58 protein-coding genes, 1 tRNA gene and 1 pseudogene (1 of these 60 cut by a window edge) are annotated in these 56,209 nt (G+C 65.0%); 15 read left to right on the top strand and 45 right to left on the bottom strand.

All coding sequences use genetic code 11. The features are described 5' to 3' along the window. From ACSHWJ_RS10240 to purM, 36 genes are all read right to left on the bottom strand, one after another. Positions 1–241: the start of a DUF2092 domain-containing protein gene (locus tag ACSHWJ_RS10240; RefSeq protein ID WP_256996381.1), read on the bottom strand. Its footprint begins 581 nt before the window's first position; 241 of the gene's 822 nt are visible here — the first part of the coding sequence; the start codon lies at positions 239–241; its stop codon lies off the left edge, out of view. A 188-nt stretch (positions 242–429) separates the two neighbouring features. Beyond that, positions 430–834: a DUF3313 domain-containing protein gene (locus tag ACSHWJ_RS10235; protein ID WP_256996380.1), complete on the bottom strand. Its 405-nt coding sequence runs from the start codon at positions 832–834 to the stop codon at positions 430–432. 101 nt (positions 835–935) lie between these two features. Next, positions 936–1,472, bottom strand: a complete 537-nt coding sequence (locus ACSHWJ_RS10230) for a DUF4136 domain-containing protein (RefSeq protein ID WP_050998146.1) — start codon at positions 1,470–1,472, stop codon at positions 936–938. 649 nt (positions 1,473–2,121) lie between these two features. Further along, positions 2,122–2,724 carry a tetratricopeptide repeat protein gene (locus ACSHWJ_RS10225; RefSeq protein ID WP_218798512.1) on the bottom strand — a complete coding sequence of 201 codons (603 nt, stop codon included), beginning with the start codon at positions 2,722–2,724 and terminating at the stop codon, positions 2,122–2,124. A 226-nt stretch (positions 2,725–2,950) separates the two neighbouring features. Continuing rightward, positions 2,951–3,106, bottom strand: coding sequence for a hypothetical protein (locus ACSHWJ_RS10220; protein WP_017364576.1), 156 nt, complete (start codon positions 3,104–3,106; stop codon positions 2,951–2,953). A gap of 415 nt (positions 3,107–3,521) precedes the next feature. Further along, a complete protein-coding gene (locus tag ACSHWJ_RS10215) occupies positions 3,522–4,010 on the bottom strand; it encodes a protein disulfide oxidoreductase (protein WP_432539738.1) in 489 nt (162 codons plus the stop codon). Next, entirely contained in the window at positions 4,010–4,747 is a 738-nt protein-coding gene (locus tag ACSHWJ_RS10210; protein ID WP_432539737.1) for a M48 family metallopeptidase, read from the bottom strand. The genes ACSHWJ_RS10215 and ACSHWJ_RS10210 overlap by 1 nt, the downstream gene beginning before the upstream one ends. A 12-nt stretch (positions 4,748–4,759) precedes the next feature. Beyond that, positions 4,760–5,260 (bottom strand): GreA/GreB family elongation factor, encoded by a 501-nt coding sequence (locus tag ACSHWJ_RS10205; protein WP_017364573.1) that lies wholly within the window; start codon positions 5,258–5,260, stop codon positions 4,760–4,762. Between the two features lie 72 nt (positions 5,261–5,332). Then, a complete protein-coding gene (gene lpxB, locus ACSHWJ_RS10200) occupies positions 5,333–6,487 on the bottom strand; it encodes a lipid-A-disaccharide synthase (RefSeq protein WP_432539736.1) in 1,155 nt (384 codons plus the stop codon). Next, entirely contained in the window at positions 6,480–7,574 is a 1,095-nt protein-coding gene (locus ACSHWJ_RS10195; protein ID WP_010959759.1) for a DegT/DnrJ/EryC1/StrS family aminotransferase, read from the bottom strand. The genes lpxB and ACSHWJ_RS10195 overlap by 8 nt, the downstream gene beginning before the upstream one ends. Next, entirely contained in the window at positions 7,571–8,530 is a 960-nt protein-coding gene (locus tag ACSHWJ_RS10190; protein ID WP_218797214.1) for a Gfo/Idh/MocA family protein, read from the bottom strand. Before ACSHWJ_RS10190 ends, ACSHWJ_RS10195 begins: the two co-directional genes overlap by 4 nt. A gap of 25 nt (positions 8,531–8,555) precedes the next feature. Beyond that, positions 8,556–9,338, bottom strand: a complete 783-nt coding sequence (lpxA, locus tag ACSHWJ_RS10185; protein ID WP_010959757.1) for an acyl-ACP--UDP-N-acetylglucosamine O-acyltransferase — start codon at positions 9,336–9,338, stop codon at positions 8,556–8,558. Between the two features lie 16 nt (positions 9,339–9,354). Beyond that, positions 9,355–10,284: a site-specific tyrosine recombinase XerD gene (gene xerD, locus ACSHWJ_RS10180; RefSeq protein ID WP_218797213.1), complete on the bottom strand. Its 930-nt coding sequence runs from the start codon at positions 10,282–10,284 to the stop codon at positions 9,355–9,357. Between the two features lie 83 nt (positions 10,285–10,367). Then, positions 10,368–10,712, bottom strand: coding sequence for a 50S ribosomal protein L19 (gene rplS / locus ACSHWJ_RS10175; protein ID WP_010959755.1), 345 nt, complete (start codon positions 10,710–10,712; stop codon positions 10,368–10,370). 4 nt (positions 10,713–10,716) lie between these two features. Continuing rightward, positions 10,717–11,472 (bottom strand): tRNA (guanosine(37)-N1)-methyltransferase TrmD, encoded by a 756-nt coding sequence (gene trmD / locus ACSHWJ_RS10170; RefSeq protein WP_218797212.1) that lies wholly within the window; start codon positions 11,470–11,472, stop codon positions 10,717–10,719. Between the two features lie 16 nt (positions 11,473–11,488). Then, positions 11,489–12,007 carry a ribosome maturation factor RimM gene (gene rimM, locus ACSHWJ_RS10165; protein ID WP_218797211.1) on the bottom strand — a complete coding sequence of 173 codons (519 nt, stop codon included), beginning with the start codon at positions 12,005–12,007 and terminating at the stop codon, positions 11,489–11,491. Next, positions 12,007–12,261: a 30S ribosomal protein S16 gene (gene rpsP / locus ACSHWJ_RS10160; RefSeq protein WP_017364569.1), complete on the bottom strand. Its 255-nt coding sequence runs from the start codon at positions 12,259–12,261 to the stop codon at positions 12,007–12,009. Before rpsP ends, rimM begins: the two co-directional genes overlap by 1 nt. Positions 12,262–12,411: 150 nt before the next feature. Then, a tRNA-Ser gene (locus ACSHWJ_RS10155) sits at positions 12,412–12,504 on the bottom strand. 18 nt (positions 12,505–12,522) lie between these two features. Beyond that, positions 12,523–12,717 (bottom strand): carbon storage regulator CsrA, encoded by a 195-nt coding sequence (gene csrA / locus ACSHWJ_RS10150; RefSeq protein WP_010959751.1) that lies wholly within the window; start codon positions 12,715–12,717, stop codon positions 12,523–12,525. Between the two features lie 150 nt (positions 12,718–12,867). Beyond that, complete coding sequence (locus tag ACSHWJ_RS10145) at positions 12,868–14,097, bottom strand: aspartate kinase (protein WP_218797210.1); 1,230 nt, start codon at positions 14,095–14,097, stop codon at positions 12,868–12,870. A 34-nt stretch (positions 14,098–14,131) separates the two neighbouring features. After that, positions 14,132–16,735, bottom strand: coding sequence for an alanine--tRNA ligase (gene alaS / locus ACSHWJ_RS10140; protein WP_218797209.1), 2,604 nt, complete (start codon positions 16,733–16,735; stop codon positions 14,132–14,134). Between the two features lie 19 nt (positions 16,736–16,754). Beyond that, positions 16,755–17,225: a regulatory protein RecX gene (locus ACSHWJ_RS10135; RefSeq protein ID WP_416338588.1), complete on the bottom strand. Its 471-nt coding sequence runs from the start codon at positions 17,223–17,225 to the stop codon at positions 16,755–16,757. Further along, entirely contained in the window at positions 17,222–18,265 is a 1,044-nt protein-coding gene (gene recA, locus ACSHWJ_RS10130; protein WP_218797208.1) for a recombinase RecA, read from the bottom strand. The genes ACSHWJ_RS10135 and recA overlap by 4 nt, the downstream gene beginning before the upstream one ends. 32 nt (positions 18,266–18,297) lie before the next feature. Next, complete coding sequence (gene thpR / locus ACSHWJ_RS10125; RefSeq protein WP_218797207.1) at positions 18,298–18,870, bottom strand: RNA 2',3'-cyclic phosphodiesterase; 573 nt, start codon at positions 18,868–18,870, stop codon at positions 18,298–18,300. Next, a complete protein-coding gene (locus tag ACSHWJ_RS10120) occupies positions 18,851–19,330 on the bottom strand; it encodes a CinA family protein (protein WP_010959745.1) in 480 nt (159 codons plus the stop codon). Before ACSHWJ_RS10120 ends, thpR begins: the two co-directional genes overlap by 20 nt. Before the next feature lie 827 nt (positions 19,331–20,157). Continuing rightward, positions 20,158–21,492 (bottom strand): metalloprotease PmbA, encoded by a 1,335-nt coding sequence (pmbA, locus tag ACSHWJ_RS10115; RefSeq protein WP_282213591.1) that lies wholly within the window; start codon positions 21,490–21,492, stop codon positions 20,158–20,160. Beyond that, the gene (tldD, locus tag ACSHWJ_RS10110) at positions 21,485–22,930 is read right to left on the bottom strand and encodes a metalloprotease TldD (RefSeq protein WP_432539735.1); all 1,446 of its coding nucleotides are present in this window, start codon (positions 22,928–22,930) and stop codon (positions 21,485–21,487) included. The genes pmbA and tldD overlap by 8 nt, the downstream gene beginning before the upstream one ends. Before the next feature lie 29 nt (positions 22,931–22,959). Continuing rightward, positions 22,960–23,781: a carbon-nitrogen hydrolase family protein gene (locus ACSHWJ_RS10105; RefSeq protein ID WP_010959741.1), complete on the bottom strand. Its 822-nt coding sequence runs from the start codon at positions 23,779–23,781 to the stop codon at positions 22,960–22,962. Positions 23,782–23,829: 48 nt separating this feature from the next. Then, positions 23,830–27,627, bottom strand: coding sequence for a YhdP family protein (locus ACSHWJ_RS10100; protein WP_432539734.1), 3,798 nt, complete (start codon positions 27,625–27,627; stop codon positions 23,830–23,832). A gap of 116 nt (positions 27,628–27,743) precedes the next feature. Then, positions 27,744–29,198, bottom strand: coding sequence for a ribonuclease G (gene rng / locus ACSHWJ_RS10095; protein WP_010959739.1), 1,455 nt, complete (start codon positions 29,196–29,198; stop codon positions 27,744–27,746). Then, a complete protein-coding gene (locus ACSHWJ_RS10090; protein WP_010959738.1) occupies positions 29,195–29,803 on the bottom strand; it encodes a Maf family protein in 609 nt (202 codons plus the stop codon). Before ACSHWJ_RS10090 ends, rng begins: the two co-directional genes overlap by 4 nt. A 4-nt stretch (positions 29,804–29,807) precedes the next feature. Then, positions 29,808–30,275: a 23S rRNA (pseudouridine(1915)-N(3))-methyltransferase RlmH gene (rlmH, locus tag ACSHWJ_RS10085; protein WP_010959737.1), complete on the bottom strand. Its 468-nt coding sequence runs from the start codon at positions 30,273–30,275 to the stop codon at positions 29,808–29,810. A gap of 9 nt (positions 30,276–30,284) precedes the next feature. After that, complete coding sequence (gene nadA / locus ACSHWJ_RS10080) at positions 30,285–31,382, bottom strand: quinolinate synthase NadA (RefSeq protein ID WP_041360646.1); 1,098 nt, start codon at positions 31,380–31,382, stop codon at positions 30,285–30,287. A 75-nt stretch (positions 31,383–31,457) separates the two neighbouring features. Further along, a complete protein-coding gene (locus tag ACSHWJ_RS10075) occupies positions 31,458–31,832 on the bottom strand; it encodes a cupin domain-containing protein (protein WP_010959735.1) in 375 nt (124 codons plus the stop codon). A gap of 12 nt (positions 31,833–31,844) precedes the next feature. After that, on the bottom strand, positions 31,845–32,576 hold the full coding sequence (locus ACSHWJ_RS10070; RefSeq protein ID WP_010959734.1) for a glycosyltransferase family 2 protein: 732 nt from the start codon (positions 32,574–32,576) through the stop codon (positions 31,845–31,847). A 29-nt stretch (positions 32,577–32,605) separates the two neighbouring features. Continuing rightward, positions 32,606–33,643, bottom strand: coding sequence for a phosphoribosylformylglycinamidine cyclo-ligase (gene purM, locus ACSHWJ_RS10065; protein WP_432539733.1), 1,038 nt, complete (start codon positions 33,641–33,643; stop codon positions 32,606–32,608). A 183-nt stretch (positions 33,644–33,826) separates the two neighbouring features. Between purM and ACSHWJ_RS10060 the strand changes: the two genes are divergently transcribed. The 4 genes from ACSHWJ_RS10060 (at position 33,827) to ACSHWJ_RS10045 (ending at position 36,215) form a co-directional block, all read left to right on the top strand. After that, on the top strand, positions 33,827–34,387 hold the full coding sequence (locus ACSHWJ_RS10060; protein ID WP_010959732.1) for a CDP-alcohol phosphatidyltransferase family protein: 561 nt from the start codon (positions 33,827–33,829) through the stop codon (positions 34,385–34,387). 164 nt (positions 34,388–34,551) lie between these two features. Next, positions 34,552–34,704 (top strand): hypothetical protein, encoded by a 153-nt coding sequence (locus ACSHWJ_RS10055; protein WP_017365226.1) that lies wholly within the window; start codon positions 34,552–34,554, stop codon positions 34,702–34,704. 216 nt (positions 34,705–34,920) lie between these two features. After that, complete coding sequence (locus ACSHWJ_RS10050; protein ID WP_432539732.1) at positions 34,921–35,766, top strand: helix-turn-helix domain-containing protein; 846 nt, start codon at positions 34,921–34,923, stop codon at positions 35,764–35,766. 80 nt (positions 35,767–35,846) lie between these two features. Then, positions 35,847–36,215, top strand: a complete 369-nt coding sequence (locus ACSHWJ_RS10045; protein ID WP_041360643.1) for a cupin domain-containing protein — start codon at positions 35,847–35,849, stop codon at positions 36,213–36,215. 81 nt (positions 36,216–36,296) lie between these two features. Here ACSHWJ_RS10045 and ACSHWJ_RS10040 read toward each other — a convergent pair whose 3' ends face one another. Both ACSHWJ_RS10040 and ACSHWJ_RS10035 read right to left on the bottom strand, forming a co-directional pair. Continuing rightward, positions 36,297–37,088: an alpha/beta fold hydrolase gene (locus ACSHWJ_RS10040; protein WP_432539731.1), complete on the bottom strand. Its 792-nt coding sequence runs from the start codon at positions 37,086–37,088 to the stop codon at positions 36,297–36,299. Further along, positions 37,081–38,172 (bottom strand): M14 family zinc carboxypeptidase, encoded by a 1,092-nt coding sequence (locus tag ACSHWJ_RS10035; protein WP_432539730.1) that lies wholly within the window; start codon positions 38,170–38,172, stop codon positions 37,081–37,083. The genes ACSHWJ_RS10040 and ACSHWJ_RS10035 overlap by 8 nt, the downstream gene beginning before the upstream one ends. 153 nt (positions 38,173–38,325) lie before the next feature. On the opposite strand from ACSHWJ_RS10035, the gene ACSHWJ_RS10030 reads away from it, so the two are divergent. From ACSHWJ_RS10030 to ACSHWJ_RS10020, 3 genes are all read left to right on the top strand, one after another. Next, positions 38,326–40,791, top strand: coding sequence for a WD40/YVTN/BNR-like repeat-containing protein (locus tag ACSHWJ_RS10030; protein WP_432539729.1), 2,466 nt, complete (start codon positions 38,326–38,328; stop codon positions 40,789–40,791). A gap of 116 nt (positions 40,792–40,907) precedes the next feature. After that, a complete protein-coding gene (locus ACSHWJ_RS10025; protein ID WP_432539728.1) occupies positions 40,908–42,119 on the top strand; it encodes a hypothetical protein in 1,212 nt (403 codons plus the stop codon). A gap of 111 nt (positions 42,120–42,230) precedes the next feature. Beyond that, positions 42,231–43,640, top strand: a complete 1,410-nt coding sequence (locus ACSHWJ_RS10020) for an esterase-like activity of phytase family protein (RefSeq protein ID WP_432539727.1) — start codon at positions 42,231–42,233, stop codon at positions 43,638–43,640. 48 nt (positions 43,641–43,688) lie between these two features. On the opposite strand, the gene ACSHWJ_RS10015 is transcribed toward ACSHWJ_RS10020, so the two are convergent. Genes ACSHWJ_RS10015 through purD form a run of 5 tightly spaced genes read right to left on the bottom strand, consistent with a single transcriptional unit; the run spans position 43,689 to position 48,625 of the window. Next, entirely contained in the window at positions 43,689–44,279 is a 591-nt protein-coding gene (locus ACSHWJ_RS10015) for a PqiC family protein (protein WP_228370249.1), read from the bottom strand. Between the two features lie 11 nt (positions 44,280–44,290). Beyond that, entirely contained in the window at positions 44,291–46,009 is a 1,719-nt protein-coding gene (locus tag ACSHWJ_RS10010) for an intermembrane transport protein PqiB (protein ID WP_432539726.1), read from the bottom strand. Further along, complete coding sequence (locus ACSHWJ_RS10005; protein ID WP_041360640.1) at positions 46,006–46,686, bottom strand: paraquat-inducible protein A; 681 nt, start codon at positions 46,684–46,686, stop codon at positions 46,006–46,008. The genes ACSHWJ_RS10010 and ACSHWJ_RS10005 overlap by 4 nt, the downstream gene beginning before the upstream one ends. Then, positions 46,679–47,323, bottom strand: a complete 645-nt coding sequence (locus tag ACSHWJ_RS10000) for a paraquat-inducible protein A (protein WP_026045939.1) — start codon at positions 47,321–47,323, stop codon at positions 46,679–46,681. Before ACSHWJ_RS10000 ends, ACSHWJ_RS10005 begins: the two co-directional genes overlap by 8 nt. A gap of 18 nt (positions 47,324–47,341) precedes the next feature. Next, on the bottom strand, positions 47,342–48,625 hold the full coding sequence (purD, locus tag ACSHWJ_RS09995; RefSeq protein WP_432539725.1) for a phosphoribosylamine--glycine ligase: 1,284 nt from the start codon (positions 48,623–48,625) through the stop codon (positions 47,342–47,344). A 233-nt stretch (positions 48,626–48,858) separates the two neighbouring features. Here purD and ACSHWJ_RS09990 point away from each other — a divergent pair, with 233 nt between their 5' ends. The 5 genes from ACSHWJ_RS09990 to ACSHWJ_RS09970 all read left to right on the top strand — a co-directional run bounded on the left by ACSHWJ_RS09990 (position 48,859) and on the right by ACSHWJ_RS09970 (position 51,972). Next, positions 48,859–49,410, top strand: coding sequence for an NUDIX hydrolase (locus ACSHWJ_RS09990; RefSeq protein WP_010959721.1), 552 nt, complete (start codon positions 48,859–48,861; stop codon positions 49,408–49,410). 5 nt (positions 49,411–49,415) lie between these two features. After that, on the top strand, positions 49,416–50,249 hold the full coding sequence (locus ACSHWJ_RS09985; RefSeq protein WP_218797187.1) for a PHP domain-containing protein: 834 nt from the start codon (positions 49,416–49,418) through the stop codon (positions 50,247–50,249). After that, positions 50,246–50,821, top strand: a complete 576-nt coding sequence (locus tag ACSHWJ_RS09980) for a DNA-3-methyladenine glycosylase I (protein ID WP_371131239.1) — start codon at positions 50,246–50,248, stop codon at positions 50,819–50,821. Before ACSHWJ_RS09985 ends, ACSHWJ_RS09980 begins: the two co-directional genes overlap by 4 nt. A 46-nt stretch (positions 50,822–50,867) precedes the next feature. Continuing rightward, entirely contained in the window at positions 50,868–51,251 is a 384-nt protein-coding gene (locus ACSHWJ_RS09975) for a sulfite exporter TauE/SafE family protein (protein ID WP_010959718.1), read from the top strand. Between the two features lie 163 nt (positions 51,252–51,414). Continuing rightward, on the top strand, positions 51,415–51,972 hold the full coding sequence (locus tag ACSHWJ_RS09970; protein WP_010959717.1) for a hypothetical protein: 558 nt from the start codon (positions 51,415–51,417) through the stop codon (positions 51,970–51,972). A 129-nt stretch (positions 51,973–52,101) separates the two neighbouring features. On the opposite strand, the gene rpiA is transcribed toward ACSHWJ_RS09970, so the two are convergent. Beyond that, positions 52,102–52,758, bottom strand: a complete 657-nt coding sequence (rpiA, locus tag ACSHWJ_RS09965; RefSeq protein ID WP_010959716.1) for a ribose-5-phosphate isomerase RpiA — start codon at positions 52,756–52,758, stop codon at positions 52,102–52,104. Positions 52,759–52,848: 90 nt separating this feature from the next. Here rpiA and ilvA point away from each other — a divergent pair, with 90 nt between their 5' ends. Beyond that, positions 52,849–54,378, top strand: coding sequence for a threonine ammonia-lyase, biosynthetic (gene ilvA, locus ACSHWJ_RS09960; protein ID WP_432539724.1), 1,530 nt, complete (start codon positions 52,849–52,851; stop codon positions 54,376–54,378). Between the two features lie 85 nt (positions 54,379–54,463). On the opposite strand, the gene ACSHWJ_RS09955 is transcribed toward ilvA, so the two are convergent. Further along, a complete protein-coding gene (locus ACSHWJ_RS09955; RefSeq protein WP_010959714.1) occupies positions 54,464–54,922 on the bottom strand; it encodes an EVE domain-containing protein in 459 nt (152 codons plus the stop codon). Positions 54,923–54,934: 12 nt separating this feature from the next. On the opposite strand from ACSHWJ_RS09955, the gene ACSHWJ_RS09950 reads away from it, so the two are divergent. Both ACSHWJ_RS09950 and ACSHWJ_RS09945 read left to right on the top strand, forming a co-directional pair. Beyond that, a complete protein-coding gene (locus ACSHWJ_RS09950) occupies positions 54,935–55,498 on the top strand; it encodes an Arm DNA-binding domain-containing protein (protein ID WP_371131238.1) in 564 nt (187 codons plus the stop codon). 284 nt (positions 55,499–55,782) lie between these two features. Beyond that, positions 55,783–56,209 (top strand): annotated as a pseudogene (locus ACSHWJ_RS09945) (transposase); the annotation flags it as partial.

Raw genomic sequence — 56,209 nt, 5'->3', positions numbered from 1 at the left:
TCTGGCCGGAAGCGAGAAGGTCGTCGTACAGCGCATCCACGTGCACCGAAAATTCCTTGGCGGACTTCAAGTAGTCCCCCATCTGCCGCAGTAACAGGTCGACCTGCGGGCCGATCACCTGCTCCTGCGGGTGCGCCGTGCCAGTGGCGGGTTTGTCGGCCGCCTCCGCAGCACCGAGGCAAATCATCAGGCCGGCGAGCACCAGGACGGCGGAACAGCGTTGGCATCGATTCGGTTTCACCACGTACTCCTCGAGGTCAGGACGGGAAAAAGCGCGGCGGCCAGCCCGTTTGTCGCCCGTTCACACCGGGCGCCGATTGCGTTCTGGGCGTCGCTCCATGCCCACTGGAAGACATCGGACACCTGCAGCCGCCGGTTCGGCGATCCACCGCCAGCGTCCGGCCGGTCACGGAATCGGTGACCTCGGCTTCAGCGTGAGCGCCGACGACGAAGGGGAAGGTGTCCGTCGCCAGATATCTGAAGATTGAACAGCGTCTGCGGAACGATCATTGACACCGACCGCAGCACGGGCGTCGCGTTTTCCGCGTCCGTCATGGCCACCCCCAATTTCAGGACAGCGGAACCGGGACGGTCGGCGAGCCGCATCTTCTCGCCGATTTTTTCCCTGCGTTTCAAGTCGGGCCAGTCGACCAGATCCTGCCGACCGGAAGCGGAGACCCGGGCGACGGCGTTGGAACAAACGCTGCCCAGGAGAGCACATTTCAGGCCTATGCCTGCGATGACGGACGACGTCCCCTCGAGGCCGCTCGCCGCGGAAGGTGCAGACTTTGCCTCCACTTTCGTCCCCTTCGAGTAGAGCGGCCGAAAACGCAACGAAACCCGTACCGCCGTTAGGCGGCCCGCTCGGACAAGCCTACAGCATCGGGCCAGGGCCGGAAACCCACCAAAGGCGATGGCACGGCCGGCCGGCTGGTCTAACGGGGCGCCGGCCCCGGCGGAAAAGCCGCGAACATCCGGGCGATCGCCTCCTCGGCCAGTTTTTCATTCTCGGCCGGATTCCCGGAAAGCATTTCATGAGCCACGCCCCGCCAGACCGGACGCATGGAACGGCCATCGAGGACATTCACGATCAGGGTTCCTTCCCGGAAGGTGGTGACCACCGTTTGCGCGGGACCGAGGTTCTGATTGAGTACCCAGCCGTCGTAGTAGGTGTCGTTGCGCTCCTCCTCTTCGGTCAGGACCTCGACGTCCACAGCGGCATCCCCCCTGCCTTCGGCGGCCCTGCGCCAACCCTTGGAGCGCAGCGCGGCATCGACCAGCTCGACGATGCGCCGGTCCACCGACGCATCCCCGGACGCCGGCCCGTTGAGCCAAGAGTAGGTTCGGTACCGCGAAAAATCGGCATTCTTGTCGAAGCCGGTATCCACCCGGATCGTGGCACATGCGGCAAGAAGCGCCGCGACGAGCAATCCGGCCGCCGATGGCCGTCTCCACGAGGTATTCCGATCCACGGTCTCTCCTCTTTAATATCGCGTTTATATCGCGCCTGATCCCCGGATCGGGCGAATTGCATACCGACGCGTCGGGCCACCAGTATCGCCACGCACATCCGACCGGCGAGCGTCACGAACCTGAAATACACGCAAGCGGGCGCCAATGGCTCGACCGCGCCATACGGGAGGTTGGCGGATACCTGCGTCCGTCTGGCAAAAATAACCCGGCCCAGAGCAAAGGTAACACGGGAAAAGAAGAGGCAGGCAGATACCAGCCAGACGACCATGAGCCAGTACGTCTCCGGCATGAACAGCCGGGCCCGCCCGCCTGCGAACATGGTGAGGACAGCACTCGGCGTCGGCGCAATCTGCACCGGCGTTCGGCCTGTGGCCGGCATACCGGGAACGAGCACGCTGACATGACTGGCCGCTCGACGATGCGGACCGCGAGCCTCTCGGTGACGGCGCTGACGACGCCGAGAACGAATGGCGTCACCGGGAGATGGACGTGATGGTGCGGCCTACGGTCGAAGCCGAGTGATTGGCCCGGCGGGACGCGCCGCGGAGGAGATTTGCCGCCTAGTGATTCCTTCATTGGAGAAGACTGAGCCTGGTCGATGCCGGATGGCGCTCCTTACGCGGCACCATTTCTCCAAAAGTTTATCCCCTATTTCGAGATTTTTTTTCGAGCACCGCCACTTCCGTTGCGCTTTTTTCCCTTCACGCCGGAAGGCTTGTCCGCTATATCCTGTGCCGAGGACTTGGCCGCCTCGAGCTGCGCCTCCCGCCATTCGCCGACCCGCTGCAAGGCTTCGGCGATCTCGCCCGGCGTCATTTCGTCCACGAGGGTGGCACGCGCTTGCAGCGCATCGGTCTGTCCCCCGTCCGCAGCCAGCGTGTACCAGTAATAGGCCTTCACGTTGTCGCGGATCACGCCCTCGCCTTCGGCATACATGGAACCCAGCACCGCCGCCGCGCCGGGCTCACCCTGTTCCGCAGCCTTGGCAAACCAGCGGGCGGCTTCGTCGGTGTTCTTGTCCACGCCGAGACCGTAATAGTAAAGGATGCCCAGCTTGCTCTGCCCCATGGGATCGCCGTGCTCGGCGGCCTGGCGATACCAACGCTCGGCGGCCGCATAGTCCTGCTCGACGCCCAGCCCCTTCATGTAGAGATTGCCGAGATTCACCTGGGCCGCGGACTCACCCCGCTCGGCCGCCTGCTTGAACTCCCGCAATGCGGCAGGGTAATCGCCGCGCTCGACGGCCTTCACTCCGGCGTCCTCCTCGGCATACGCCCCGCCGCAAAGACAAGCCGTGAGAAGCCACGCCACGAGATGTCTCATGGGCGCGTGGAGACAGGGAATTTGGCATTGGAGCCTGCGCGGGGAAAACATCTTTGGATTCGGATTCCATCGAGTCAGATCGAACACGCACAGCATACCGTACGTCATTCGCAAGGTTCACACTCGTCCGAACGCCGATTCCAGCCGATCGTCTTTACTCCCCGAGATCCGCGCCGATCGGCCGGCACCGGTCCAATGCCGCCTCGAGGTCCGCCACGATTTCCCGAGCGATCACCGCCGGCGCGGGAAGGCCGTCGGAATCCGACGGCGACTCGTCCTTCAGCCAGAACATGTCCAGGAAGCCCGTCATGGCCAGGCGCCCGGTACGGACCGCGCCAACCTGGTTTTTTCAAGGCCCGCTCCGGCACGCTGATGCCGGCCGGACCGGGTTCGCTCCACTCGGCGACGTATGAATACATGGAAGATCGTGAACAGGCTCTGAGGAAAGCAGGGATAGGGAAAACATTGCCATCGGTTGATTCATGCACCAACGCCGGTAATCGGCAAAACCATGGCCTGATGGGAGGGGAAATTCGCGTATGGCGACGCCGCGGCGGGCGAGGATGTTGGTCCGGTCGGCATCGGCGACATGCCGGCCAGCCGCGGTCAGCAACTCGTCGATGGTTTTTCGGGCTTGGCCTTCGGGTGTTCGATGGTCCTCATCATCCATCCGGTTCGAAGCCCGCTGCGCCGACTGAAAGTGCGATTTCGCCGAACCGTGGCGCTCAACCCGCCGCGAGCCAGAGCCGCAGACGCAGCAGCCATTCCGGCGTGAAACCCACGTTGCGGGAATGGATCGTGCCGTCCGGTCCGAGGACGAAAAACGCCGGGACGCCGCGGATGCCGTAAGCCGCACCGATGGTGCCGTCCGGATCGGGTACGACCCGCCAGTCCAGGCGCCGCTCCGCGACATGACGCGCCACCTCCCCCGCATCCCCGGACTGGTACGCAACCGTGATGACCGCATGGTCGCGGGCGAGGACTCCGATCTCGTCCTCCATGGTCCCGCAGATCGGGCACCAGCTCGCCCAGAAGTAGACCAGCGCAGGCCGGCCGCGCAAGCCGTCCAGCGATGCCGGGGAGCCATCGAGAAAACTGCCCTCGATGGCGGGAGCGGGCCCCGAAGCCATGTCGCGGTTGAGGAACCCCTGAACGGCAAAGAACAGTGCGACGACCGCACCCCACCGCAGCGCCCTACGCCACCGGTGAGCCATCACCGGAACGCCGGATCGAAGCGTTGGATCAGGCCGCCGCCGTGGGCCTCGAGCCACTGGCGCTCCTGCCGCCAGTCCGGCAGATGGGCCGCCACCAGTTCCCAGAAATCCCTGGAGTGGTTGCGGTGGCGGATGTGGCAGAGTTCATGCACCACCACGTACTCCAGGACCGAAAGCGGCGCCAGCCCCAGCAGCCAATTGAGATTGATGTCGTTTGCCGGGCCGCAGCTCCCCCAGCGGGTGCGCATGCTCTTGATGCGCAACTGGCGGGGATAAAGCCCGTGCAGCGGGGCATGCCGCTCGATCAGTTCGGTCACGCGGCCAGGCAGCCTCCGCTTCATCCAGCCGAACAGGGCATCGCGCACGTAACGGTCCCGATCGGCGCCGCAGGTCCGGGGAAGGATGAGGCGCAGGCCTTGATCTTCCAGCGAGACCCGGATCCGGCCGCCGCCGGTTTCCTCGATGAACAGCGGTGTCTCCCGCCCCTCCAGAGGCACGCTGCCGCCTTCGGCCGGAAACCGCTCGGCTTGGCCCTGCCGCAACTTCGCCAGCCGCGCCAGCAGTTCTTCCAGCCTCGCCTGGGCCCAGCCGCCGTGTTGACGGACGAAAGCCAGTACCGTCGCGTCGGACAGCCCCGTGGGCACCACCACTTCGATGCCGTCGGGACGTATCAGCAGCCGCAGATACTTGGCACGCGGGCTACGGCGAAGGCGGTAGGGCGGCAGGGAATGCTCCATGACAAAAGAGAGCTAGCGGTAAGGATGGATGGCAAGGATATGGAGTTCCTTGTCGCCGGCCGGCCTCTTCCACGTGACCGTATCGCCCGCCTCTGCATTCAGCAGCGCCCTGGCCAAGGGTGACACCCAGCTGATCTTACCGTGGGCCGCGTCCGCCTCATCTTCACCGACGATGGAATAGCGCTGCACATTGCCGGCCTCGTCCTCCACCTCGACCGTCGCCCCGAAATGGACCCGGTCTCCGGACCGAGCCGCGGGATCGACCGGGATGGCGCTGACGACCCGCTCGTCGTAATAGCGCAGTTCGCGCTCGACACGGCGGAGCTGCTGTTTCGCACCGACCGATTCGTCGCCCAGCAGACGCTGCCGTTCGGCCGTGAGCTCCGCGACCCTGGCCTGGAGCTGGGCCAGCCCCGCCGGTGTCACGTAGTTCGGATGCGGGCTGACGGGGCGCTCCGGCGCACCATCGTCCAGCTCTTCACCGTCGGTTTCCTTGACGAATGCACGGCTCATGGGTTCATTTCGGGGTGAGTGAAAAACGGCTTGCGAGAATACTCCTGCAGGCAGCGGGAAACAAATGCGCCGCTACCGGGCCGGCCGTTCAAGCAATTCCGCGGCCAGTTCGGCCAGACGCCGGGAACCGCCGCCTTCGCCCAGCAGGGTCCTCACCTCCACCAGATCGTCCCGGATCCGCAGTGCGTAGGCCGGATCATTCAGGATCCGCAGGATCTCGCCGCCGACCATCTCCGCATTGGCTGCGTGCTGGATGAACTCCTCAACGATCCTGCGCCCCGCCAGGATGTTGGGCAGGCCGATGAAAGGGATGGTTACCAGCAGCCTTCCGAGCCAATAGCTCAGCGGTGCCAGCTTGTAGACGATGGCCATGGGCACGCCGAGGAGAGCGACTTCCAGGGTCGCCGTGCCCGAGGTGGTGATCACCGCATCGCAACTGCCCAAGACCTCATGACGCCGTTCCTTGACGACCCGAACCGGCACCGGCGCCGTCTCCAGTTCGGCGGCCAACAGCTCGTCGGCGACCGATGGCGCCTGGATCAGCACGAACCGGGCATCCGGTCGTTCCCCGGCGATTCGCGCCGCGGTCTGCAGCAGCATCGGCAGCAGCCGGCGGATTTCATTGCCCCGGCTGCCCGGCAGCAGGCCGACCAGGGGACCGGGTCCGTCCATCCCCTGCTCCCGCCGTACCTTCCCTTTGTCAGCCACCGGCGCAATCTTACCGGCAAGAGGATGACCGACATAGGTCACCGGAATGCCATGCCTTTCGTAGAAGGGCACTTCGAACGGAAAGATCACGGCCATGTGGTCGATCGCCTTGCCATAGCTCTTGACCCGTCCCGGCCGCCACGCCCACACCTGCGGGCTGACGTAGAACAGCACCTTGATGCCGGCGGCCTTGGCGGCCCGGGCCAGGCGGAAATTGAATTCCTTGTAGTCGACGCAGATCAGCAGATCGGGCCGCTCGGTGCGGGCCAATGCCTTCATGGCCTCGAGCGCTCGGCGGATCTCACCGTAATGGCGGGCGATCTCGGCCAGACCGATGACGCCCAGCCCGGTGGAATCGACCCGGATGTCGATGCCGGCCTCGCGCATGGCGGAGCCGCCCATACCGATGCCGCGGACTTGCGGAATCAGGGTCCGGAGTTCGCGGAACATGGCAGCGGCATGCTGATCGCCGGAGACTTCCCCGGCAACCAGCATGACCAGCGGAGCACGCTCAGCCATTCACCGCCTGGCGCACCACGTCCGCGATCCTGCGGATGTCCGCTTCCGCCAGCTCGGGGAAGATCGGCAGGGAGATGCAACGCGCCGCCACCGCCTCGCAGACCGGCAGGCTGAGATCGGCGTAATCCCGCGCAAACACATTCTGCCGGTGCAGCGGCACGGGGTAGTAGATCGCGCAGCCGATTCCGGCTTTCTGCAGCGCCTCCAGGATGGCATCACGGCGGTCGCTCAGCAGAGTGTACTGGTGGTAGACGTGCTGGCCGATGCCATCCTCGTAAGGCACCTCGGCGATCCCGCCCAGAAGTTCCGAATACAGATGGGCGACGCGGCGTCGGTTGGCGTTGAATTCGTCGATGTATTTGAGCTTGACCCGCAGTACCACTGCCTGCAGCTCATCCAGCCGGCTGTTGTAGCCGATCACGTCGTGATAGTAACGCACCTTCGAGCCGTGGTTACGCAGCATCCTGACCTGCTCCGCCACCTCGTCCGAATCGGTCGTCACCAGGCCGCCGTCGCCGTAGCAGCCCAGGTTCTTGCTGGGGAAGAAGCTGAAACCGGAACTCACCCCGAAACTGCCGGTCTGGCGGCCGCCGATGGTGGCGCCGAACGACTGCGCGCAGTCTTCGACGATCTTCAACCCATGGCGCTCGGCGATGGACTGCAGCCGCGGCATGTCGGCCGGCTGGCCGAACAGATGCACCGGCATGATGGCACGGGTCCTGGCCGTCACCGCGGCTTCGACCGCTGCCGGGCAGAGATTGAAGGTCTTGGCGTCGATGTCGACGAACACCGGCTTGGCGCCGACGTAGCGGATCGCCTCCGCCGTCGCGATGAAGGTGAAGGGCGACGTGATGACCTCGTCGCCCTCGCCGATGCCGGCAGCGAGCAGGGCCAGATGCAAGGCGTCGGTACCCGATGCCACCCCGATGGCATGCTTCACGCCCAGATAGCCGGCGGCCTCCTTCTCGAAGGCCTGCACGTTCGGGCCGAGCACGAAGGCACAGGATTCCAGCGCATCCGCCAGCCCCTTGTCGATTTCCGGTTTCAGCCGGGCATACTGGGTCTTGAGATCAACCATGGGGATCATGCGGTACAACTCCTCGATTCTTGAACTTTCAGCAAATTCGTGATTTCGATGGCCGTCGCCAGCGCCCGGCGCCCGGCCGCTCCGGACACCAGCGGCTCCCGGTGCTCGCGGATGCAATTGAGGAAATGGCGGATTTCCTCCATCAGGGCGTCGCCGTTCTCGAACACCGATTCTTCGCTGAGGATTTCCGGCACGCCGGGGAACATCTCGCCCTCGCCCTTGCGATGGCGGGCCAGCACGCGGTTCTGGAAATCGACCGAAACATAGGCGTTGGGCATGAACATGCGCATCTTGCGTTCGACCTTCAGGCTCACCCGGCTGGCGGTGACATTGGCGACACAGCCGCTCTTGAACTGGAGGCGGGCGTTGGCGATGTCGATGTCGCCGGTGAGCACGGCCACACCCTTGGCATCGATACGCTCCACCTCGGAATCGACCATGTCGAGGATGATGTCGATGTCGTGGATCATCAGGTCCAGCACGACGCTGACATCGTTGGCGCGGGGCTTGAACGGCGCCAGCCGGTGCGATTCGATGAACAGCGGCTTGTGGTGATCCAGGTCCAGCCCCAGCACGGCGGCATTGAAGCGCTCCAGGTGGCCGACCATCAGCACGCGCTGTTTTTCCTTGGCGATCCGGATCAGCTCGTCGGCCTCCTCCACCGTCACGGTGATGGGCTTCTCCACCAGCACGTGCGCGCCGGCCTCGAGAAAATCCCGGGCGACGCGGTGGTGCAGACTGGTCGGCACCACGACGCTCACCGCATCCACCTTGCCCAGCAGGGCACGATGATCAGTCAGGCCGCGGACACCCAGGCGATCGCCGATCTCCGCCGCGGTGACCGGATCGGCGTCGACCACGGCGACCAGTTCGCAGCCCGGCAGGGCAGCATATTTTTCCGCGTGGAACTTACCGAGATAACCAACGCCGATCACGGCACATTTCAAAGGATTCATGGAAGCAACCTTGGGGGTTTCTGAATCAGTCCGGCTCGCGCGATTCCGGCTCGAAGAAGGCGAGGGTGCCGCGCTTGGAACCCGCGCCACACCAGGCGCGTAGATAGGCCAGCTCCGGCGTGTCGGGCAGACCGTCGAGCCCCGCCCGGGCGCGCAGGCGGCGGAAGGCGGCCGAAACGGTCTTGAGCCGATCGCCGTCGATGCCGGCCCGGCGCATGCCGATCAGATTGAGGCGATAGTGCTTGCCGGGACGGCCGCCGACCAGGGTGAAAGGGATCACGTCCTTGTTGATGCCGGCCAGTCCCTGCAGCATCGCGAGACTGCCGATCCTGCAGAACTGGTGCACCATCACCCCGCCGCCGAAAAATACCCGGTCGTCCACCCGGCAGTGACCGCCCAGCGTGGCGCCGCTGGCCAGAATGTTGTGGTCACCCAGCACGCAATCGTGACCGACGTGGGTATTGTTCATGAGGTAGTTGTTCGATCCCAGCCGGGTCGAGCCGCCCGCCCGGGTGGCCCGGCTGATGGTCACGCCTTCGCGCAACACGTTGCCGTCGCCGAGTTCGACATAGGTTTCCGTGGCCGGATCGAACCCCAGATCCTGCGGCAGACCGCCGAGCACGGCATGGGGATGGACCACGTTCGCCCGCCCCATCCGGACGTAGGCGTGGATCACGGCGTGGGCACCGATCCGGCAGCCGTCGCCGAGTTCGACATAATCCTCGACGACGGCGAAAGGTCCGACGGAGATGTCGGCGCCGAGTTTGGCCGTCGGCGCGACACAGGCGGTGGGATGGATGCTGGACATTCTCTTGCTTTCCTCCTCAGCCCCGCGGATGGAAGCGGGTATGCAGTTCCTTGAGCCGCTCCTGGGCGACATGGGTATAGATCTGGGTGGTCGACAGATCGCTGTGTCCGAGCAGCATTTGCACGACGCGGAGATCCGCCCCGTGATTCAGCAGATGAGTCGCGAAGGCATGACGCAGGGTATGGGGGGACAACGGCTTGGAAATCCCGGCCTGCCCGGCGTAACGCTTGATGAGATGCCAGAAGGCCTGGCGCGTCATCGCCCCCCCACGGTCGGTGACGAACAGGAAATCACTCTGCCTACCCTTCAGGGTGACTGGCCGCACCTTGTCGAGATAGCGCTCCAGCCAGTCCAGGGCTTCCTCGCCGACAGGCACCAACCGGTCCTTGTCCCCCTTGCCACTGATCCGGACCACCCCCTGGCGCAGACTGATCTGGCCGAAGCTCAAACCGACCAGCTCGGAGACGCGCAAACCGGTGGCGTAGAGCATTTCCAGCATGGCCCGGTCGCGGAAGCCCAGCGGCGTATCGACGTCCGGCGCGGCCAGCAGGGCCTCCACCTCCGATTCTGTCAGCGTGTCGGGAAGGAAACGCCCCAGCTTCGGCGGAGCAATCAAGGCACAAGGATCACCGGTGATCTCGCCCCGTCGCAGTCGGTACGCGCAGAAATGCCGGATGGAGGAAAGTACGCGCGCCGAAGTCCGGCTCTTGCTTTTCCGGCTGTGCCTCCACCCCAGATAGGCCTCGACGTCTTCCCCGGTCAGTGCAGTCAGCTCCGCGCGCCGGTTGGTTGCCAGCCAGGCTGCGAAGAGACGGAGATCGCTCCCGTAGGCCTTGAGTGTGTGAGGGCTCAAACCCTCTTCCACCCACAGCGACTCGACGAAGCGCTGGATCGCCAGAAGGTCGGCCTCCCGGACTGCTCCGGCATCGGGCAGAACCTCACTCACCCCTTCCCCTCAAAAACAAAGGGCGGAAAAACCGCCCTTCATTCTCGTCGACCGATCAATCTGCGCAAACGCCCTGCGAGCGGTCAGATCTTTTCCTTGATACGGGCCGCCTTGCCGGCACGGTCACGCAGGTAGTACAGCTTTGCCCGCCGCACGTCGCCGCGCCGCTTGACCTGGATTTCCTCGACCTGCGGACTGTAGGTCTGGAACACGCGCTCCACGCCTTCGCCGTGGGAAACCTTGCGCACGGTGAAGGCGGAATTGTAGCCGCGGTTACGCTTGGCGATGACCACGCCTTCGAAGGCCTGCAGACGCTCGCGGTTGCCTTCCTTGACCTTCACCTGCACCACGACGGTATCGCCGGGACCGAACGCCGGAATGGTCTTGCCGCTCATCCATTCGGATTCGAGCTGTTGAACGATATTCATGAAACTAACCTCTGTTCTTTTGAAGTTCAAATTCCCGCTTGAATTCATCCAGGAGCTCGAGCTGCTCCGGAGTCATCACCCGGCAGGCCAGCAAATCCGGCCGCTTGAGCCATGTTTTCCCCAGTGCCTGCTTCAGGCGCCAGCGCCCGATCGCGGCATGGTTGCCGCTCTGCAACACCGCGGGAACGTCCCGCCCTGCTACCCGTTCCGGCCGGGTGTAGTGCGGATGATCCAGCAAACCCTCGGCATGAGACTCCTGCTCCGCCGATTCCGCATCGCCCAGCACACCCGGCAGGAGGCGCACCACCGCGTCGAATACGACCAGGGCCGGCAGTTCACCGCCGCTCAACACGTAATCGCCGATCGACCACTCTTCGTCGATCTCGGTTTCGATGAGACGCTCGTCCACGCCTTCGTAACGGCCCGCCACCAGGATCAGGCCCGGGGCCGCTGCGAACCTGCGCACCGCTGCTTGATCGAGCCGGGTGCCCTGCGGACTCATGAGCACGACCCGCGCCCCCGGCGTCGCCTGCCCCTTCGCCGCACGAATGGCATCCCGCAAGGGCTCCACCTTCATCACCATGCCGGGACCACCGCCGTACGGCCGGTCGTCCACGGTGCGATGACGATCGCGGGTGAAATCCCGGGGGTTCCACACCTCCAGGGAGACCTTTCCCGCGGCGAGCGCCCGCCCCGTGACACCGTACCGCGCCGCGTCCCGGACCATCTCCGGGAACAGGGTCACGATGTCGAAACGCACGCAACCACCCGCTATTTCAGAACTCTGGGTCCCAGTCGACCACTATCCGCGACTCCTCCAGATTCACGGATTTGACGAATACGCCCTGTACGAACGGCAAAAGCCGTTCGCGGTCGCCCTGCACCACCAGCACATCGTTGGCACCGGTTTCCATCACGTCGACGACCTCGCCCAAGACCGTCTCTCCAAGGTTGACTACCTTCAAGCCGACCAGGTCGACACGGTAATACTCTCCCGGCGCTGGTGGCGGCAGTTGGCTCCGGCGAACCGTCACTTCGAAGCCTTTCAGCGCCTCGGCCTGTTCACGGGTATCGACGCCCTGCAGCCGCACGATCACTGCGTTGCCGTGCTCGCGGCCTTCCAAAACGTCGGCCCTGCGCTCGGCATCACCCCGCCGCAACGTCCAAGGTCGGTAACCGACCAGATTGACGGGAGGATCGGTGAAGGAAACGGCCTTGACCCAGCCCCTCACACCGAAGGCGCCGGAAACCCGGCCCACCACGACGGACCGATCATTGCCGGAATTCCCCGGCATCAAACCTGTTGCTGCTTCTTGAATTCCTTGATCAGCGAAACCACGCGGTCCGAAGGCTTGGCGCCGGTGCCGATCCAGTATGCGATGCGGCCCTCATCCAGCCGCAGGCGCTCTTCCTGGCCCCGTGCAATCGGATTGAAAAACCCCACGCGCTCGATATAACGGCCGTCACGCTTGCTGCGGCTCTCCGCAACCACGACGTGATAGAAAGGACGCTTCTTTGCGCCGCCGCGCGCCAACCGAATGCTTACCATGCCTGTGCCTCTAGTCAAACCGTACGGATAAAAACGCGTATTGTATGCGATCCTGAATAATTGTGAAGCCCTGCCGTCTTGCCCCACTGGGAAGCACCAGGGTTGAAAAGAAAAACCCGGTCGCCATCCGGCACCGGGCTTATCCTGAACTGGCGGAGAGAGAGGGATTCGAACCCTCGATGCAGCTTTTGACCGCATACTCCCTTAGCAGGGGAGCGCCTTCAGCCTCTCGGCCATCTCTCCAGGGAAAACGGGAAGGAATCAATCGCTGTCGTGCTCGGGACCGGCCTGCTGCTCTTTCTTGATCCTTTCGTAAATCTCTTCGCGATGAACGGACACGTCCTTCGGCGCATTGACTCCGATGCGCACCTGGTTTCCCTTCACACCCAGCACAGTGACTGTCACGTCATCACCAATCATCAGGGTTTCACCCACTCTACGAGTCAAAATCAGCATAAACCCTTCCTTTGTCCATTGCCCACACCAAGTTGACAAGAGCCGCGGCTGCCGCGCTGCCAACCCCCACCCGTCAGGCGCGATCGATCTACCAGTTGATCGATTCTAGCAGCTTTCGGTCACAGGATAAAGGTTCGGCCGACTCCGGGCTCAAACCGCGTCCGGCTCGCGATCGAGATTGAATGCCTCGTGCAGGGTACGTACCGCCAGCTCGAGGTATTTTTCGTCCACGACGATGGAAATCTTGATTTCGGAAGTGGATATCATGCGGATGTTGATGCCTTCCCGCGCCAGGGCTTCGAACATCCGGGCGGCGATCCCGGCATGCGAGCGCATCCCCACGCCCACCAGCGAAACTTTCACGATCTTGTCGTCTCCCGCCACTTCGCGCGCGCCCAGGGCCGTGCAAGTCGCCTGCAGGATGTCGAGCGCCTTGCGGTAGTCGTTGCGGTGGACGGTAAACGTGAAATCCGTGGTCGCATCCTCCGCGACGTTCTGGACGATCATGTCCACTTCGATGTTGGCATGGGCGACGGGCCCCAGGATCTGATATGCCACGCCCGGCTTGTCCGGCACGCCCTTGACGGTCAGTTTCGCTTCGTCGCGATTGAAGGCGATACCGGAGATCAAAGGTTTTTCCACACTTGCTTCCTCATATGTAATCAATGTGCCGGGACCGGCTGCGAAACTGGACAAGACTCTCAGAGGGACGTTGTACTTGCCGGCGAATTCGACCGAGCGAATCTGCAGCACCTTGGACCCCAGGCTCGCCATTTCGAGCATTTCCTCGAAGGTGATGCGGTCCAGCCGGCGCGCCTTCGGTTCGATCCTCGGATCCGTGGTATAGACGCCATCCACGTCGGTATAAATCAGGCATTCGTCCGCCTTGAGTGCAGCGGCCAGGGCGACCGCCGTGGTGTCGGAGCCGCCCCGCCCCAAGGTGGTGATGTCACCCGCCTCGGTGATCCCCTGGAAACCCGCCACCACGACCACGCGTCCGGCCGCGAGATCGCTGCGGATACGGTCGGTGTCGATGTCGAGGATGCGCGCCTTGGTGTGTGCATCGTCGGTGAGGATCCGCACCTGCCCGCCGGTATAGGAACAGGCCGGGCACCCTGCCGCCTCCAGCGCCATGCTCAACAGCGCGATCGTGACCTGCTCGCCGGTGGCCAGCAGCACATCCATTTCACGGGTGCTGGGCCGTTCATGCATTTCATGCGCCAGCGCCACCAGGCGGTTGGTTTCACCGCTCATGGCCGACACCACGACGATGATGTCGTCGCCCCGGCTGCGCGCCCGGATGACGTTCTTCGCGACGTTCTTGATCCGCTCCGGCGAGCCGACCGAGGTGCCGCCGTATTTGTGTACGAATAAAGCCATGGTCGATGTCTGTTACGTTCGAATCCTGAAAAGGCTAGGCATTGAGCATCCGCCGCACCCATTCCGGGACGCCGTCGAGGGCGCCCTGCAACTCCTCTGGCCGATTGCCGCCCGCCTGGGCCAGATCGGGCCGCCCACCGCCCTTGCCTCCGATACGGGTCGCGACGCTGTTGACCAGATCGCCGGCACGGATATGTCCGGTCTGGTCCCTGGTCACGCCGGCGACCAGGCTGACTTTCCCGCCTTCCACCGCAGCCAGCACGATGGCGGCGCTGCCCAGCCTGTCCTTGAGCTGATCCACCAACTCGCGCAGCATCCTGGCGTCCGCTTCATCGACGCGCGCGGCCAGTACCTTGACGCCAGCGATGTCGACCGCCCGAGACGCCAGGTCGGCACCGGCTGCGCCGGCCGTCTTGGCCTTCAGCCGTTCCAGCTCCCTTTCCAGCGCGCGGTTCTTCTCGAACATCTGATCGAGCCGTTCTTCAAGGGTGTCGCGGCCGGCCTTCATGCGCTCGGCCAGCCGTCGCAGCAAACGTTCCGTGGCCTCGACCGCCTCCACCGCGGCAGCCCCGGTGACGGCTTCGATGCGGCGCACGCCGGCGGCGACGCCGCTTTCACTCACGATCTTGAACAGGCCGATGTCGCCGGCACGGCGGGCGTGGATGCCGCCGCACAACTCGGTGGAAAAATCGCCGATCCTGAGCACCCGCACATCGTCACCGTATTTTTCGCCGAACAGTGCCATGGCGCCGAGCCTCATTGCGGCGTCCTTGGCCATGACCTCGGCGGTGACCTCGGCATTGCGACGGATTTCCCGGTTGACCAGACGCTCGATTTCGTCGAGCTGCTCCGGACTGACAGGTTCGAAATGCGAGAAATCGAACCGCAGCCGTTCGGGGTCGACCAGAGACCCTTTCTGCGTGACGTGCTCTCCGAGCACCCGGCGCAGCGCCGCATGCAAGAGATGGGTGGCCGAATGATTCAAGGCCGTGGCCTGGCGCAGGGATTGCTCCACCTCCGCCCGGCAGACCGCCCCCCGGAGCAAGACCCCCTCGCGCAGCTTCCCCCGGTGCAGGATCAGGTCGCTGCCCTGCTTGCGGGTATCCGCCACCTCGAACACCGCCGAGTCGCTGCGGATCACGCCGCGGTCGCCCACCTGGCCGCCGGATTCGGCATAGAACGGCGTCTTCTCCAGCACGACCACGCCGTCCTCGCCGGCCTCCAGCCGGTCCACGGCCTGACCGTCGCGCAGCAGCGCCACGATCCGCGTGTCCTCGACGGCGTTCCGGTAGCCGGTGAATTCGCACGCCACGTCGAGATGGATCTCCTGCGAATAATCCACGCTGAAATGGCTGGCCGCCCGCGCCCGCTCGCGCTGGGCCTCCATGGCCCGCTCGAATCCGGCCATGTCCACCTGCAGACCATGCTCACGTGCCACGTCCGCGGTCAGATCGACGGGGAAGCCGTACGTATCGTAAAGCTGGAAGGCGGTGTCACCCGATATCACCGGGCTACCCAGATCGCGTATGGCGACGTCGAGTATCTTCATGCCCTGCTCCAGCGTCTCGGCGAAGCGCTCCTCCTCCTTGTCGAGCACCTGTTCGACCCGCGGGCGGGCCTCGACCAGTTCGGGGTAGGCCTGGCCCATTTCCGCACAGAGCGGCCCGACCAGCTTGTAAAAGAACGGCTCGCGGATGCCGAGCTTGTAGCCGTGGCGGATCGCCCGGCGGATGATCCGGCGCAGGACGTAACCCCTTCCTTCGTTGGACGGAAGTACGCCGTCGGTGACCAGGAAGGCGCAGGAGCGGATGTGGTCGGCGATCACCCGCAGCGAACTTTGGGCGAGGTCGGCCGTGCCGGCCAACTCGGCCGCGGCCTTGACCAGATTGCGAAACAGGTCGATGTCGTAATTGTTGTGCACCCGCTGCATCACCGCAGCGAGCCGCTCCAACCCCATGCCGGTATCCACCGAGGGCTTGGGGAGAGGCGTCAGCGTGCCGTCGCCGGCACGCTCGTACTGCATGAACACCAGGTTCCAGATTTCGACGTAGCGGTCGCCGTCCTCTTCCGGCGTCCCGGGAGGCCCGCCGGCGACGGAGGGACCATGGTCATAGAAAATCTCGCTGCACGGTCCGCAGGGACCGGTGTCGCCCATGGACCAGAAATTGTCGGAGGTGGCGATGCGGGTGAAGCGGCCCGGATCGACGCCGACCTCTTCCAGCCAGATCCGCTCGGCTTCCTTGTCCTCGGCGTATACCGTGATCCACAGCCGTTCCGGCGGCAGCATGAGCACCTCGGTCAGGAACTCCCAGGCGTAGACGATCGCCTCGCGCTTGAAGTAGTCGCCGAAGCTGAAATTGCCCAGCATCTCGAAAAAGGTGTGATGACGCGCCGTGTAGCCGACATTCTCCAGATCGTTGTGCTTGCCACCCGCACGGACACAGCGCTGGGCGCTCGCGGCGCGTACGTAGGGGCGGTGCTCGCGCCCCAGAAACACATCCTTGAACTGCACCATGCCAGCATTGGTGAACAGCAGGGTGGGATCGTTGACGGGCACCAGGGAACTGGAAGCCACGACGGTATGGCCGCGGTCGGCGAAGAATTTCAGGAATCGGGCGCGTAATTCCGCACTGGTCATGCTCGGTTTTCCAAGGTCTTCAATCGGTGTCCGGGTATTCGCCGTCCACTCCCAGACGCTCGAAAAAATCCCGGATCTGGGAGGACGTGAAACCCCGTTGCGCGAGAAATCTCGCCCTTGACGCACGCTCCCGAGGCGTCGTCACCGCAAGTTTTCCGCGATATTTCTTCGTATAGACACGATCCATGTCCGTCATCCAGTCCCTGGAATCCGCAAGGTCCGCCTCGACCCCGCGCAGCCGCAGTTCCTGACGAATCCTGTTGACGCCGTACCCTTTCGCCTTGCGGGCGCACACGAAACCTTCGGCAAAACGGGCATCGCTCTGCCACCCCCGGTCCGAACACTCGGCCAGAACGGCTGCTATCGTCGGGAATTCGAAACCACGGGCGGCGAGCTTGCGCTGGAGCTCGAGCCGGCTGTGTTCGCGCCGCGCCAAGAGCCGCAGGCAAACGGCACGTGCGGCTTCGAACGTGTCTTCGGTTCCGCTCAGAACCCGCTCTCCTCCAGCGCTGCACGCTCGGCGGACGGTGCGTGCTGGAACCCGGCCAACGCCTTCTCGCGAACGGCCGCCTCGATGGCAGCCGCGACCTCCGGATGCTCCTTGAGATAGATCCGGACGTTGTCCTTGCCCTGGCCGATGCGGTCGCCGCCATAGCTGTACCAGGAACCGGACTTCTGTACGATGTCGTGGTTCACGCCGAGGTCGATCAGTTCGCCCTCGCGCGAGATGCCCTCGCCATAGAGAATCTCGAAGTCGGCGGTGCGGAACGGCGGAGCCACCTTGTTCTTCACGACCTTGACGCGGGTTTCGTTCCCGATCACCTCGTCGCCGTTCTTGATCGCCCCCGAACGGCGGATGTCCAGCCGCACCGAGGCGTAGAACTTGAGCGCGTTACCGCCGGTGGTGGTCTCCGGATTGCCGAACATCACGCCGATCTTCATGCGGATCTGATTGATGAAGATCACCAGGGTGTTGGAGCGCTTGATGTTGGCGGTCAGCTTGCGCAAGGCCTGCGACATCAGTCTGGCCTGCAGACCCATGTGCGAATCGCCCATCTCGCCTTCGAGTTCGGCCTTGGGCGTCAGCGCCGCCACCGAGTCGATCACCACGACGTCCACGCCGCCGGAACGCACCAGCATGTCCGCGATTTCCAGCGCCTGCTCGCCGGTATCCGGCTGGGACACCAGCAGATCGTCGAGGTTCACTCCGATCTTCTCGGCATAGACCGGGTCCAGGGCATGCTCGGCATCCACGAAAGCCGCCACGCCGCCGGTCTTCTGCGCCTGGGCGATGACCTCCAGAGTCAGCGTCGTCTTGCCCGAGGACTCCGGCCCGTAAATCTCGACGATGCGACCACGCGGCAAACCGCCGCAGCCCAGCGCGATGTCCAGCGCCAGGGAGCCGGTGGGAATCACGTCGATGTCCCGGACCGCCGCGACATCGCCCATGCGCATCACCGATCCCTTGCCGAACTGTTTCTCGATCTGGGAAAGAGCGGCACCCAAGGCCTTGCGTTTGTTCTCGTCCATCCGGGTTACTGCGTCGAAAGTGGAAATCGACATTATTTCATAGCGGCCATTTCGGGCATAGCCCGCCACTGCTTTTCGGCACGCACGAGATAGAGCGGGCCGGCCCTGGAAAGGCGCGACTCGACGAGGGTGACGCGATCCACCGGCCAGGTCACGGACGTCTTCAAAGGCATGGCGGACCAAGCCGCCTCGGCCTTGCGCGCCAATGTCAGATGCGGCCGGAACGGCCGCCGCTCGACAGGGAATCCAGCCCGACCCAGCTTCGAATTCAGGATTCCGGCCAGTTCGATGAGCAGCGGGGGGGTTGCGCTTGCTCCCAGACACAACACTCGGTTACGCTGCCAGTATTCCAGCCGGTCCAGCGCCAACTCAAAGGGCGGCAGATCGAGATCCTCCGTCATTGCTGTCAGCTCCGGCAAACGTTCCGCCGGCACCGCCCCCAGGAATGCCAGAGTGAGATGGAGCTTGTCCGGCTCGCCCCAGCGCCCTTTGACCGTACGGCGGAGGGAGCGGACCAGCCTACCCAAGGTCTCACGAACACCCGCGTCCGGCCAAAGCGCGAAAAACAGACGCAGCGGAGGCGGTTCAGGAAGCAGAGCAGACATCGGTCAGTCCTTCCAGAGCCGCCATCACGGCTTGCCGCCGCACCGCCTCCCGATCGCCCTCGAACCGGAAACACCGCGTGAGGGGTGCTTCCCCTTTCAACTGCCAGGCCAGCCAGACGGTTCCCACCGGCTTGTCCGGACTGCCGCCTTCGGGACCGGCGATGCCGCTGACCGCCACCGCGCAGTCGGCCCGGCTGTGCGCCAGCGCGCCGCCGACCATGGCCGCCACGGTTTCCGCACTCACCGCACCGTGCGCAGCGATCAGTCTGGCCGGCACGCCGAGCAGCTCCTGCTTGGATTCGTTACTGTAGGTCACGAAGCCGCGTTCGAACCAACCCGAGCTGCCGGGGACGGACGTCACGCACTGGGCGATCCAGCCTCCGGTGCAGGATTCGGCCGTGACCAGACGGCGCCCCCGGTCTTGCAGCTGCCGGCCGACCTTCCCGGCCAGAACGTACATCTCACGATCGCCCTGTGCGTCCACCGAACCCTCCCGACTCGCAGCCCCCGACCCAAACAGACCGTTCCCAGACGAACCCGGAACGGCATCCGGAGTAGCCTACGCCGTCCACGAGACAACCGAAATCCCCGACGCCATCCGGCGTCGCAACTGAAGAAGCCGCCGCTGCCGATTCCGCCGAGATCCGGGTCCTCGATCCCCGGCATTGGGCTTGCCCGGTTTTCGGCGGAAAGAACCGAATCGCCCTTCGACCGGCGGGTCGATGCCGCTCGGCCACGGTCTGGCCTCGGCCGGCTCGCCCGTCGCGGTGTTTCGTGCCGTTCAGTCGGTTCTCCCGACCGCGGGCCGCTTTCCCTGGAGAAGCCCCGCGCGCCAGACCGGCGCTCCGCAACGGCACCGGCCATAGACACGGGTCCAGGTTTTATCGCGATCGACCTCATGGGCGAATCGGAAACGATCGAAATCTGGCTTGAAAACTTTCGTCATCGCCGGCGCGAAAGCCCATCAATTCGTCATTCAGCACACCCGGTCGAAGCGGCTCTGGCCAAACGACCCATCGGCCCGGGTCGAGGGAAATGCCTGGAAAACTCCCGGGCTGCCGCAGTCTTCGGCGCAGCTCAAGCTTGTCGTGAAGCGGCTGCAGGCGAAAGGCCGAATCCCGTCCTCATCCCTGTCCTTCTCCCCCGCGAGGGAAGCAGCCCCCACCGGGGGGAGGAGTTTGTTTCCCGGCATGTCCCGGGCCGGCGCCCATTCGCCCCGTGACGCCGTCACGGGCATGCGCCGGGCCGTCGTGCGGCGTATGACTCGCAAACCAGCTTTGCGGCCCGTCAATCACCCGCCACCGTCATGGACTCGATCAGAATCGATCCGGTGCGAATGTTGCCGCGGAGATCGACGTCGTTGCCGATGGCGACGACGTGACCGAACATGTCCCGGAGATTGCCAGCGATGGTGATTTCCTCCACCGGGAACCGGATTTCACCGTTTTCCACCCAGTAACCCGCCGCACCGCGCGAATAGTCGCCGGTGACGATGTTGACGCCCTGCCCCAGGAGTTCGGTGACGATCAAACCGGTGCCCATCCGCCGGATCAGGGTGTCGCAGTCCTCCTGCCCCGGAGCGACGATGAGATTGTGCACGCCGCCGGCGTTGCCGGTGGTCTGCAACCCCAACTTGCGGGCGGAGTAGGTGCTCAACACATAGGATTCGAGCACGCCGTCGCGGACCAGGTCGCGGTCCCGGGTCGCCACGCCTTCGGCATCGTAAGGGGCACTGCCCAAGCCCCGGCGAAGGTGCGGCCGTTCGTGGATGTGGACGAATTCGGGGAAGATGCGTTGTCCCAGGGCGTCGAGCAGGAATGAGGACTTGCGGTAGAGATTGCCGCCGCGGATCGCTGCGATCAGATGGCCGATCAGACTGGAAGCCACGTCGGCGGCGAACAGCACGGGGCATTGCCGGGTCGACAGGCCCCGCGCACCCAACCGGCGCACGGTGCGCTCGGCGGCCTTGCGTCCCACCGCTTCGACGGATTCCAGCTCGGCCGGGTCGCGCGCCACGGTCCACCAATCGTCCCGCTGCATGTTGCCGTCGCGCTCGCCGATCACCGAACAGGACAGACTGTGACGACTGCTGGCGTAGCCGTGCAGGAAGCCGAGGCTGTTGCCAAGTACCCGTACGCCTTCGAAGGCGTTGAGACTGGCGCCTTCCGAGTTGGTGATCGCGTCGGAATGACTGCGCGCCGCGTTTTCACAGGCCAGGGCCAGTTCGATGCCCTGCTCCGCGTCCAGCGTCCAGGGATGGTAGAGGTCCAGATCCGGGATGTCCTTGGCCAGCAGCTCCGCTTCGGGCAGGCCGGCGCAGGGGTCTTCGGCGCCATAGCGGGCGATCCGGCAGGCCGCGCCTACGGTATCCGTCAGCGCCCGTTCGCTGAGATCCGTGGTGCTTGCCGACCCCTTGCGTTGCCCGTAATAAACCGTGATCCCGACACCCTGGCTGCGGTGGTGCTCGATGGTTTCCACTGCGCCCAGCCGGACGGTGAGCGAGAGGCCCTGGTCGGCGCTGCAGGCGACTTCGGCGGCACTCGCGCCCTGCCTGGCGGCTTCGTCCAGGCAGAGGCGGGTCAGCGATTCGAGCCGTTCGAGTTCGGTTCTAGTGTCAGACACGGGTACCTCCTACGGTCAATCCGTCGATTTTCAGGGTCGGCTGGCCGACTCCCACGGGCACACTCTGCCCATCCTTGCCGCAAGTGCCCACGCCGGGGTCGAGTTCCAGGTCGTTGCCAACCATGCTGACCCGCATCAGCACATCCGGTCCGTTGCCGATCAGGGTGGCGCCCCGCACCGGCCGGGTGATGCGACCGCCTTCGATCAAATAGGCCTCGCTGGCGGAGAACACGAACTTGCCGGACGTGATGTCGACCTGGCCGCCGCCGAAATTGCGGGCGTACAGACCTTTCGCCACGGAAGCGATGATCTCCTCCGGCGCATGCTCGCCCGGCAGCATGTAGGTGTTGGTCATGCGCGGCATGGGCAGGCACTGGTAGGACTCGCGGCGGCCGTTACCCGTGGGTGCCGCGCCCATCAGGCGGGCGTTGAGCCTGTCCTGCATGTAGCCCTTGAGGATGCCGTCTTCGATCAGCACGGTCCGGCGGGTGGGCGTGCCTTCGTCATCGATGCTCAAGGAACCGCGGCGGTTGGGCACGGTGCCGTCATCCACCACGGTACATAGAGGCGAGGCGACCCTCTCCCCGACCCGGCCGCTGAAGGCGGACGTGCCTTTGCGGTTGAAATCGCCTTCCAGACCGTGGCCGATGGCCTCGTGCAGCAGGATGCCGGGCCAGCCGGGGCCCAGCACCACCGTCATGGTCCCGGCCGGAGCGTCGCCGGCCTCCAGGTTCACCAGAGCCTGGCGCACTGCTTCGCGGGCATAACCCAGCGCCCGGTCCCGTTCGAAGAAGAAGCCGTAGTCGGTTCGTCCGCCGCCGCCGGCACTGCCCTGTTCGCGCCGGCCGCCGGCCTCGACGATGACGCTGACATTGAGCCGCACCAAGGGCCGCACGTCGCCGTGCATCGCACCGTCCAACCCGAAAATCAGCACCGAGGAATAGCCTCCGGAGAGGCTGACGAACACCTGTTCGACGCGGGGATCGGCACGGCGGGCCTCGGCGTCGAGGCTGCGCAGCAGATCGATCTTCGCTTCCGCCGGCAGCGATGCCAGCGGATCGACCGGGGCATACAGCCGCGGCACGGGCTGGACGCCGGAGACGGCGATACGGCCGGCCTGCCCGCCACGGGCGATGCTGCGGGCGTTACCCGCCGCCTCCAGCAATACCGGCAACGCCAGCTCATCGCTGTAGGCGAAGCCGGTCTTCTCGCCGGAAACGGCGCGCAGTCCAGCCCCTTGCTCGATGCCGTAGGAACCCTCCTTGACGATGCCGTCCTCCAGCGACCAGGACTCGTAATGGCTGGACTGGAGGTAGACGTCGGCATCGTCGATGTCGCTGCCCGCCAGCCGGGCCACGACCTTTTCGATGTCCTGCGGGATCAGCCCGCAGGGCTCCAGGATCGCCCGTTCGGCGATCGCCACGATTTCAGTTGCCATGATGACTCAAGCCGTTTGCTTTGGGAGGTTCAGGCGCAATGCAGGCGCCGGTGTTCGAGCACAGGGAAGGATGCGCGTACCTGCGCCAGACGCTCGCGGTCGATTTCGGCACAGACGATGCCGGCGCCCGTGGGCAGCGACGCAAGCACCTTGCCCCAGGGATCGACCACCATGCTATGGCCGAAGGTCTCCCGTCCGTTCAGGTGGAAGCCGCCCTGGTTGGATGCCACGGTATAACAGAGATTTTCGACCGCGCGCGCGCGCACCAGGATTTCCCAGTGCGCCGCCCCGGTGCGGGCGGTGAAAGCCGCCGGCACGGCGAGGAGGTCCAGCCCTTGTTGCGCCATGCGACGGAACAGTTCAGGGAACCGGAGATCGTAGCAGATGGCTATCCCCAGCGCGCCGAACGGCGAATCCAGCACCAGCGGCACGGTGCCGGGTTCGATGGTCAGGGATTCGCGGTAGGTTTCCTCGGTACCCGGCACCACGACGTCGAACAGATGTATCTTGTCGTAGCGGCCGACCCGTCTCCCGTGGTCGTCGTAGACCAGGCACGATGCCCGCACCCGGCCGTCTCCGGCGCACATCGGCATGGTCCCGCCGACCAGCCAGACCTTGTGGCGCTCGGCCGCGCCCGCGAGAAACTCCTGGATCGGCCCGCTGCCGTCGGTTTCCGCCACACCGAGTTTGTCGGTTTCGGTCATGCCCATGATCGCGAAATTCTCCGGCAGCACCACCAGCCTGGCGCCGGCCTCCGCGGCCTGCTTGACGAGCCGGCCGGCCTCCAGCAGATTCGACCCGACTTGCGGTCCGGAAGCCATTTGAACCGCTGCACAAATCATTTTTTTCATTCCTTCTCTCTCTACCAAATTTCAAATCGATTCTTGACCGTCCCGGTATCACTCCCGCGGCGCGTCGCCCGAATCCTTGGTGATGACCGGATTGTCCAGGCTGCCCTCGACCCGATAGCGTGTCTGGGTCAGACGCTCCACCTGTCCGTCCATCATCTTGTCGGCGACGAACACGCCGGCCCCCACTGCCGCTCCCACCGCCGGCCCGAGCGGACCGCCCATGAGGACGCCGGCAACGGGCAGGGCGATGCTGGTGTTGGGGATCACCGTCACGACCTGGTCGACCTCCCGGGTCGCCAGCTTCACGCCGCCATCGATAACGATCTTGGCCGCCACGCCGTCGATCACGAAGCCCTTCGTCTCCGCCCTTCCATGGGCGATATCCAGCTTGCCGGCGATGCCGTCGTAGGCCATGCCGGCGCCGAACAGGTCGGAGAAGTCCAGGCTGAGGCGCCGCCACAAGGCATCGACGTTGAACAGTCCGAGAAACCGGCCTATCCCCACATCCACCTTCAGTAGCGCCCCCTTGCCCAGTTTCATGTCGACCGTGCCGGCGAGATTGGCGGAGGAGACCCCGAACGGCGTCTCTGCCCAGTTCAGTGTGTAGTTCACCTCCGCCGGCGTATCCCGCACGAACTCCGGGTAGCCGAACTCCGCCGCCAGCATGCCCGAATTCTTCACTTTGAGCGTACCGGCGATATGGGTCCTGTCAGTACCGCCATGGCGCGTCCATTCGCCCCGCTCGACGACGAGTTCGTGATTGTCGGAACGCAGACTGGCCGAACGCAGCACGATGCCGCGCGCCTGGCTGTCCACTTCGACCTGCAGCCGCCCCACGTCGAAACCATGCCAGAGCACATGGCGACCGACCAGACTCAAGGACGGGAAACTGCCCGGATGGAGGGTGTCCAGCCAGGAGTCGGTCGAAGCGACCGCCTTCTCGTCCAGCCGGGACAGTTTGACGAAATCGAGATCGGCCTTGATGCTGGACAGCCGCCCGGCAGCCATGTCGGCGTCGAATCCGCCCTTGACGTAAGCCGAGTCGATCATGCCCCGGAGGCCGCCCGCTCGCCCGACCGCCTGCACGACCACCGGTCCTTTCGCCGCGCCATCCCACAGCAACCGTCCGATCTGCACGTCCAGCGCCTTGACGTCCATCCCGATACCCTCGCGCTCGGGGCCGCCGGCGGCGAAGACATCGGCCCAAGGCGCCAGATCCAGGCTCGGCGACCGGACCACGACACGCAAGCCGGAGCCGTCGGCAGTCTTCGGCAACCCCGTTCCCACCGCGAGCTGCAAACCCTTCAGGCGGTAGTCTTCCCCGCCCAGATCGAGCCGCGCCGTGACGTCGGCGCCATAGCTCAGGTCGATCCGCGTGGCAGCCCCCCCCAACCGAGTGTCGAGGCGGAACATCCTCCGTTCGCCCTGCGCCTTGCCCAAAGGTGCCGGTAAGATCACCTTCGTGCCAACGAGATCCGAACTCAGACTCAGCGGCACACCGCCGCCCGGCTCCATGGCAACGGGCAGCCTGACGCTCACGGTCAGGGGAATGGCCCCCGCCAGATGGCGCCAGAGGGGGTTCGGAAACCTGTCCCTGAATGCCGCCACCGGGAACTGTCCGCTCACATCCACGTCCAGGCCATCACCGCTGCGCCGGGCCCGGCCGGATACGGCCTTGTGCAACCATTGTCCCTGGAGCCGGCCGGACACCAGCCCGTCCTCGGTGAATCCCAGTTCACCGTCGGCCTTCTCGACCGGCTCGGCGAGACCGGTGAGCTCGACACGGGTCCGGCTCAGCCGCGCGGTACCGTCCAGCTTGAACGGCGGCGCTTTGCTTTCCATCGGAACTCTCATGGCCAGATCGAGAAGCACGTCCCCCTCGACCGTCATCACCGCATCCACTTTATCGGCCACCGGACGGAGCGGAGTGGTCCGGAAAAACTCGAGGCACTGCGCCAAGGTCGCCGATACCCGACCCTCGATGCCGATGACCGCGTCCTTCGCCAAGTCGGCAACCGTGGCTCTGGCGCCACGTATCTCGCCACCGGCCAGTCGGCCACTGGCCGCCTCGACCTCCATCCCCGGTCCGGAGAAACGAACCGTCCCGGCGGCATCCTCCAAGGCGGGCCATTCCGGATCGTAGCGCAGACGCACACCGGAAAACCCGACGTCGGCTTGAAATAGCCCTTCGCCCTTGCGAAACGGAAACGCCGCCAGCGGCCCCCCGAAACGGAGGCGGGCGCCATCCAGCCGGCCGTGCTCCAAACTCTGGTCGAGCCAGCGACCCAGCAGCGGAAACGTCTTGGCCGGGAAATAACGTTTGAGGCGGGAGGCGTCCGCCGCCCCGGCTTCGGCCCGCAGATCGACCCAAAGCCCCTGGCCCGCCCTCCGGCTGAGACCGAACGACGCCGACAGAGACCAGTCGCCGGTTTCCAGTCTTGCCCGGTCTGCGCGCATGGCCCAGTCTTCACCGGTCCGCCGCCACGCCAGAGGGATGTCGGCCTGCTGGATCAGGACCGGCTCGGCCAGCATGCCGGCCGGGTCCAGCACACCATTCTGCATGCGGACCACTCCCCTCCCGCGCTCGTCACTGCCGCAGACGTGGCCGCTGAGACCGGCGGCGCCGGGCAGACCGTCGCGGGCCGGAAGCACGATGTCGGCGAAGTGCGCGCACAGGCCGAAGCGGGGGTTCCCTGCACTCTCGTAGCCGAAACGGAGCGCCTCGAGCCTCCCCGCCGGCGGGGGAGCGGGCAACCCGAGCATGAACCACAGCGGGCGGAGGTCGTCCAGGGCGACGGTGTCGGCGACGGCAAAAGCCGATGCAACACGGCCGTCCGAGCCCCGGGTCACCGCCAGGGCCAGGCGGGACAATGGCCATTCATGCCCGCCGGACACCACTTTCAGCCCTTGGGCGTTGATCCGCCAGCCGCCCGCTTCACGGTGCCAGAACACGTCGCCGGCAAGGGCGGCCAGTGCCAAGCCCGGCGTGTTGCCGGGTCCGCCAGACAATTGCTCGATGCGGAGGTTGCGGACGCCGAAGCGCGCTGCGAGCGACTCGATACTGCCCGCCGAGAGCTGACCCCAGGCACGCACGTCCGTGAGCCCAGACCCCAGACGGAAGCCCGCCGGCAATTCGTCCTCCAGCGCGGTCAGAGCCAGATCCTCGGCATCGGCATAGAGGCTGCCCGACAGCGTGCTGGATTCGAACAGGTCCCCGCGCAGGTCGAAACCGACCCGCACGGTACCCGCGAGCGCCGCCGGCGGGTCCAGGCTAACGCTCAGCCGGTGGCGGTCGCCGCGGCTGACCAGCAGCAGATCGACGTCGCCCAGTTCCAGCCTGGCACCGCCCCGCTGAAGATCCTGCCAGTCGATCCGGCAGTCGCTGATCCGGAAAGAACCCAGGCTTCGCAGCCAGTCCGGAATGGTCTCGATCGCGTGCAAGCCGACGATGCCGAAGCCGCCGTCGGCGAGACGGCGCAGGGACAGCGGGGTACCGCGCAGCTCGAGCCAGGTCACGCGCAGGTCGTGCGCCATCAATGAAGCCATGGCCGCTATGCCGAGCCGTATCTCGGCGAAACGGAGGGACTCGGCACCCGCGTCGTCGAGGACGGAGACCTCGCGCAGCACCAGCTCCAGCGTCCCGGTCCACAGCGCCGCCGAAATGTGACCGATCCGGATGTTTTCGCCGCCGAGCCGCCCTATCCGCTGTTCCAAGTACCCCTTGAACTCGTCGATCCCGGGTATCAGCCACCACCGGAACGCCGCGGACCCGGCGGCGAGTCCGAGCAGTGCGACGAGCGCTCCGTAACGGACGGCGCGGGCGGAAACGCGTAGGATGCTTTTCAAAAGACCGGTAGCCGCATGGAAATATCGACAGGAAACCTCGCCCGAAGGCGTCGGCGGATTCTCCCACGCCGGCCGGATGCCCGCAAAACGCCGCCGGGGTCGGGGAAAGCATGGGGCTAAAGGATCACGACATCGTACTGTTCCTGGTTGTACTGGGACTCGGCGCGGAACTTGATCGGGACACCGATGAAGGATTCGAGCTCGGACAGCGTGTCCGCCTCCTCGTCCAGCAGCCGCTCCACCACCTCGTTGGACGCCAGCACCAGCAGTTCCTGAACCTGGTACTGGCGCACCTCGCGGATGATCTCGCGGAAGATGTCCAGGCAGGTCGTTTCCGCCGTCTTCAGCACCCCGCGCCCGCCACAGGCGGGGCATGGCTCGCACAGCACCTGCTCCAGGCTCTCGCGGGTACGTTTGCGGGTCATCTCCACCAGGCCCAGGGGCGACACCTCGCTGATGGTGTTCTTGGCCGGGTCGCGCTCGAGGTGCCGGCTCAGGGCATGCAGGACCTGTGCCTTGTGATCCTCGTCCCGCATGTCGATGAAGTCGATGATGATGATGCCGCCCAGATTCCTCAGCCGGAGCTGACGGGCGATGGCCTGGGCCGCCTCGAGATTGGTCTTGAAGATGGTTTCCTCGAGGTTGCGCCCGCCGACGAAGGCGCCGGTGTTGACGTCGACCGTGGTCATCGCCTCGGTCTGGTCGAAGATCAGATAGCCGCCGGACTTGAGCGTCACCCGCCGCTCCAGCGCCTTCTGGATTTCCTCTTCCACGCCGTAGAGGTCGAACAGCGGACGCTCACCGGCGTAATGCTCGATCATCGGAGCGATCTCGGGCACGAACTCTCTCGCGAACTTGGTGAGCCGCGCATGGGTTTCCCGTGAGTCGACCCGGATCTTGTCCACCCGGGTGCGGCGCAGATCGCGCAGCACGCGCATGCTCAGGGGCAGGTCCTCGTGCAGCAGCACCTTGACCTTCGCGGTCTTGATCCGCTGGGCGATGGAATTCCAGAGCTTGAGCAGGAACAACATGTCCGCCCGCAGCAGGGACTCGTCCACGCCCTCCGCCGAGGTCCGGGCGATGAAACCGCCGGTACCGTGCTCCCGCTGGAATGCCTCCACACAGGCCCGCAAGCGTGCCCTCTCGGCCTCGCATTCGATCCGCTGCGATACTCCCGAAGTCTTGGAAAACGGCATGTAGACTTCGTACACCGAGGGCACCGAAATCTCGGTGCTCAAACGCGCGCCCTTGGTGCCGATGGGGTCCTTGACGACCTGCACGGCGATCTCCTGGCCCTCCCTGAAGATGGCTTCGATCTTGTCGGTGCCGGCCTTCTCGCGTTCCGCCGCGCTCAGGTCGGAGATGTGCAGGAAGGCCGCCCGCTCCAGCCCGATGTCGACGAACACCGCCTGCATGCCGGGCAGCACCCGGCAGACCCTGCCCTTGTAAATGTTGCCGACCAGACCGCGGCGCCGGGTCCGCTCGATCAACACCTCCTGAACGACCCCGTTTTCGACGATGGCGACACGGGTCTCCGGCGGCGTGACGTTGATGAGTATCTCGTCGCTCATGGCGCGGCTCCGGCCAGGAGGCGCGCGGTCCCCAGTCCCAGATGCCGCAGCAGACGGGCCGTTTCCAGCAGCGGCAGGCCCATGACGCCGGAAAAGCTGCCCTGAAGCTCGGCCACGAACAGCTCGCCGCGGCCCTGGATGGCATAGGCGCCCGCCTTGTCCGCCGGCTCACCGCTGGCCCAGTAGGCGTCGATCTCCTCGAGCCCGAGGTCGCGAAACCTCACCCGGCTGACGCTCAATGCCTGCCAGTGGCAGTCGCCGCGACGCAGGGACACCGCACTGAGCACTTCGTGGGTCCGCCCCGACAGCCGGCCCAGCATCTCCCGCGCGTGTTCCGCTCCCTGCGGCTTGCCGAAGATTTGCCCGTCGAGCACCACCTCGGTGTCGGCCGCCAGCACCGCCGCATCGGAGGGCGCCATGCTCTGACCCCGGGCGGACTTGTCGGATGCCACCCGGCGCACGTAGTCTTCGGCGGCTTCCCCGCAGCGGGGCACCTCTTCCACCTCGACTCCGAGCACCTCGAACGGCAGGCCGAAGCGGCCCAGCAACTCGCGGCGCCTGGGCGAGGTCGAGGCGAGGATCAGCTTGAGGTCTTCGGCCTGCATGGGCTCAGCGATGGTAAGGGTGGTTGTTGAGGAGGGTCCAGGCCCGGTACAACTGTTCGGCGACGATGACCCGCACCAGTGGATGCGGAAAGGTCATCCGAGACAGACTCCAGCTTTCCGCGGCGCGCTGCCGGCAGGCGTCCGACAGGCCATCCGGTCCGCCGACCAGCAGGGCGATGTCCCGCCCTTCGCGCAGCCAGCGCGCCAGGACCTCGGCCAGTTCGCGCGTGCTCCAGTCCTTGCCGCCGACGTCCAGCGTAACGATATGCGCATTGCCGCCCACCGCCGCCAGCATCCGCTGACCTTCGTCGGCGAGGATGCGCTGGATGTCGCAATTACGGGTGCGTTTGCCCGGCGCGATCTCGCGCAGCATCAGGGCGCATTCGCGCGGCAGGCGACGGGCATATTCCTCGTACCCCTCGTTGACCCAGGACGGCATGCGCTCGCCCACGCAGACCAGGTTGAGCTGCATGGGGCGGAGTCAGGCCACCTGCAGCATGTTTTCCAGCGCCCCGCGGGCCTCGGCGGCGATGGCGGCGGGGACCTCGATCCGGTTGACCACATGGCCTTCGACCAGATTCTCCAGCACCCAGAGCAGATGCTGGGGGTCGGTCCGGAACATGGTCGAACACATGCACACCGTGGGCGAGAGGAAATGCACCGATTTGCCCTGCGGCTGGACCTCGCGGGCCAGGCGGTTGACCAGGTTGAGCTCCGTGCCCACCAGCCAGCGCGTGTTCGGCTCGGCGGCCCGGACGGTGTTGAGGATGTACTCGGTGGAACCGATGTACTGCGCCTTCTGGCAGACTTCGAAGCTGCACTCGGGATGCACGATCACCCGGGTGTCGGGATATTGCGCGAGGAAACGGTCGATGTGTTCGGGGCGGAACATCTGATGCACCGAGCAGAAACCGGCCCAGAGGATCATCCGCGCCCGCCGGATCTCGTCTTCCGTCAGGCCGCCCAAGGGCTTGCCGAAATCCCAGGTGACCATCTCCTCCAGCGGGATCCCCATGCGGTAGCCGGTATTGCGGCCCAGGTGCTGGTCGGGGAAGAACAGGACCTTCCCGCGCCGGGCGAAGCTCCACTCCAGGATTTTCTGCGCGTTGCTGGACGTACAGACGATGCCGCCGTGGCGCCCGCAGAACGCCTTGAGATCGGCCGCCGAATTGATGTAGGTGACCGGTGTCACCTCGCTTTCCGGATCGAGCACCGTCGCCAGCTCGCGCCAGCAGCGCTCCACGGCGACCAGGTTCGCCATGTCCGCCATCGAGCAACCGGCGGCCAGGTCCGGCAAGATAGCCACCTGGTCCGGACGGGACAGGATGTCGGCGACCTCCGCCATGAAATGCACACCGCAGAACACGATGTATTCCGCATCCGACTGCGAGGCCAGACGGGACAGCTTCAGCGAATCACCGGTGAAATCGGCGTGCCGGAACACCTCGTCGCGCTGGTAATGATGGCCGAGGATCACGCAGCGCTTGCCCAGCGCCGCCCGCGCCGCGCGGATGCGGGTTTCGCACTCGGCATCGTCGAGCATCGCGTAATCGTGTATGGATAAAGCGGTTTCACTCATGGACTTCGTTGGCTGCTCTGGCGGAAGGAATGACCAAGTGGGCCAGTATGGTATGACAAAGCGGACCGACACGGCTCATTTCGGTTTCGCCAACTCGACGAGGATGATCTCCGCCTCGTTTTCGCCGACGTTCTCGATGCTCATCCATTGCCCGGACTCCCAGAACACCTGGCCCGGTTCATAGGTGTTGGACTGGCCGCCTTCCTCGACCCGCACCCTCCCCCGCACCACGTAGCGCGGCCCCGGCCCTTCGTGGGTATGCAGCGGCGTCTTGTAGCCCACCGGCAGCACCACCCGCGCCACCCGCACGTCGATTCGCGGTGCCGCCGGCTCGAACCCTTTCTCCAAAAGCTCCTGGCGGGAAAAAGCTGCCTCGGCGGCAATGGCCTGGCCGTCCAGGCCGGCGGCAACGGCCAGCAACAGAAGCGGCCAGCCCGTGCGTGATTTCATACCCCTCCCTCCTCAGGCACCCAGTTCCTCGACCTGCGGAACACGCGCGCGCCGCTGCAGCCACATCACACCGAACAGGTCCACGATCCCCACCCACAGCCGGTGCCATGTGCCGTATTTGGAGACGCCCGAAAGGCGGGGTCGGTGATTGACCTCGACCGAGACGACCGGCGCACCGGCCCGCTGGGTCAAGGCTGGCAGGAAACGGTGCATGTGGTCGAAATAAGGAAGCTCCAGAAACAGGGCGCGGGAAAAAACCTTGAGGCCGCAGCCGGTATCCGGCGTATTGTCGCGCAGCAAACCGCCGCGCACGGCATTGGCGATACGCGAGGAGAACCGGCGCCAGCCGGTGTCCTTGCGCTTCCGCCGATAGCCGGCCACCATGCCGCGGCCGGTTTCCCCGCCGAGCCGGTCCAGGGCTTCGAGCAGGCGGGGGATGTCCGCGGGATCGTTCTGGCCGTCGCCGTCCAGCGTGGCGATCCACGCTCCCCGCGCCGCCAGGATGCCGGTGCGCAGCGCCGTGCTCTGCCCGCAGCAGCGGACATGCCGGAGCACACGCAGCACGGGTACCGAGGTCTTCAGAGCGCGCAGCTTCTCCAGCGTCCCGTCGGTGCTGCCGTCGTCGACGTAGACGATTTCGTAATCGCCCAGCGGAGTCAGCGCCCGGGTGATTTCGCCGATGAGAGATTCGAGATTGTCTATTTCGTTATGGACGGGAACGACGACCGAAAGGCGCATGGACATACCTTGGAATAGGAACGCTCGATGAGAGCTCAGACGTAATGGACGGCGGGCTCGCCGGCAATGATTTCGCCCACGGCAAAGGCACGCTCGCCCAGGCTGCTCAGCGCCTCCAGGGTACGCGCCTCATCCTCCGGCGCCACACACACGATCATGCCGACGCCGCAGTTGAACGTCCGGAACATCTCCGGAGTCTCCACCCCTCCCTGCCGTTGCAGCCAGCGGAAAATCTCGGGCATGGTCCAGGCGGCGGTGTCGATCCGGGCCGCGGTTCCGACGGGCAGGACGCGCGGAAGGTTCTCGGTGATGCCGCCGCCGGTGATATGGGCCAAGGCATGGACCTCCACGGACTTCAGGAGTTCGAGCAGAGGCTTGACGTAGATCCGGGTCGGCTCCAGCAGCCAGTCGCCCAGGGCGCGGCCGGCGACCGGCGCATCCAGCCCCAGGCCGGAATGATCGACGATCTTGCGGATGAGCGAATAGCCATTGGAATGCGGCCCCGATGACGCAAGGCCGATCAACCGGTCGCCCGGCCTGACCCGGCTGCCGTCGATGATCGCCTCCTTCTCCACCACGCCGACACAGAAGCCGGCCAGATCGTAGTCGCCTCCGGCGTACATGCCCGGCATCTCCGCCGTTTCGCCGCCGACCAGGGCGCAGCCGGCCCGCTCGCAGCCCTGGGCGATGCCGGCGATCACCGAGGCCGCAACGTCCACGTCCAGCCTGCCGGTCGCATAGTAGTCGAGGAAGAACAGCGGCTCGGCACCCTGCACCACGATGTCGTTGGCGCACATCGCCACCAGGTCGATGCCGACGCCGCCGTGGCGGCCCGACTCGATCGCCAGCCGGAGCTTGGTGCCGACCCCATCGGTTCCCGCCACCAGCACCGGCTTGCGGTAGCGATCCACCGGCAGCTCGAACAGCGAACCGAATCCCCCCAACCCCGCCAGTACGCCGGGCCGTACCGTCTTCCGCGCCGCCGGCTTGATGCGCTCCACCAGGGCATTGCCGGCCGCGATGTCGACACCGGCGCTCTTGTAGTCGAAAGAAAGGGGATTTTCGGTTTTCAAGGAGACTCCTGCATGAAGATGGGGCCGCGCGGCCCTCCGGCCGTCCCCTGGCCAAGACGGCGCGCGTTCCGGAAAAGGCGACAGGGTAGTTTACCACCATCGCCCCGTCGTCGTTACTGCCGCCCAAGGCTTGACGGCCTTCACCCATCCGGAGATTATCGAAGTCCCGTAAGGAGTGCGACCATGCGGCCAGAACACATCCCCAACATCATCAGCACCCTCCGGATATTCCTGGTCTACCCGGTCGTCCACCTGATGCTGGCGGAGCGCTACACGGCCGCCCTGGCTCTGTTCGTGGTCGCCGGCGTATCCGACGCGATCGACGGCTTCCTCGCCAAGCACTACGGCTGGCAATCCCGGCTCGGCTCCTACCTGGACCCCCTGGCGGACAAGCTGCTCCTGGTCTGCTGCTTCGTCGCCGGCGCCTGGCTCGGCCTCCTCCCCGTCTGGATGGCCGCCGCCGTCCTCCTCCGCGATGCCGTGATCGTCACCGGCGCCATCGCCTACTACCTGCTGCTGCACCCCTTCGACGGCCAGCCCATCCTCGCCAGCAAGCTGAACACCCTGCTGCAGCTGGCGTTCATCGTCGCCATCCTCTTCAACCGCGGCGTCTCCGAACTGCCCCCGTTCCTGCTCGACGGCCTGCTCGCCGCCACCCTCGCCACGACGATCGCCAGCGGAGCGATCTACGTCTACGTCTGGGGGCGGAACTACCGGCTGGAAACGGCGCAGGGGCGCAGGTGAGGCTTTCCGGGCTTCGCATCCGGCGGTTCTCCGGATGTGCAAGGCGGGTGCTTCGAATGACGCATCGGGCCGGGAACAACCGTCGAGATTCCAGTCAGAAAGGGGCACCTCGAAAAACCGGGGGCTTGGGAAATACCGGACCTGAATTTCCCGGCTGAAGCGCCATGATCGGAGAGAGCCCATGCGCCGCCGAGGAACGCGAAGCCAGGCTGGACCGGCTGGGCGATGTGCTGCGAGGAAGGGAGACGCATATCGACTTCAAGGCGCTGACCGCCGAAATCGACTGGGGGGCAAAAAACCCTGCACGGTCAAGCTGAAGAAGGCCAGGGCGGTCAAAGCCAAGTTCATCCGAAAAGCCAGATAGCGAGAAATGCAAAGCCCCCGCGCCAGGGCGCGGAGCATTAAAGAACACGACTCGGACCCCACGAGGGAGACCTGCACCTAACCAACCGGCTCATCTCGTTACATAATCAAAAAATGAGATCTGCCCACCTCGAACAGGCTCACGGACTCCCCGCGCGGGGCTCACATCCGTGAGCGCCTTTCATTCATTTCCGCCATCGCCCCTGCTCGCGCCATTCGTATCGGCGCTGTGGGTCCACGACGACCTGATGAAGCCGGAGTTGGGGACGTGCACCGTGCTGCCCGACACGGCAAGCTATGTCTGCTTTCTGTGCGGCGATCATCCCATCCAGGCAACGCACAGGCACCGGACCTACACGACGCTGAGCGGCGTGTCGGGCTTTCAGACGCACCGCTTCGACCTCGAAAGCCGGGGAGCCATGTCGGGGGTGACCGTGCGCCTGACCCCCTGGGGACTGAGCGCCTTCCTGGGAGACGCGGTGGGCGCCGTGGCGGAAATCCGGGTGGATTGCCGCGACCTGTTTGCGCCGGCGGCGGTCCGGGAATTGGAAGACCACCTGTTCCGCCTGAAATCCCCCAAAGCCCGCGCGCAATGCGTCGAAAACTTCCTGCTGGCCCGGCTGCGCCATCCCCGGGTGGACGAGCTGGCTCGGGCGGCCTGCCTGGCCTTGGCGAGGACCAGCGGCGCTTTGCCGATCAGGAAGCTGGCGCGCGACCTCGATCTGGGCGAACGCACGCTGGTGCGGCGCTTCCAGAACGCCATCGGCACGACTCCCAAGAAATACGCTCGCGTACTGCGCCTGCGCGACGCGGTGTACCTGCACAACAAGTTCTCGTCCTGGACCGAGATTGCCTATGCGGCGGGCTATTGCGACCAGAGCCACCTCATCCGCGAATGCCAGGACCTATTCGGCGCTTCGCCGGAAGCGCTGTTTCCGATTCCCCGCGGCGCCGACACGGACAAATCCGGAGAACCCGACCGGTCGGTTTCGTCCAGATTGGTCATCGCCCGTTAAACTGTCGACCGCCGGGTGCGGTCCGGACACCGGTGGACAACTCGACGTATTCCGACCGACGGCTTCCCTGGAGTCGCCCCATGCCAAAATCGACCATACGCTACTGGAATCCCCTGACCCAGTCCGCCGACGCCGGCTGGACGGCCGTGCCCGGCCTGGAAGGCATGGCCGAGCACCTGACCCTGAGCCTGGACGAGACGACCGGCGAATGCACGCGGCTGACCCGCTTCTTCCCCGGCGCGGACACCGCCGCGCTGGGCGGCAAGAGCCACGACTATCCGGAGGAAATCTTCATCGTCTCAGGAAGGCTGTACGATCAAGCCTTCGAGCTGTGGCTGGAAACCGGCCACTATGCCAGCCGCCCGCCGGGCGAAGTCCATGGGCCATTCCGCACCGACGACGGTTGCCTGGTACTGGAGATTTCGTTTCCGCAGAAAACTGCCGGCTGAGGCAATGGATGCGGAACTCCGAGGGAAAGGAACCGCCGGTCGGCGCCGAGACCCGACCGGCCTCGGCCATCGGCGGGGAAGTCAGCCGCGCGAATCCGGTTCACGTTCTGGCCCGGTTCCCAGCCAGGCCAAAATGGCTTCGACCGTCCAGGCGGGGTCATCCAGCGGAAGATCGTGTCCCGCGTCCGGATGCATTTTCAACGGCAATCCCCAGTGCCGCGCAATGGCTTCGGAGCACTCCGGGCCGACCAGCCGGTCGCCCCGGCTGCCGAGCACCAGCACGGGGACGGCGGGGGTTTCCGCAGGGGGGCGGTAGCGAGCCGCGGCCCAAAGCTGCCGAAACACGTTGGCCTTACGGATCGGACGCTGGCGGTAGACTTCGGCCCGCGCCAGCACGCGGAGTGGATCCTCCGCGGCGGAACGGCTTGTGAGGCGGAGGATGGCCCGCTCCCTCGCGGCGACGTCGGCCGTCAGCAGCGCTCGCACAACTTCCGGCCAGACGCGCCAGTTCAGGCGGCGGTACAGCGGACTCAGACTGCTCAGGCTGGTGTTGATCAGGACGGCGCCCGCGATTTCACGGGGATGGCGCGCGATCCATTCGAGGGCGACCATCGCCCCGAGAGACAAGGCGAGAAGATAGCGCGGCATGCCGGCTTCCGTTCCGAGTTCGGCGCGGGCGAACTCCATCGTCTCCCGGATGGAAAGCGGGCTGTCGAGACGCCAGTGCCGGCCATTGCCGGGCAGGTCGACCGTCCGGACCCGGGCACCCGGCACGGCGTCGGAGAACACCTGGGGAAACCCGTCCCAATGGGCGCTCTCCCGAACCAGCCCGCGGATGAGCACCCATTCCGCCGGACCGGTCCTCTCAGACATACCAGTAGTCCAGGCCCTGCTGCATGAGCCGGCGGCGCTCGCCGCGATCCAGGCCGGTCCAGGGCTCCGGCGATCGCACCGCGCGGTAGAGCAGGTCGAACAGGAACAGATGACGACGCAGGGTGCGGCGCACGCGGTGGGGCATGCGCGGATTGAATACGCCCAGGATGGAGAACAACTGGCTCCAGTTCTTCCGGATCCAGGCCCAGGAGCCCAGCTCCAGCGTGAAAGGGATGAACCGGCCGGCCGGCTGATCTTCCCGGTAACGGTCGTACAGGTAATCCCACAAATCTCCGTGGGCCAGGTACTGGCGGGACTGCGGCTCCATGCAATAGACGTGGTTGGGATGGGTACGGTCGAGCAGATGTTTGAGCGCCACTGCTTCCGGCAGGTTCGGAAACGGCTCCCGCGTCTTCGCGTAAGGGAACCAGAGTCGGTCCACACGGCCATAACCGGAGTGGACGTCCACGCTCAGGGCGATGCGCGCCGGAAAGATTTCCCGCTGCACGAAGTCGCACAATGCCTGTGCCTCGGTCTGCATCGGTGCATCAGCGGCGCCCTGATACCAGGGCAGACTCGGCGACAGCCGCTGCCCCGCGAACAGATGCCAGGGCGATAGCCCCTCCGCCTGCACCGGCGCGTTGCGCATGAGATCGACGAACTCGCCGTTGGAACGGCGCTTCAGATACATTCCGACGGGATTGACCAGCGGCACCATCAACAGCCGGGTCTTCCGCAGCATCTCCCGGGTCACCTCGTCCCAGCGGGCGAGTTCTAGGATGGTGCGCAGATAGGCGATCACCACCCGGGTACCGATGCGTTCGAGGCCGTGCACGCCGCCGAACAGCGCCAGCACCGGCGTGGTCGGATCGGCGGGGCCGAAACTTATCGCAAGCAGCGGAAAACTCTCCTCGCCGTGCCGCAGCCGCGCCAGGGTTTCGACCCGGCCGAGTTCGGGAAACTCCTTCAGATGTTCCACCAGCAGCAGGATTTCGCGCAGTTCCGGCAATCCCCGCAGCAGGTTGCGCGTGAGTGGCAGGGATTCATCCTCGGCCCGGAAGATGTGCTCTTGGGATGCGATCATGGCGCGGGCATTGTAAATGTATGGGGAGGAGGGTCAACCCGGATTCACCCCGTCTCCAATACCGACTGTAACACTACTTTTGATACGCTAGATGCGGGCACCAAACCTGGACCGCCCGACCAAACAAATATAACCGACCGGGAGAACCTCTTGATGCCGACCGACACCCACACGATTGCCCGGACCGCCAAGCGGCCGGTTCGCTTCGCCTGCTGCATTTCGGCGCTGTTGGGCGCAATGACCGCGGACCCCAGCCTCGCCGACTGGGTGGAGCAAGGCCCTGGCCCGACCATCAACGGCCAGACGGAAGGCCTCAAAGATCCGCGCAACCCCGTGTCGGGCGCCATCAACGCCATCGTGCCCGACCCGTCGAATGGCGACATTCTTTACGTGGGCACGGTCAATGGCGGAGTTTGGAAAACGACCAATGCAAAAGATGTCTCCCCCAACTGGACACCCTTGACGGACACCCAGCTGCCGGCACTTTCCATCGCCTCGCTAGCCTCCAGCCCCCTCAACCGCAACCGGCTGTTTGCCGGCACCGGCAGCACCAGCTCCAACGGCGGCGAGGGAAACCCCGGCTTCGGCGTCGCCCGCTCCGATGACGGCGGTACCTCATGGAAGGTGCTGGCGACGGACACGTTCAAGGACAAGCGCGTGACCAGCATCGTGCCCACGGCGATGGATGACGGAAACGTGGTGCTGGCTGCCAACTTTTACGAAAAAGGCGGCGTCTACCGCAGCACTGACGGCGGAGAGAAATTCGAGCGCATTTCGGGCAAGGACGGATCGGGACTGCCGGACGCCGGGGTCAGCAGCCTCATTGCCGATCCCGCCGCCCCGCAAAGACTATACGCGGCGATCCCGGCCGTTGCCCCCTCGCTTTCACCCGACAGAGGCCCCGAGCCGAATTCCGGACAACCCGGCATCTACCGCAGCGACAATGGCGGCGTCACCTGGTCGCGCATGGGCACTGCACCCGTGGACGGCCCCGACCCGTCGTTGCGTATCCTGCTGTCCCTCCATCACTCCGAAGGCGGCAATGTGCTTTACGCCGCCGTGGCCGTCCAGAAAAAGAAGACGGACAAAAGCGGGAAAGAGGAATACAAAGACGTATGGGACAGCGTGTACCGATCCTCCGATCGAGGGGCAAACTGGACGAAGCTTCCGGACATACCGAATGTATCCCCTGGAGCACAGGCATCCATTCATGGCGCATTGCTCGCCGACATCGGCGACCCGAATGCCGTATATCTCAGTGGTGACGTCCAGACCGGACCAGCCAACGGCGGGAACATTTCGGTAACCAATCCTAACGCCCTGGGCTGCACCAGGTGGAGCGCCAACGTCTACCGCTACAACGGCAGGAGATGGGAACCCGCCGTCTGCAAAGGCGCCAACGGCACCTCACCCCACGCCGATTCGCGGAACATGGTGTTCGATGCCGACGGCAATCTCCTGCAGGCCAACGACGGCGGAATCTATCGACTGGTCAAGCCCGCTGACCGCAAGCACCGGCGCTGGGTTTCCCTGCTCGGGAATCTCCGGTTGGCGGAAACCATCTCCGCAGCTTACGATCCCCTCAGCGGCTTGGCGTTCTGCGGCACCCAGGACAACGGCTCCGCCGCCCAAACGGCTCAAAACGACTTCTCCTGGAAGACGCTCATCGAGGGCGATGGCGGCGTGGTCGCCGTGGACTCGGATGTGAATGGTCATCCGGGCAAATCGATTCGTTACTACACCTACGCAGAACTCGGATTCTTCACCCGATCGGCCTGGAATGCCCGGGGCCGCATGATCAAGGGGTCGGAGCAAGCCGTCAGGCTTCGAGTCAAGGGGACCGGCAAGCCTTTGACGAGGATCGACGACACCGTGCAGTTCTACAACCGTTACGTCCTCAACCTCGTCGATCCGAAGCGGATGCTCATCGGCACGACGAAGCTTTACGAATCCTTGAACCGCGGCGACCTGCTCGATGCCATATACGAAGGCGACGGCTATGTAAAAGCCCTGGCTTACGGCGGCCGCCGGCAGGGCGCCGAATTCGCGGACGTCTTGTATGCGGGCACCAGCAGCAGGCAGGACCCCCAGCCCGAAGACGATGACGTTGAAAAATCCCTTCCCATGGCTGGAGTCGCCAACGCTGAAGAGCCGGAGGCAACCGGAGAAACCACTGGCCGGATTCTGCACCGCACGAACGTTGGCGAGCAGGTTGCCGCCCTGGGCAGCTACAAGGGCAGCGGTGTCGTCGATCTCGCCATCGATCCGCAGGACTATGGGCACGTCTTCGTCGTGGACGACAAAGACCGGATTTGGGCTTCTTTCGACGAAGGTCAGAGCTGGAGCGAACTCACCGCAAACCTGAAAGACCTGCTGAAAGGTCCGGTCAGGACCCTTACGGTGAAAGGCGCCGATTCGTACTCCCCGGACACCGTGCTGGTCGCGGGTGGCGGCTACGGCGTCGCGCAACTCCGCAGTCCCGAGACCCGAGGAGACTGGGCGACCGTGGATAAAGGACTGGCCAATGCGCTCGTGAACGACCTGCGCTATGACGGCGAACACCATGTGCTCGTCGCCGCCACCCTCGGACGAGGCGTTTGGACCGTCGGCTTCAAGTAGGCGGCGCCTTTCCCATCCCGGCAACAGTCCCGCTGCCGGGATGATCTGATCCGAGGCTTCCGACGCCGGCACCCGGACGCTGTAAAATCGCCGGTGATTTTCTGCGTGACAGGGACATGACGGTGATTGAGCGGCTCAAATCCAACTGGAAGGACAAACGAAACCTTTGTCTGGCATTCGCCCTCCTGACGCTCGCCTCCCCCCCCTGCCTCGCAGACCCGACGGACCGGGAGACCAGTCTGCCCGCGGCCTTGAACGGCGAACTGGACTACCTGCTCGGCTTCGTCGGCAAGAACCGGCTCGATCCCCACCGGTTCGACGCCGCCCGCATCGGCCGGCTCCTCGATTTCGTCACAAGCCCAAAAGACGAAGCGAGGCTCTACCGCGCCGGGGAGCGCAACGGCGCCGCTTCGGCCTACTACGAATCTGATCTCCGCCGCAGCCTGGACCACCTGCTCCGCCTGACCTACAGCAACGATATTCCTTCGGTATTCTCCGCCCCCTCCACCGTGCGTACCGAGCGCTGGACCACGGTCGACGCCCCGGGACAAAGGCTGCCGGAACTGTGGGCCCAGCCGACCGCGCCGGACAAGCCGGTCGTGGTCACCGGAATGGAGCACCTGGTCAATTCGCCGGACAGCCACTCCGGCGCCTATTACGAATACGACCTGTACCGTACCCTCCTCCTGACCCGGGTGGGCGGACGCAAGCTCTTGATCAGCCTCTCCAGCCAGACCGGTGAGTCCAGGGTCGGGCGCAAGGGCATCATCGTAGGACCGGACGACAACTGGGACTATCTCTACACCGACCAGACCGGTCTGAACCGCACGGGACTCGGCTGGGCCAGCACCTATATGTACGGCTCGCAATCGGTGGCGTTCTACCTCGAAACCGAGACCAGCCCGCCGAAAACGCGCTTCGGCGCGTTCAAATGGATCCGAGCCGGCTGGGCCGGCATCAACGTGGTCAACAGCCAACACATCTTCAGCGGCCTGCGGCGCTTCGGCGATGTGTTCAAGCGGATCGCCGAGCATCCCCGCACCGACGACACCGCGATACTGGCCCGGAACTTCCGCGCCGTGGCGCGCCTGCCACAGTCCCGCCTGAAGCGGCTCACACAGGACTACCTCGCCGGATTGCGGAAGCGCTGCGAGGAAGAAGGCCTGCTCGCCGACGGCGAGGTACAGGCGCTGTTTCGCGACGGGCACTACCTGGACTCACTGAGCCGGGAAGACATGGAATCCATCCTGGCCATCGAGTATGCCAAACAGATACTCGGCAAACCGCACTACGTCGAACTCGCCGATGAATTCGTGCAGATGGAATGACTCACATCGCCTTGTCGTCGCGGCAAAAAAACATTCTTCATCCTACTGCAACCGCCATGTCACGGTCGGCTGCTAGCCTTCCGGGTTCCATCCACCCGAGGTGACCGACCCATGACCAAGAAAATGCAGTTGTCCACCGTCGCCGCGGCCCTGTTCGCCGCGAACGCCTGCCATGCCGGCATAGACCTCATTGCGATCGGCAGCGCCGATCCCGCCTCCTTCGACCGGGCGGCCAGAACCCACGCTCCCTTGGAAACCGGGGTCAGCGGTAACGTTCTCGGCGGCCTGGGCTCCGGACTGGCCTGGGCCGGCGGCTCCCTGTTCCTCGCGCTGCCCGACCGCGGTCCGAACGCCACGCCTTACAACCCGCTGGTGGATGACACCGCCTCCTACATCAACCGCTTCCAGACCTTCGATTTCCAGCTCAAGCGCAACGGCGGCGGATCGGGTCTCCCCTTCACCCTGACACCCGTGCTGCTTTCCACCACTCTCTTCTTCAGCGCCACTCCGCTCGTCTACGGAACCGGCGCCCTCGGCACGGACGAAAGCCACACCCTGGGGAGCGGCGCACCGGCATTGAACGGCAGGCGCAGCTTCTATTTCACCGGCCGCTCGGACAATTTCGACCCCGCCGCCCCCTCGACCAACCCCGACAACGGCAGGCTGGACCCGGAAGGCATCCGTCTCTCCAATGACGGTCGCAGCGTCTTCGTCTCCGACGAATACGGCCCCTACGTTTACCAGTTCGACCGTCTCAGCGGTAAACGGATCAAATCGTTCACGCTGCCCGACCACTTCGCCGTCACAACCCCGAGCCCCAGAAGCGCTGACGAAATCGCCGGCAACACGGTGGGGCGCATCGCCAACAAGGGCATGGAGGGCCTGGCCATCACACCGGACGGCAAGACCCTGGTTGGCGTCATGCAAGCCAACCTGACACAGGACAAGAAGAACAGCGTCCGTATCGTCACCCTCGGCATCGCGACCGGCATGACCCACGAATACGCCTACCGGCTGACGGAAGGCTCCGGCGTCAGCGAAATCCTCGCGATCAACGATCACGAGTTCCTGGTGGACGAACGCGATGGCAAGGGACTGGGCGACGACAGCTCCGCCAAGGTCAAGAAGCTGTTCAAGATCGACCTCGCCGGCGCCGCCGACGTGAGTGGAATCAGCGGCGACCTGTCCGCCTACGCCGTCCCCAAGACCCTGTTCCTGGACTTCAAGGCGGCCCTGGCCGACGCCGGCATCAGCGCCTACGACATTCCCTCCAAGATCGAAGGCATCGCGTTCGGCCCGGATGTCACGATCGACGGCCGGAAGCGACACACGCTGTTCGTCGCCAACGACAACGACTTCCTGCCCAGCATCACCGACTCCAACCACCCCGACGGCGTCGCCAATCCGAACAACTTCTACCTGTTCGCCTTCGACGATGCCGACCTGGGCACCGACGCGGGAGGAAAGCCGACGGTGTTCCAGAAACAAAAGATCGCAGGAGCCTCCTTCACCTTCAGGTGAAGCCACCGGAGGGAGACGCGCTGCCGGTCCTGACCGGGTCTGGCGTGATCAAACCCGGCCCAGGCTCCGCACCGCTTCGGCTACGTCCCTGCTGAACCGGGCCAACGCCCGGTTCATGGCGGCCACGGTCGCCCGGTAGTCCGTGCCGGCGGCTGGCTCCGCGTAGCGGGATTCACGGACCAGCAGCTCGGTCTTGCCGTCGCCGCTGGACACCGACCAGCGCACGCTCAGCACCGCCTCCCCGCCACTCCCTTCGAAGCGGGTCACCTTCACCACGAGCTGATAGTCCACCTGGGCGGAACGCTTCCAAGGGTAGGTCACCACTTTCCGGCTCGGAAGGCGCGTCGCGAGGTTTTCCGCGAGCACCTGGGTCACGCCGTCTTTGAGCGACTCCGCCCATTTGTCGAACTCGGCGAGCTGGAGCTCGTTCGGGTCTCTCCGCGTCACGATCTGGGGGCGGTCCAGGTACTCCGGCAATTCGACCGGGCCCACGCCGAGCGCGATCTCGCGCTCCTGACCGGCAAGCGCACGGGCCGGCTCCTGGACGGCGGAGAGCACGTAGAAGCGGGTGTCGGGGCTGGTGCCGCAGCCGGTCAGCAACAGCGCGCCGAGGCTCGCCGTCAGAAAAGTCGATCGCATCGCGGGTTCCCTCATGGCTTGCCTCCCGATCCACCCTTGCCGTGCAGCAGGGCTTCCGGATGGCGTTCGAGATAGTCGGTCAGGGCGCGGATGGAACGGGCGGAGGCGGCGAGTTCTTCCAGCGCGTTGCTGATGTCCACCGCCATCGCCGAGCCCGGTTCGAGCTGCTCCAGCACCCTGGCGGTGGAGCTGAGGCTCTTTTCCGCCGCCGCGGTGAGGGTCACCATTTCCCGGTCCGCAGTCTGGGCCAGATGGCGCAGGTCCTTCAGGGCAAGGTTCAGGGAACCGACGGCCTCCTTGAGTTCCGGCGAATTGAGCAGGCGATTGCTGCCTTGCACGGTGCCGAGCAGCTCCTGGCCGATCTTGTCCAGGGGTATCTTCTTGAGGTTCGCAATGATCTCGGTGACGTTGCGCTGCAGTTCGTCCGCCACCGAGGGCAGAGTCGGCAGCTCGGGGTACTGACCACTGTAATCCAGACTTTTCGGCGGGCTTTCCGGATAGAAGTCGAGGTCGACGTAAAGCTGCCCGGTCAGGAGGTTGCCGGTCCTGAGCCGGGCACGGAGACCACGCTCCACCAGTTTTTCCATGAAGGGGCGGCGGCCGGCCTCCATCGCCGCCTTATATTCCTTCTTCGCCCGCTCGATGATTTCCTCCGCGCCATAGGGAATGAGCCGCTCGGGGTCGATTTCGATGACCACGGGAATCCGGATCTTATGCGCGCCGAAATCCAGCGCGAGCTTCAACTCGGTCACCGTGCCGACCCGGATGCCCTTGAGTTCGACCGGCGCACCCACGTTCAACCCCCGCACGGAGTCGTCGAAGAACAGCAGATAAGGCTGGCGCAGCGTATAGGTCCCTTCGGCGATGCTGGCGAAATCCTTGTGCAGCCTGAAACGGGTATTGGGCTCGCTGGACTGCACCTTGGGATCGTTGAGTGTCGGCGTTTCGAACGTGATGCCACCCTGGAGCAGGGACATGATCGAACCGACCTTGAGGTTGACGCCCTGGGCACTGAGGGACAGATCGATCCCGCTGACCTGCCAGAAGCGGGTACTGTTGTGTACGAGGCGGTGATAAGGCGCGTCGATGAAGATTTCGACCTGGACACTCCGGTTGTCCTCGGCCAGCCCGACGTTCACCACCTGCCCGACCTCGATGTCACGGAAATAGACCGGGGTGCCGTATTTCAGCGGCCCCGCATTGTCCGCCGAGAGGAAAAACGAGCGACCCGGGGTGTCCGCCTTGATCCGGGGCGGACGCTCGAGTCCGACGAATCTGCGGACGACCTTGCCGCCACCGAACTCGACGGCGATGTAGTTTCCTGCCATCAGCGTGTCCAGGCCGGAGACGCCGCCCAGCCCCAATTCCGGCTTCACCACCCAGAAGGCGGTGTTTTCACCGAGGTGGGTGGCGACGTGTTTCTCCATCTTGGCGGTGACGACGACCCCCGTCAGGTCCTCGTTCAGCACCACCGACTCGACGGTGCCGATCTCCACGTCTTTGAACTTGATCTTGCTTTTCCCCGCCTCGAGCCCTGGCGCCTCCTTGAACAGCAACGTGATGGTGGGTCCCTCCTCGCTCAGCGTCCTATAGGCCAGCCAGATACCGATACCCAATGCTACCAGCGGGATCAGCCAGACCAGCGGCAGGCCGCGGGAGGATTTGACCTCCGCCTCCCAGACATCGTAGTCCGGCGCGCCGCCGGCGCCTTCCTTTGGGGATTCGTTCATTGCTGCATCCAGTAACCCGCCTCGGGGCCGGGGTGGGAAGAAACCTCGCCGTCCTTCGACGCCATGCGATCCCAGATCAGGCGGGGATCGAAACTCATCGCCGCGAACATGGTCACCACGACCACGCCGCCGAACGCCACGGCGCCGGCGCCGGCCTCGATGGTCGCCAGGGCGCCCAGTTCGACCACCGCCACCAGGATGGTGATCACGAAAATGTCGATCATCGACCAGCGTCCGATCGATTCGGTAAGCCGGTAAAGCACGGTGCGCTCCCACGGCCGCCAAGACGAACCGAACTGGACCGACAGCAGCAAAAAGGTCATTACCAGGAGTTTGAGCACCGGCACTACGATGCTGGCAAAGAACACCAGCAGGGCCAGCGGCCACATTCCGCCCACGATCAGTTCCTTGACGCCGCTGAGGATGGTGTCGGGCTCGCCCCGGCCGGACATCGTCACGGTCATGACCGGCAGCAGATTGGCGGGAATGTAAAGGATGTAAGCCGTCAGCGTCAGCGCCCAGGTCCGCGCCAGGCTGTCGGGTTTGCGCCGGTGCAGGACCGCGCCGCAGCGCGGGCAGCGGGGACGGACCGAGCCTGGCAGGGGCCGGCTGAGCAGACGGCAGCAGTGGCAGAGCAGGTAGCCGGCTTCGGCGGCGGTCTTCTGATGCTCAGCCACCGGCGGCCTCCAGCCGTTCCCAGATCTCGTGATCATCCAGCACGGCATCCCCCGCCGCCATGGACACCATCAGTCCGGCGAAGGAATAGAGGGCAAGGCCCGGCGAGAGAACGGCCAGATCGGCCAGTTTGACCACGGCCACCAGGATGCCCAGCATGAACACCTCCGTCATGGCCCAGGGCGACAACTGCTCCATCCAACGGAACACCCGCTCCGCCTTCGGCGCCCGCCGTCCGAACAGCCACAGCGGCAGCAGCACGTAGAAGAGGCAAAGCATCTTGGCCAGTGGCGCCAGCAAAGTGACGACGAACACCAGCACGGAAATCTCCCAATAGCCTTGCGAATAGAGCTCCTCGATGCCGGTCAGCAACGAGCCCTCCTGAACCCGCCCGGCGATGTTCATCCTCAGCAAGGGATAAGCATTGGCCAGGATGAACAGGACCAGGCTGGTGCATGCCAGCGCGAGCGGCTGATCCATCCTGCTGCGCTTGCGTTGGAACAGAACCGCACCACAACGGGGGCAACGCGCCTTCTGTCCCGGCTGCAACCGGGGTTTGCGGAACAGCAGATCACAGTCGTGGCAGGCGACGAGGGCGTACTCGGCGACCGCATACTCGCTCGTGCCGGATCCCATCATGGCCGCCAGCCGGTCCGCCTAGACGCCGCGCCCGATGGCGCGGTGGCCGATGTCCCTGCGCCAATACGCGTCTGGCCAGCGGATCTTCTCCACCAGCCGGTAGGCGGCGGCCTGCGCCTGTGCGACGGTCTTCCCCAACGCCGTGACGCAGAGTACCCGGCCGCCGGCCGTGACCACCCGGCCGCCGTCCAGACGGGTTCCCGCATGGAACACCTTGGCGCCAGGCGCGATCGCCAGTCCCAGCCCTTCGATCACGTCGTCTTTACGATAATCGAACGGATATCCCCCGGCGGCCATGACCACTCCGAGCGCGACACGCGGATCCCAGTCGGCCTTCACCACGTCGAGCCGCCCCTCCTCCGCGGCGCAGCAGAGATCCACCAGGTCACTGCGCAGTCGCATCATGATGGGCTGGGTTTCCGGATCGCCGAAACGGCAGTTGAACTCCAGCACCTTGCAACCGCCGTCCGGAGCGACCATCAATCCGGCATAGAGAAACCCGGTATAGGGCATCCCGTCCGCCTTCATCCCGGCGAGCGTCGGCAGAATGATTTCCTCCATCACCCGCTGGTGGATTTCCGGCGTCACCACCGGTGCCGGGGAATAGGCCCCCATACCGCCGGTGTTCGGGCCGCGATCGCCTTCGTCGCGCGCCTTGTGATCCTGCGAAGTCGCCATCGGCAAGGCGTGCTCGCCGTCCGCCATGACGATGAAGCTGGCTTCCTCCCCCGGCAGGAACTCCTCGACCACCACCCGGTGCCCGGCGCTGCCGAAGGCGTCGCCGGCCAGCATGTCGCGCACCGCCGCGATCGCCTCGTCCTCGCTCTGCGCCACGATCACGCCCTTGCCGGCCGCCAGCCCATCGGCCTTGACCACGATGGGCGCGCCTTTTCGGCGGATGTAGTCCTCGGCCTCCCCGGCATCGGTGAAAACCTGGTATGCCGCGGTCGGAATGCCATGGCGGGCCAGGAAATCCTTGCAAAACGCCTTGGAGCCCTCCAACTGGGCCGCCTGCCGGGTCGGCCCGAAACAGGCCAGTCCCGCGGCCCGGAAGGCGTCGACGATACCGGCGACCAGCGGCGCCTCGGGACCGACGATGGTGAGCGTCACACCCGCTGCCTTGGCAAACTCCAGCAGGCCCGCCACATCGTCCGCCGCGACGGTCACGTTCTCCACGCCAGGCTCCAAGGCCGTGCCAGCGTTGCCGGGAGCCACGAATACTTTGCGTACGCGGGGTGACTGGGCGGCTTTCCAGGCCAGCGCGTGTTCGCGGCCACCGCTGCCCACGATGAGGATTTTCATGAAATGCGAGACTCCGGATCGATTTAGGGAAACTGCCTGCTCGCCACGCGGAGGGGAATGGTATTACGCCCGCACCACCCGGGCCATCGCGCCTGCCGCTTCGGCTGAGGTGAGCGCAATTATACGCCCTGGGCGGGTCGGGACATGGCATACTGTGAGACTTCGATGATTCACGCCACGCGGATGATGATCCGACAGCCACACCCCAGGCGCCGGCGGCCGGGTGAAAAATCATGAAGTACTGCAGCCAGTGCGCCGCGCCGCTGCGCCTGGGAATCCCGGCGGGAGACGACCGGCCCCGCCACATCTGCGATGCCTGCGGCACCATCCATTATCGCAACCCCAAGGTGATAGCCGGCTGCATTCCCGTGTGGAACGGCCAGGTCCTGCTGTGCCGGCGCGCCATCGAGCCGCGCCACGGGTTCTGGACCCTGCCCGCCGGCTTCATGGAACTGGGAGAGACGCTGGAGCAGGCGGCCGAACGCGAGTCCTACGAGGAAGCCACCGCGCGGGTGCGGATCGATTCACTTTACACCCTGTTCAGCCTGCCGCATCTGTCGCAGGTCTATGCCTTCTTCCGAGCCGAGCTGCTCAGCCCGGACGTGGCCGCCGGCCTGGAAAGCCTGGAAACGCGGCTGTTCGAAGAAACGGAAATCCCCTGGGACGAACTGGCTTTCGAAACCGTCCACCGCTCGCTCGCCCTGTTCTTCGAAGACCGGCGCAACGGGGCCTTCGGCCTGCATGTGGAAACCCTGGGCCCGGACGACCGCCTGATTCGCGATTAGAGCCTTTGTACGACCTCCACGCCCATTCGACGGCCTCCGACGGCACGCTCTCCCCCGCCGAACTGGTGCGCGCCGCCACCGCCGGCGGCATCCGCACGCTCGCCCTGACCGACCATGACTCGGTGGCCGGTCTGAAGGAAGCCGGCGCCGCGGCGGCCGAAGCGGGCCTGTGTTTGATTCCCGGTGTCGAACTGTCGGTGACCTGGGAATCGCGGACCATCCACGTCGTAGGCTTGAACATCGTCCCGGATCATCCCGGTCTGAACCAAGGCATGCGCCGGCTCCAGGCCATGCGCTTCGAACGGGCGCAGGAAATGGACCGGCGGCTGACGAAGAAAGGCATTCCCGGCACACTCGAAATCGCAGTGGGGCTGGCCGGCGCCGGCATGGTCACCCGCACCCATTTCGCCCGCGCCCTGGTGCAGCTCGGCCAGGCCGCGACCGTGCGGGACGTCTTCGACAAGTTCCTGACCCAGGGCAAGCCGGGCCATGTCCCCACCGTGTGGGCCGAAATGACCGCCGCCGTCGGCTGGATCATCGAAGCGGGGGGCGTTGCGGTGCTGGCGCACCCGCAACGCTACAAGATGACCGGAAGCTGGATCGGCCGCCTCGCCGGCGACTTCAAAGCCGCCGGCGGCGAGGCGATCGAGGTCGTTTCCGGCAACGCCACTTCGTCCGACATCCAGGCCAACGCCGCCATCGCCCGCCGCCACGGACTGTTGGCATCGGTCGGTTCCGACTACCATGGTCCCGAACAGAGCTGGCTGAAGCTCGGAAGAATTCCGCCGCTGCCGGCCGGCCTCACGCCGGTCTGGAGCCGCTGGGAGGACGGCCGGTGAGCCCCATCATCCGGTGCGCCTGGGCGCTGCGCAGCCCGGAGGAAACCGTCTACCACGACACGGAATGGGGCGTTCCCCTGCACGACGACGTGAAACTGTTCGAATACCTGGTATTGGACGGGGCGCAGGCCGGACTGAGCTGGACCACCATCGTCAAGAAGCGGGAGGCCTACCGGCAGGCTTTCGACGGCTTCGATCCGGCAGCCGTCGCCCGCTACGACGAGGCCAGGATCGCCGCCCTGCTGGCCAACCCCGGCATCGTGCGCAACCGTCTGAAAATAGAATCCGCGGTGCGCAATGCCCGGGTCTATCTGCGCATCCAGGATGAGTTCGGCAGCTTCGACGATTACCTGTGGCGGTTCGTCGACGGCAAGCCGGTACGGAACGCCTGGCGCCACCCGCGCGAAATCCCGGCGCGCACGCCGCTATCGGATACGCTCAGTCGGGACCTCAAACGCCGAGGCTGCAACTTCGTGGGCTCCACCATCTGCTACGCCTTCATGCAGGCGGCGGGGCTCGTGAACGACCACCTCGTCGACTGCTTCCGCTGGAGCGAGGTGAACGGCGGCTGATCCGCCGGTCTAACCAGAAACTTCAAACTCGTCGAAGGGCGCTTCCATGCCGTTATGGTTGATCCTGGTAATCATCGGTATTCTCGGCGGCTTCGCCGCCGGCTTCTTCGGAATCGGCGGCGGATTGGTGATCGTGCCGGCGCTCGTTTACTGGGCAGGTTATTCTCAGCACATGGCAACAGGAACGTCTGTGGCGGTCCTGCTCCCCCCCATCGGCATCGCGGCGGCGGTCGAGTACTACCGGCACGGAAACGTGGATGTCCGGGCCGCCCTCATTCTGGCCGTGACCATGCTGATCGGTTCCTGGGCGGGCGCCTACTTCGCCAATCAGATTCCAGGCCCCTATCTTCGCCTCATGTTCGGCATTTTCGTATGGATCGTCGGGATATACCTCATCTATGGCGCTTGCGAACGTCTGGGCTGGCTGTGACCGCGTCTTCTACGGTCTTCGTCTTCCGTCTCCTTTGGCGGAAGGACCGCGGAGATCGTGACCGTCGGCTCCTTCTGCTTAGGCCGATATCCCATGACCGACCGGCCGCGCCCTCGACCCGGGCACCCTGACCTTACCCCTCGAGCAATACATCGGAGCTCCCATGTCCAGACTTTTTCCCCCAAAATCGATGACGGCGTCCGTCTTTGCCTGTCTTCTCGGCGCATGCGCCCAGCATGTCGACATCTCGTACCAACCCGCCAACCTGTCGAAAGGGATCGGGGAGATCCGTGTCGAAACGTTTGAATATCTCCCTGCCGCGAAGGGCGATGTCGAGCCCAACGAAGCACAACAAGACAAATCGGGCCTGGCCTCCACCTTTTTCCAGGAAAACGTCGATGCCCTGTTCACCGGTGCCCTCAAGAAAGAGCTCGGTTCCTCCGGCTATGCGCTGTCGGATGGTGGGTCGCGCAGCATATCCGGTGAAATCCGGCGCTTCAGTTTCGACTGGGTTGGCATGACCGGAATGAAGTTCGATATCGTCGTTCACTTCACGGTCGCGACGAACGGTAAGGTGGTTTACTCGAACGTGCTTGAAGCCACTCGTGAGGCCCGCCAGGAAGACCATAAACTGGATGCCCCCTCGGAACCGATCGAGCTTGCCATGGCCGACTGCATCGGTCGATTCATCCGGGATGCCCAGAAGAAAGGCGCCCTTTGAACTGACAGGGCATTGGGTTTGAAGGGCGTTTTGCCGATAACCGTTCACGCTCGGGTATCTTGCCGGGACCGCGGCCATCCTGGCCCGCGATCCCGACCGGCGCCCCCCTCTCGGGGGGACCCACCGACCTCAAGGGAGCGTGCGCACGCCGCTGGGCGATCCGATCAGCACGACGTCCGCCGGCCGCAGTGCGAACACGCCGTTGCAGACCACCCCGGGGATATCGTTGATTCGGCGTTCCAGCTCGACCGGATCGGTGATGGTGAGGTTGTGCACGTCGAGAATCACATTGCCATTGTCGGTGATGCAGTTCTCCCGCCACACCGGCGTGCCCCCCAGTTCCACCAGGCGGCGGGCGACCAGGCTGCGCGCCATCGGGATCACCTCGACCGGCAGCGGGAACTTGCCCAGCACGTCGACGCACTTGGTCTCATCGACGATGCAGACGAACTTGCGGCTGGCCTCCGCCACGATCTTCTCGCGGGTCAGGGCCGCGCCGCCGCCCTTGATCATCTGCTTGGCGGCATTGACTTCATCGGCGCCGTCCACGTAGACATCCAGGGTGCCGGCGGCGTTGAGGTCGAGCACCGGGATGCCGATCTTCTTCAGACGCTCGGAGCTGGCCTGGGAGCTGGACACCGCACCTTCGATCCCGCCTTTGAGATCGGCCAGTAAATCAATAAAATGGTTCACGGTCGAGCCGGTTCCCACCCCCAGGATGGTGACGTCCTTGACATAATCCAATGCCGCTTCGGCGACTTTCCGTTTGAGTTCGTCTTGAGTCATTGCCTTATCTGCCATCGTGTGTGATCAAACCGGTGGCGGATGATACTGGGAAAACCGCCCCGCTGCCATGATGGCCCCCTGCCCCGAACCATGCTGCAAAAATACATAGAGAAGATTCTGCGCGCCCGTGTCTACGACGTGGCCCAGGAGACCCCGCTGGACCCGGCGCCCGGCCTGTCGCGGCGGCTGGACAACACGGTGCTGATCAAGCGCGAGGACCTGCAGCCGGTGTTCTCGTTCAAGCTGCGCGGCGCCTACAACAAGATCGCCTCGCTCACACCCGAGGCGCGCGCAGCGGGCGTGATCGCGGCCTCCGCCGGCAACCACGCCCAGGGCGTGGCACTGGCGGCGCAGCGGCTGGGCATCCGCGCCGTGATCGTGATGCCTTGCACCACCCCGCAGATCAAGGTCGATGCGGTGCGCAACCGAGGCGGTGAGGTCGTACTGCATGGCGACGCCTATGACGAAGCCTACGAACATGCGCTGGAACTGGCCCGCGACCAGGGTCTGACCTTCGTCCACCCCTACGACGATCCGGAAGTCATCGCCGGGCAAGGCACCATCGGCATGGAAATCCTGCGCCAGCACCAGGACGCCATCCACGCCATCTTCGTGCCTGTGGGCGGCGGCGGATTGATCGCCGGCATCGCCGCCTACGTCAAGTTCGTGCGCCCGGACATCCGCGTCATCGGCGTGGAACCAGTGGACTCCGACTGCCTGCACCGGGCGCTGAAAGCCAAGCGGCGGGTGATCCTGAAGCAGGTGGGCCTGTTCGCCGACGGCGTCGCGGTGAAGCAGGTCGGCAAGGAACCGTTCCATCTCGCCCACCAGTGGGTGGACGAGGTCGTGACCGTCGACACCGACGAAATCTGCGCCGCCATCAAGGACATCTTCGACGACACCCGCTCCATCGCCGAGCCGGCGGGCGCGCTGGGCATCGCCGGGCTCAAGAAATACGTGGCCGAAACAGGAATCAAGAACGCGTGCCTGGTGGCGATCGAAAGCGGCGCCAACATCAACTTCGACCGGCTGCGCCACGTCGCCGAGCGCGCCGAGATCGGCGAAAAGCGCGAACTGCTGCTGGCAGTGACGATCCCCGAGCGGCCCGGCAGCTTCCTCGAATTCTGCCGGGTGCTGGGCCGCCGCAACATCACCGAATTCAACTACCGTTTCTTCGACGAAAAGGCCGCCCAGGTCTTCGTCGGCCTCCCGGTGGCGAGCGGCGCGATCGACCGCGAAAGCCTGGTCCGCGAATTCGAACGCCATGGCTTCGGCGTGCTCGACCTGACCGGCAACGAACTCGCCATCGAACACATCCGCTACATGGTCGGCGGCCACGCGCCGAAACTGCTGGACGAACAGGTCTACAGCTTCGAATTCCCCGAGCGACCCGGCGCGCTACTGCGCTTCCTGTCCATCATGGGCGGGCGCTGGAACATCAGCCTGTTCCATTACCGCAACCACGGCGCCGCCTTCGGCCGGGTACTGATGGGCATCCAGGTGCCGAAACCGGAACGCAAGGCCTTCCGGGAATTCCTCGAAGCCATCGGCTACGCCTTCAAGGAGGAAACCCAAAACCCCGCCTACCGGCTGTTCGCGGGGGGCAGCGAGCGGGGGTGATCGTTCTTGCGCCCAAATGTCGTCCGATCACGCTGCACTCATCGGACCCGCGTGAACCAAGGAAACCCACCTGCCCCGGGAGAATTCACTCCAGGGACAGGATGAAATTCCACTGATCCGGGCTGACCGGCATCACCGACAGCCGGTTGGCCTTGCGCACCAGGGCCAGCCCTGCAAGTTCCGGCCTGTCTCGCAATTCGCTCAGGGCGATGGTGCGGCGCAGCTTGCGCACGAAGCGGACGTCCACCATGAACCAGCGCGGAGCCTCCGGCTTGCTGGCCGGATCGTAATGCTTGTGGTCGGGGTCGAAGGCCGTGAAATCCGGATAGGCTTCCCGCGCGATTTCGGCGATGCCGACCACGCCGGGCACGTCACAGTTCGAGTGGTAGAACAGCACGCCGTCTCCCACTTTCATTTCATCCCGCATCATGTTGCGGGCCTGGTAGTTGCGAACCCCGTCCCAGGGTTCGGTCTGGGCCGGACGCGCCGCCAGATCGTCGATACCGAACTCGCCAGGCTCGGTTTTCATCAGCCAGTAACGCATGGTAAGTCCCGGATGCTCCAGAAAAGTCTATTTATCATTGATTATATGGAACGTTGTGCCGACGTCTCGTCTTGTGAGTTCCACCCAGAATCCCTAACATCCCGCCCAAAAAGCACGTCACCCATGGGAAAGCTGGCTGCCGTCACCTGCGAATCCGCCAAGCCGGACAGGAGGCGTGATCGTCTGGGCGACGGCGACGGACTTTTCCTGCGCATACGCCCTCAGGGCACGAAAACCTGGCTCATCGAATACGAATTCGGCGGCAAGCGCAGAAAATACACCATCGGCGCATATTCCCGCGAGGGCGCCCCCGGGCGACAGCCTTCCCGAATGGCTGCGCCATGGCCGTCTTTCCCTGAGCCAGGCCCGCGCCATCGCCGGCAACTGGAAGGATGCCCGACGCGCCGGGCACGATCCCGTCGCCGAATGGGAAGCGCAGCTTGCGCGCGAGCAGAAAGCCAGGGCCGCGAAGAAGGCCGCCGAGGAAACAGCCGAAACCGCACACCCCTCCGTCCGCCAGGCCATCGACACTTTCATGGCCCGCCACATGGCAGGAAGATCGGTCCGGGGAGCTAATGCATCCCCCTGCCCAGTGGTGGAACGGATGTTTCGGTAACGAATCCTGAACGAGGAACGACGAACATGCTCTTGATCACAGGCGCCGGCGTTGACCGCACTCCCGGTATCGATTTTCCTTTGGCCAATACGCTGTTGGCCGATGTGACACGCTATCTCGATGGGCCAGGCAAAACGGTGGACGAGGCTTTACGCAAAATGCTTCCGGGACTGCGCCTTCTAACCTTGCCCCTGCAAAGTGGAGTGCTTAGCCCTTGTTGAAAATGTCGACAAGGAGAGAAGCGATGAGTGACAAGCAGGTGCGTGCGCAGTACACGCGGGAGTTCAAGCTGGAGGCGGTGCGGCAGGTGCGCGCCGGGCAGGCGATAGAGGTGGTGGCCAAGGTCTTGGGCATCCCCAAGGCCAGCCTGGGCAACGGGGTGCGGCTGGCCGCCAAGGGCACGCTCGGCGGTGTAGCCGACGCAGACAAAGCCGATCGGGTCTCGCCCGAGCAGATGGAGATAGCGCGTTTGCGTGCCGAGGTCAGCCGTCTTCGCATGGAGCGCGACATCGCAAAAAAAGCCGCGGCGTACTTCGCGCAGGACACGCTGCGAGGTACGCCTGGATTGACCCAATGAAGCGCTGCTACCCGGTGAGCCTCTCCTGCGAGGTACTGCAGGTCAGCGCCAGCGGGTATTTCAACTGGCTGCGCCGCCAGGGTGGCGGCTGCGG

The sequence above is a fragment of the Methylococcus sp. S1M genome, assembly GCF_051295855.1.
In the GTDB taxonomy this organism is placed as follows: Bacteria; Pseudomonadota; Gammaproteobacteria; order Methylococcales; family Methylococcaceae; genus Methylococcus; species Methylococcus capsulatus.
Note: the sequence above shows the minus strand (reverse complement) of the source record. Positions and strands in the feature narration are given on the sequence as shown.

Excerpts from the sequence above, each read along its gene's own strand:
- rlmH (WP_010959737.1), bottom strand. The coding sequence starts at position 30,275 with ATGCAGCTCAACCTGGTCTGCGTGGGCGAGCGCATGCCGTCCTGGGTC.
- ACSHWJ_RS10205 (WP_017364573.1), bottom strand. The coding sequence starts at position 5,260 with ATGAGCCGTGCATTCGTCAAGGAAACCGACGGTGAAGAGCTGGACGAT.
- ACSHWJ_RS10020 (WP_432539727.1), top strand. The coding sequence starts at position 42,231 with ATGACCAAGAAAATGCAGTTGTCCACCGTCGCCGCGGCCCTGTTCGCC.
- ACSHWJ_RS10210 (WP_432539737.1), bottom strand. The coding sequence starts at position 4,747 with ATGGAGCATTCCCTGCCGCCCTACCGCCTTCGCCGTAGCCCGCGTGCC.
- ACSHWJ_RS10025 (WP_432539728.1), top strand. The coding sequence starts at position 40,908 with ATGACGGTGATTGAGCGGCTCAAATCCAACTGGAAGGACAAACGAAAC.
- rimM (WP_218797211.1), bottom strand. The coding sequence starts at position 12,007 with ATGCCGGGGAATTCCGGCAATGATCGGTCCGTCGTGGTGGGCCGGGTT.
- purD (WP_432539725.1), bottom strand. The coding sequence starts at position 48,625 with ATGAAAATCCTCATCGTGGGCAGCGGTGGCCGCGAACACGCGCTGGCC.
- tldD (WP_432539735.1), bottom strand. The coding sequence starts at position 22,930 with ATGGCAACTGAAATCGTGGCGATCGCCGAACGGGCGATCCTGGAGCCC.
- ACSHWJ_RS10045 (WP_041360643.1), top strand. The coding sequence starts at position 35,847 with ATGCCAAAATCGACCATACGCTACTGGAATCCCCTGACCCAGTCCGCC.
- ACSHWJ_RS10055 (WP_017365226.1), top strand. The coding sequence starts at position 34,552 with ATGATCGGAGAGAGCCCATGCGCCGCCGAGGAACGCGAAGCCAGGCTG.
- ACSHWJ_RS10035 (WP_432539730.1), bottom strand. The coding sequence starts at position 38,172 with ATGATCGCATCCCAAGAGCACATCTTCCGGGCCGAGGATGAATCCCTG.
- lpxA (WP_010959757.1), bottom strand. The coding sequence starts at position 9,338 with ATGTCCAGCATCCATCCCACCGCCTGTGTCGCGCCGACGGCCAAACTC.
- ACSHWJ_RS10060 (WP_010959732.1), top strand. The coding sequence starts at position 33,827 with ATGCGGCCAGAACACATCCCCAACATCATCAGCACCCTCCGGATATTC.
- thpR (WP_218797207.1), bottom strand. The coding sequence starts at position 18,870 with ATGTCTGCTCTGCTTCCTGAACCGCCTCCGCTGCGTCTGTTTTTCGCG.
- rpsP (WP_017364569.1), bottom strand. The coding sequence starts at position 12,261 with ATGGTAAGCATTCGGTTGGCGCGCGGCGGCGCAAAGAAGCGTCCTTTC.
- ACSHWJ_RS10015 (WP_228370249.1), bottom strand. The coding sequence starts at position 44,279 with ATGCGATCGACTTTTCTGACGGCGAGCCTCGGCGCGCTGTTGCTGACC.
- ACSHWJ_RS10030 (WP_432539729.1), top strand. The coding sequence starts at position 38,326 with ATGCCGACCGACACCCACACGATTGCCCGGACCGCCAAGCGGCCGGTT.
- ACSHWJ_RS10000 (WP_026045939.1), bottom strand. The coding sequence starts at position 47,323 with ATGATGGGATCCGGCACGAGCGAGTATGCGGTCGCCGAGTACGCCCTC.
- ACSHWJ_RS10220 (WP_017364576.1), bottom strand. The coding sequence starts at position 3,106 with ATGACGGGCTTCCTGGACATGTTCTGGCTGAAGGACGAGTCGCCGTCG.
- ACSHWJ_RS10040 (WP_432539731.1), bottom strand. The coding sequence starts at position 37,088 with ATGTCTGAGAGGACCGGTCCGGCGGAATGGGTGCTCATCCGCGGGCTG.
- lpxB (WP_432539736.1), bottom strand. The coding sequence starts at position 6,487 with ATGGCTGAGCGTGCTCCGCTGGTCATGCTGGTTGCCGGGGAAGTCTCC.
- ACSHWJ_RS10145 (WP_218797210.1), bottom strand. The coding sequence starts at position 14,097 with ATGGCTTTATTCGTACACAAATACGGCGGCACCTCGGTCGGCTCGCCG.
- recA (WP_218797208.1), bottom strand. The coding sequence starts at position 18,265 with ATGGACGAGAACAAACGCAAGGCCTTGGGTGCCGCTCTTTCCCAGATC.
- rpiA (WP_010959716.1), bottom strand. The coding sequence starts at position 52,758 with ATGACTCAAGACGAACTCAAACGGAAAGTCGCCGAAGCGGCATTGGAT.
- ilvA (WP_432539724.1), top strand. The coding sequence starts at position 52,849 with ATGCTGCAAAAATACATAGAGAAGATTCTGCGCGCCCGTGTCTACGAC.
- ACSHWJ_RS09975 (WP_010959718.1), top strand. The coding sequence starts at position 50,868 with ATGCCGTTATGGTTGATCCTGGTAATCATCGGTATTCTCGGCGGCTTC.
- ACSHWJ_RS10120 (WP_010959745.1), bottom strand. The coding sequence starts at position 19,330 with ATGTACGTTCTGGCCGGGAAGGTCGGCCGGCAGCTGCAAGACCGGGGG.
- nadA (WP_041360646.1), bottom strand. The coding sequence starts at position 31,382 with ATGAGTGAAACCGCTTTATCCATACACGATTACGCGATGCTCGACGAT.
- csrA (WP_010959751.1), bottom strand. The coding sequence starts at position 12,717 with ATGCTGATTTTGACTCGTAGAGTGGGTGAAACCCTGATGATTGGTGAT.
- ACSHWJ_RS10215 (WP_432539738.1), bottom strand. The coding sequence starts at position 4,010 with ATGGCTCACCGGTGGCGTAGGGCGCTGCGGTGGGGTGCGGTCGTCGCA.
- rplS (WP_010959755.1), bottom strand. The coding sequence starts at position 10,712 with ATGAATATCGTTCAACAGCTCGAATCCGAATGGATGAGCGGCAAGACC.
- ACSHWJ_RS10195 (WP_010959759.1), bottom strand. The coding sequence starts at position 7,574 with ATGATCCCCATGGTTGATCTCAAGACCCAGTATGCCCGGCTGAAACCG.
- ACSHWJ_RS09950 (WP_371131238.1), top strand. The coding sequence starts at position 54,935 with ATGCTCCAGAAAAGTCTATTTATCATTGATTATATGGAACGTTGTGCC.
- rng (WP_010959739.1), bottom strand. The coding sequence starts at position 29,198 with ATGAGCGACGAGATACTCATCAACGTCACGCCGCCGGAGACCCGTGTC.
- ACSHWJ_RS10070 (WP_010959734.1), bottom strand. The coding sequence starts at position 32,576 with ATGTCCATGCGCCTTTCGGTCGTCGTTCCCGTCCATAACGAAATAGAC.
- ACSHWJ_RS09955 (WP_010959714.1), bottom strand. The coding sequence starts at position 54,922 with ATGCGTTACTGGCTGATGAAAACCGAGCCTGGCGAGTTCGGTATCGAC.
- ACSHWJ_RS10010 (WP_432539726.1), bottom strand. The coding sequence starts at position 46,009 with ATGAACGAATCCCCAAAGGAAGGCGCCGGCGGCGCGCCGGACTACGAT.
- ACSHWJ_RS10190 (WP_218797214.1), bottom strand. The coding sequence starts at position 8,530 with ATGAATCCTTTGAAATGTGCCGTGATCGGCGTTGGTTATCTCGGTAAG.
- ACSHWJ_RS10075 (WP_010959735.1), bottom strand. The coding sequence starts at position 31,832 with ATGAAATCACGCACGGGCTGGCCGCTTCTGTTGCTGGCCGTTGCCGCC.
- ACSHWJ_RS10090 (WP_010959738.1), bottom strand. The coding sequence starts at position 29,803 with ATGCAGGCCGAAGACCTCAAGCTGATCCTCGCCTCGACCTCGCCCAGG.
- ACSHWJ_RS10105 (WP_010959741.1), bottom strand. The coding sequence starts at position 23,781 with ATGAAAAAAATGATTTGTGCAGCGGTTCAAATGGCTTCCGGACCGCAA.
- ACSHWJ_RS09970 (WP_010959717.1), top strand. The coding sequence starts at position 51,415 with ATGTCCAGACTTTTTCCCCCAAAATCGATGACGGCGTCCGTCTTTGCC.
- alaS (WP_218797209.1), bottom strand. The coding sequence starts at position 16,735 with ATGACCAGTGCGGAATTACGCGCCCGATTCCTGAAATTCTTCGCCGAC.
- ACSHWJ_RS09990 (WP_010959721.1), top strand. The coding sequence starts at position 48,859 with ATGAAGTACTGCAGCCAGTGCGCCGCGCCGCTGCGCCTGGGAATCCCG.